The 56,703-nt window shown below is 61.3% G+C and carries 56 protein-coding genes (2 of these 56 running past the window's edge); 29 read left to right on the plus strand and 27 right to left on the minus strand.

The genetic code is table 11. The annotated features are described in order from the left end of the window. The 4 genes from AC2FNZ_RS02935 to AC2FNZ_RS02950 all read left to right on the plus strand — a co-directional run. Positions 1-1,223 carry the 3' end of a DUF2339 domain-containing protein gene (locus tag AC2FNZ_RS02935; RefSeq protein WP_496839499.1) on the plus strand. It extends 1,504 nt beyond the left edge of the window, so the window shows 1,223 of its 2,727 coding nt (coding positions 1,505-2,727); its start codon lies beyond the left edge, outside the window; its stop codon occupies positions 1,221-1,223. 166 nt (positions 1,224-1,389) lie between these two features. Next, a complete protein-coding gene (ileS, locus tag AC2FNZ_RS02940; RefSeq protein WP_496839500.1) occupies positions 1,390-4,308 on the plus strand; it encodes an isoleucine--tRNA ligase in 2,919 nt (972 codons plus the stop codon). Between the two features lie 83 nt (positions 4,309-4,391). After that, complete coding sequence (locus AC2FNZ_RS02945; protein WP_170337504.1) at positions 4,392-4,847, plus strand: methylated-DNA--[protein]-cysteine S-methyltransferase; 456 nt, start codon at positions 4,392-4,394, stop codon at positions 4,845-4,847. A 76-nt stretch (positions 4,848-4,923) separates the two neighbouring features. After that, positions 4,924-5,391, plus strand: a complete 468-nt coding sequence (locus tag AC2FNZ_RS02950; RefSeq protein WP_093962795.1) for a hypothetical protein — start codon at positions 4,924-4,926, stop codon at positions 5,389-5,391. 30 nt (positions 5,392-5,421) lie between these two features. On the opposite strand, the gene AC2FNZ_RS02955 is transcribed toward AC2FNZ_RS02950, so the two are convergent. The 4 genes from AC2FNZ_RS02955 to fsa form a co-directional block, all read right to left on the minus strand. Further along, entirely contained in the window at positions 5,422-6,117 is a 696-nt protein-coding gene (locus AC2FNZ_RS02955; protein WP_093962794.1) for a CDP-alcohol phosphatidyltransferase family protein, read from the minus strand. A 92-nt stretch (positions 6,118-6,209) separates the two neighbouring features. Further along, entirely contained in the window at positions 6,210-7,130 is a 921-nt protein-coding gene (locus tag AC2FNZ_RS02960; protein ID WP_170337505.1) for a tyrosine recombinase XerC, read from the minus strand. After that, positions 7,127-7,834, minus strand: coding sequence for a DUF484 family protein (locus tag AC2FNZ_RS02965; protein WP_170337506.1), 708 nt, complete (start codon positions 7,832-7,834; stop codon positions 7,127-7,129). The genes AC2FNZ_RS02960 and AC2FNZ_RS02965 overlap by 4 nt, the downstream gene beginning before the upstream one ends. 205 nt (positions 7,835-8,039) lie before the next feature. Next, positions 8,040-8,693, minus strand: a complete 654-nt coding sequence (gene fsa / locus AC2FNZ_RS02970; protein ID WP_170337507.1) for a fructose-6-phosphate aldolase — start codon at positions 8,691-8,693, stop codon at positions 8,040-8,042. Between the two features lie 91 nt (positions 8,694-8,784). Here fsa and AC2FNZ_RS02975 point away from each other — a divergent pair, with 91 nt between their 5' ends. From AC2FNZ_RS02975 to AC2FNZ_RS02990, 4 genes are all read left to right on the plus strand, one after another. Continuing rightward, positions 8,785-10,980: a primosomal protein N' gene (locus AC2FNZ_RS02975; RefSeq protein WP_496839501.1), complete on the plus strand. Its 2,196-nt coding sequence runs from the start codon at positions 8,785-8,787 to the stop codon at positions 10,978-10,980. Positions 10,981-11,057: 77 nt separating this feature from the next. Next, on the plus strand, positions 11,058-12,290 hold the full coding sequence (locus AC2FNZ_RS02980) for an MFS transporter (RefSeq protein WP_496839502.1): 1,233 nt from the start codon (positions 11,058-11,060) through the stop codon (positions 12,288-12,290). Between the two features lie 68 nt (positions 12,291-12,358). Next, the gene (locus tag AC2FNZ_RS02985) at positions 12,359-13,237 is read left to right on the plus strand and encodes a 50S ribosomal protein L11 methyltransferase (protein WP_496839503.1); all 879 of its coding nucleotides are present in this window, start codon (positions 12,359-12,361) and stop codon (positions 13,235-13,237) included. A gap of 98 nt (positions 13,238-13,335) precedes the next feature. After that, positions 13,336-13,680, plus strand: a complete 345-nt coding sequence (locus tag AC2FNZ_RS02990) for a hypothetical protein (protein ID WP_093962787.1) — start codon at positions 13,336-13,338, stop codon at positions 13,678-13,680. Between the two features lie 106 nt (positions 13,681-13,786). Here AC2FNZ_RS02990 and AC2FNZ_RS02995 read toward each other — a convergent pair whose 3' ends face one another. Continuing rightward, positions 13,787-14,008, minus strand: a complete 222-nt coding sequence (locus AC2FNZ_RS02995; protein WP_170587710.1) for a DUF1127 domain-containing protein — start codon at positions 14,006-14,008, stop codon at positions 13,787-13,789. Positions 14,009-14,341: 333 nt separating this feature from the next. Between AC2FNZ_RS02995 and ruvC the strand changes: the two genes are divergently transcribed. From ruvC to ruvB, 3 genes are read left to right on the plus strand one after another with little or no spacing between them, the layout of a single operon-like run. After that, positions 14,342-14,839: a crossover junction endodeoxyribonuclease RuvC gene (gene ruvC, locus AC2FNZ_RS03000; RefSeq protein WP_005977912.1), complete on the plus strand. Its 498-nt coding sequence runs from the start codon at positions 14,342-14,344 to the stop codon at positions 14,837-14,839. After that, positions 14,836-15,507 (plus strand): Holliday junction branch migration protein RuvA, encoded by a 672-nt coding sequence (ruvA, locus tag AC2FNZ_RS03005; RefSeq protein ID WP_005977910.1) that lies wholly within the window; start codon positions 14,836-14,838, stop codon positions 15,505-15,507. Before ruvC ends, ruvA begins: the two co-directional genes overlap by 4 nt. Positions 15,508-15,511: 4 nt before the next feature. Beyond that, positions 15,512-16,531 (plus strand): Holliday junction branch migration DNA helicase RuvB, encoded by a 1,020-nt coding sequence (ruvB, locus tag AC2FNZ_RS03010; RefSeq protein WP_170337513.1) that lies wholly within the window; start codon positions 15,512-15,514, stop codon positions 16,529-16,531. 10 nt (positions 16,532-16,541) lie between these two features. Here ruvB and AC2FNZ_RS03015 read toward each other — a convergent pair whose 3' ends face one another. Further along, positions 16,542-16,793, minus strand: coding sequence for a hypothetical protein (locus tag AC2FNZ_RS03015; protein WP_496839504.1), 252 nt, complete (start codon positions 16,791-16,793; stop codon positions 16,542-16,544). A gap of 200 nt (positions 16,794-16,993) precedes the next feature. Then, on the minus strand, positions 16,994-17,275 hold the full coding sequence (locus AC2FNZ_RS03020; RefSeq protein ID WP_093962781.1) for a hypothetical protein: 282 nt from the start codon (positions 17,273-17,275) through the stop codon (positions 16,994-16,996). Positions 17,276-17,426: 151 nt separating this feature from the next. On the opposite strand from AC2FNZ_RS03020, the gene AC2FNZ_RS03025 reads away from it, so the two are divergent. The 15 genes from AC2FNZ_RS03025 (at position 17,427) to AC2FNZ_RS03095 (ending at position 31,573) form a co-directional block, all read left to right on the plus strand. After that, positions 17,427-18,050: a hypothetical protein gene (locus AC2FNZ_RS03025; protein ID WP_093962780.1), complete on the plus strand. Its 624-nt coding sequence runs from the start codon at positions 17,427-17,429 to the stop codon at positions 18,048-18,050. Then, a complete protein-coding gene (gene ybgC / locus AC2FNZ_RS03030) occupies positions 18,047-18,430 on the plus strand; it encodes a tol-pal system-associated acyl-CoA thioesterase (RefSeq protein ID WP_093962779.1) in 384 nt (127 codons plus the stop codon). The genes AC2FNZ_RS03025 and ybgC overlap by 4 nt, the downstream gene beginning before the upstream one ends. A gap of 108 nt (positions 18,431-18,538) precedes the next feature. Beyond that, positions 18,539-19,234, plus strand: a complete 696-nt coding sequence (tolQ, locus tag AC2FNZ_RS03035; protein WP_093962778.1) for a protein TolQ — start codon at positions 18,539-18,541, stop codon at positions 19,232-19,234. Between the two features lies 1 nt (position 19,235). Further along, positions 19,236-19,712: a protein TolR gene (gene tolR, locus AC2FNZ_RS03040; protein WP_093962777.1), complete on the plus strand. Its 477-nt coding sequence runs from the start codon at positions 19,236-19,238 to the stop codon at positions 19,710-19,712. A gap of 9 nt (positions 19,713-19,721) precedes the next feature. Continuing rightward, on the plus strand, positions 19,722-20,813 hold the full coding sequence (gene tolA, locus AC2FNZ_RS03045; protein WP_496839505.1) for a cell envelope integrity protein TolA: 1,092 nt from the start codon (positions 19,722-19,724) through the stop codon (positions 20,811-20,813). Beyond that, complete coding sequence (gene tolB, locus AC2FNZ_RS03050; RefSeq protein ID WP_093962775.1) at positions 20,810-22,129, plus strand: Tol-Pal system beta propeller repeat protein TolB; 1,320 nt, start codon at positions 20,810-20,812, stop codon at positions 22,127-22,129. The genes tolA and tolB overlap by 4 nt, the downstream gene beginning before the upstream one ends. Positions 22,130-22,216: 87 nt before the next feature. Beyond that, positions 22,217-22,720, plus strand: a complete 504-nt coding sequence (gene pal / locus AC2FNZ_RS03055; protein WP_093962774.1) for a peptidoglycan-associated lipoprotein Pal — start codon at positions 22,217-22,219, stop codon at positions 22,718-22,720. Positions 22,721-22,724: 4 nt separating this feature from the next. Beyond that, positions 22,725-23,555: a tol-pal system protein YbgF gene (ybgF, locus tag AC2FNZ_RS03060; RefSeq protein WP_496839506.1), complete on the plus strand. Its 831-nt coding sequence runs from the start codon at positions 22,725-22,727 to the stop codon at positions 23,553-23,555. Beyond that, the gene (gene tilS / locus AC2FNZ_RS03065) at positions 23,552-24,805 is read left to right on the plus strand and encodes a tRNA lysidine(34) synthetase TilS (protein ID WP_496839507.1); all 1,254 of its coding nucleotides are present in this window, start codon (positions 23,552-23,554) and stop codon (positions 24,803-24,805) included. Before ybgF ends, tilS begins: the two co-directional genes overlap by 4 nt. 76 nt (positions 24,806-24,881) lie before the next feature. Further along, positions 24,882-26,798: an ATP-dependent zinc metalloprotease FtsH gene (ftsH, locus tag AC2FNZ_RS03070; protein ID WP_093962771.1), complete on the plus strand. Its 1,917-nt coding sequence runs from the start codon at positions 24,882-24,884 to the stop codon at positions 26,796-26,798. Between the two features lie 107 nt (positions 26,799-26,905). Beyond that, a complete protein-coding gene (locus AC2FNZ_RS03075) occupies positions 26,906-27,502 on the plus strand; it encodes an MOSC domain-containing protein (protein WP_496839508.1) in 597 nt (198 codons plus the stop codon). 144 nt (positions 27,503-27,646) lie between these two features. Continuing rightward, positions 27,647-29,323, plus strand: coding sequence for a formate--tetrahydrofolate ligase (locus AC2FNZ_RS03080; RefSeq protein WP_475144729.1), 1,677 nt, complete (start codon positions 27,647-27,649; stop codon positions 29,321-29,323). A 57-nt stretch (positions 29,324-29,380) separates the two neighbouring features. Then, entirely contained in the window at positions 29,381-29,686 is a 306-nt protein-coding gene (locus AC2FNZ_RS03085) for a chorismate mutase (protein WP_170337522.1), read from the plus strand. 53 nt (positions 29,687-29,739) lie between these two features. Beyond that, entirely contained in the window at positions 29,740-30,630 is an 891-nt protein-coding gene (gene folD / locus AC2FNZ_RS03090; RefSeq protein ID WP_093962767.1) for a bifunctional methylenetetrahydrofolate dehydrogenase/methenyltetrahydrofolate cyclohydrolase FolD, read from the plus strand. 79 nt (positions 30,631-30,709) lie between these two features. Beyond that, positions 30,710-31,573 carry a LytTR family DNA-binding domain-containing protein gene (locus AC2FNZ_RS03095; protein WP_496839509.1) on the plus strand — a complete coding sequence of 288 codons (864 nt, stop codon included), beginning with the start codon at positions 30,710-30,712 and terminating at the stop codon, positions 31,571-31,573. A gap of 12 nt (positions 31,574-31,585) precedes the next feature. On the opposite strand, the gene pdeM is transcribed toward AC2FNZ_RS03095, so the two are convergent. From pdeM to AC2FNZ_RS03170, 15 genes are all read right to left on the minus strand, one after another. Continuing rightward, positions 31,586-32,248: a ligase-associated DNA damage response endonuclease PdeM gene (gene pdeM / locus AC2FNZ_RS03100; protein ID WP_496839510.1), complete on the minus strand. Its 663-nt coding sequence runs from the start codon at positions 32,246-32,248 to the stop codon at positions 31,586-31,588. Positions 32,249-32,292: 44 nt separating this feature from the next. Beyond that, on the minus strand, positions 32,293-34,704 hold the full coding sequence (locus AC2FNZ_RS03105; RefSeq protein ID WP_496839511.1) for a ligase-associated DNA damage response DEXH box helicase: 2,412 nt from the start codon (positions 34,702-34,704) through the stop codon (positions 32,293-32,295). A gap of 52 nt (positions 34,705-34,756) precedes the next feature. Next, a complete protein-coding gene (locus tag AC2FNZ_RS03110) occupies positions 34,757-36,064 on the minus strand; it encodes a DUF8689 domain-containing protein (protein ID WP_093962764.1) in 1,308 nt (435 codons plus the stop codon). A 117-nt stretch (positions 36,065-36,181) separates the two neighbouring features. Further along, positions 36,182-36,727 (minus strand): prepilin peptidase, encoded by a 546-nt coding sequence (locus AC2FNZ_RS03115; RefSeq protein ID WP_170368829.1) that lies wholly within the window; start codon positions 36,725-36,727, stop codon positions 36,182-36,184. A gap of 3 nt (positions 36,728-36,730) precedes the next feature. Then, the gene (locus AC2FNZ_RS03120) at positions 36,731-37,582 is read right to left on the minus strand and encodes a tetratricopeptide repeat protein (protein ID WP_496839512.1); all 852 of its coding nucleotides are present in this window, start codon (positions 37,580-37,582) and stop codon (positions 36,731-36,733) included. Positions 37,583-37,611: 29 nt separating this feature from the next. Further along, positions 37,612-38,193, minus strand: coding sequence for a tetratricopeptide repeat protein (locus AC2FNZ_RS03125; protein ID WP_496839513.1), 582 nt, complete (start codon positions 38,191-38,193; stop codon positions 37,612-37,614). A 4-nt stretch (positions 38,194-38,197) separates the two neighbouring features. Then, the gene (locus tag AC2FNZ_RS03130) at positions 38,198-39,181 is read right to left on the minus strand and encodes a type II secretion system F family protein (protein ID WP_093962760.1); all 984 of its coding nucleotides are present in this window, start codon (positions 39,179-39,181) and stop codon (positions 38,198-38,200) included. A 10-nt stretch (positions 39,182-39,191) separates the two neighbouring features. Continuing rightward, a complete protein-coding gene (locus tag AC2FNZ_RS03135; protein ID WP_093962759.1) occupies positions 39,192-40,160 on the minus strand; it encodes a type II secretion system F family protein in 969 nt (322 codons plus the stop codon). Between the two features lie 11 nt (positions 40,161-40,171). Next, complete coding sequence (locus AC2FNZ_RS03140; protein WP_496839514.1) at positions 40,172-41,623, minus strand: TadA family conjugal transfer-associated ATPase; 1,452 nt, start codon at positions 41,621-41,623, stop codon at positions 40,172-40,174. Between the two features lie 27 nt (positions 41,624-41,650). After that, positions 41,651-42,886, minus strand: coding sequence for a CpaE/TadZ family protein (locus AC2FNZ_RS03145; RefSeq protein ID WP_093962757.1), 1,236 nt, complete (start codon positions 42,884-42,886; stop codon positions 41,651-41,653). Between the two features lie 197 nt (positions 42,887-43,083). Further along, on the minus strand, positions 43,084-43,713 hold the full coding sequence (locus tag AC2FNZ_RS03150) for an OmpA family protein (protein WP_093962756.1): 630 nt from the start codon (positions 43,711-43,713) through the stop codon (positions 43,084-43,086). 16 nt (positions 43,714-43,729) lie between these two features. After that, a complete protein-coding gene (locus tag AC2FNZ_RS03155; protein WP_093963039.1) occupies positions 43,730-45,136 on the minus strand; it encodes a type II and III secretion system protein family protein in 1,407 nt (468 codons plus the stop codon). Between the two features lie 195 nt (positions 45,137-45,331). Further along, positions 45,332-46,213: a Flp pilus assembly protein CpaB gene (gene cpaB / locus AC2FNZ_RS03160; protein ID WP_093962755.1), complete on the minus strand. Its 882-nt coding sequence runs from the start codon at positions 46,211-46,213 to the stop codon at positions 45,332-45,334. A 277-nt stretch (positions 46,214-46,490) separates the two neighbouring features. Continuing rightward, positions 46,491-46,742 (minus strand): hypothetical protein, encoded by a 252-nt coding sequence (locus AC2FNZ_RS03165; RefSeq protein WP_093962754.1) that lies wholly within the window; start codon positions 46,740-46,742, stop codon positions 46,491-46,493. A 244-nt stretch (positions 46,743-46,986) separates the two neighbouring features. Then, positions 46,987-47,214 (minus strand): Flp family type IVb pilin, encoded by a 228-nt coding sequence (locus tag AC2FNZ_RS03170; RefSeq protein WP_093962753.1) that lies wholly within the window; start codon positions 47,212-47,214, stop codon positions 46,987-46,989. Positions 47,215-47,567: 353 nt separating this feature from the next. Here AC2FNZ_RS03170 and AC2FNZ_RS03175 point away from each other — a divergent pair, with 353 nt between their 5' ends. Continuing rightward, the gene (locus tag AC2FNZ_RS03175) at positions 47,568-48,434 is read left to right on the plus strand and encodes a lytic transglycosylase domain-containing protein (RefSeq protein ID WP_170339382.1); all 867 of its coding nucleotides are present in this window, start codon (positions 47,568-47,570) and stop codon (positions 48,432-48,434) included. A 50-nt stretch (positions 48,435-48,484) separates the two neighbouring features. Here the strand turns inward: AC2FNZ_RS03175 and AC2FNZ_RS03180 are convergent, their stop codons facing one another. The 5 genes from AC2FNZ_RS03180 to tldD all read right to left on the minus strand — a co-directional run bounded on the left by AC2FNZ_RS03180 (position 48,485) and on the right by tldD (position 55,474). Beyond that, the gene (locus AC2FNZ_RS03180) at positions 48,485-49,111 is read right to left on the minus strand and encodes a CoA transferase subunit B (RefSeq protein WP_170337532.1); all 627 of its coding nucleotides are present in this window, start codon (positions 49,109-49,111) and stop codon (positions 48,485-48,487) included. Continuing rightward, on the minus strand, positions 49,111-49,815 hold the full coding sequence (locus tag AC2FNZ_RS03185) for a CoA transferase subunit A (protein WP_170435296.1): 705 nt from the start codon (positions 49,813-49,815) through the stop codon (positions 49,111-49,113). Before AC2FNZ_RS03185 ends, AC2FNZ_RS03180 begins: the two co-directional genes overlap by 1 nt. Positions 49,816-49,929: 114 nt before the next feature. Next, positions 49,930-52,545, minus strand: a complete 2,616-nt coding sequence (gene topA / locus AC2FNZ_RS03190; RefSeq protein ID WP_496839515.1) for a type I DNA topoisomerase — start codon at positions 52,543-52,545, stop codon at positions 49,930-49,932. A gap of 149 nt (positions 52,546-52,694) precedes the next feature. Beyond that, the gene (gene dprA, locus AC2FNZ_RS03195) at positions 52,695-53,825 is read right to left on the minus strand and encodes a DNA-processing protein DprA (protein WP_496839516.1); all 1,131 of its coding nucleotides are present in this window, start codon (positions 53,823-53,825) and stop codon (positions 52,695-52,697) included. 227 nt (positions 53,826-54,052) lie between these two features. Further along, positions 54,053-55,474 carry a metalloprotease TldD gene (gene tldD, locus AC2FNZ_RS03200; RefSeq protein ID WP_093963036.1) on the minus strand — a complete coding sequence of 474 codons (1,422 nt, stop codon included), beginning with the start codon at positions 55,472-55,474 and terminating at the stop codon, positions 54,053-54,055. A 176-nt stretch (positions 55,475-55,650) separates the two neighbouring features. Here tldD and coxB point away from each other — a divergent pair, with 176 nt between their 5' ends. Together coxB and cyoE are read left to right on the plus strand one after the other, a co-directional pair. Then, complete coding sequence (gene coxB, locus AC2FNZ_RS03205; protein WP_170368823.1) at positions 55,651-56,562, plus strand: cytochrome c oxidase subunit II; 912 nt, start codon at positions 55,651-55,653, stop codon at positions 56,560-56,562. Between the two features lie 82 nt (positions 56,563-56,644). Further along, positions 56,645-56,703: the 5' portion of a heme o synthase gene (gene cyoE / locus AC2FNZ_RS03210; protein WP_093962749.1), read on the plus strand. 898 nt of this gene lie beyond the right edge of the window; only the first 59 of its 957 coding nucleotides appear in the window; its start codon is at positions 56,645-56,647; the stop codon falls past the right edge of the window.

Here is a 56,703-nt window from a genome sequence, read left to right on the forward strand (position 1 = left end):
CCAGCGTGATCGGCGCCTACCCCTGGGCCTTGCATGCGGTCGCGCTTGCGGCGCTGATGGTGGTACTGGCCGAGCGCTTTGCCCGCGTGGATGGCGAGGCCCGGATGCGTCCGGCTTTGGCCACGCTGTCGGCCTTGTCCTGCTTGACCTTCGGCTGCGTGATCGTGCTCAGCTCGGCGGCGCTGACCATCGCTTTCGTGGTCACGATCATCGCGGCGGCAGCGCTGGACCGGCGGTTCAACCTGCCACCGATGAGCTGGTTCATCTGGGCCGGAGTCGTCACCGTCACGTTCCGACTGATCCTGAATCCAGGCCTGGACTGGGCGCTGCACGCGCCGGTTGTGGAAATGGCGCTGGTCTATGGGGCTGCGGTTGCAGGCTATCTTGCCGCATGGTGGATGCTGCGCCCGTTGGACCGCCCGGTCGCCAATGTCATGCTGGACAGCGCAGCGTGGGCGACGGGCGGCGTTCTGGTGTCTCTGCTGCTGTTGCGCTGGCTGGAAGGGCTGGGCGAGGGCGGTGCCGACGACAGCCATTGGGGGCTGGGCCTGCTGTCGGCCATTTGGCTGCTGCTGGCCTTTGCGCAGGTGCAGCGCTTTGCGCTGGGCGGGCGACTGAATTGGGTTCGGGTCGCACTGGGCGTGTTCTTTGCCGCGCATGGCCTGTTGTGGCTGGCGCTGGCTGCGACAGTGGCCAACCCTGTTTTGCGTTTTGGGGCAGATCCTGTTCTGGGGCCTCCGATCGTGAACACGCTGGCCATTGCCTATCTGCTGCCGGCCCTCGTCATCGGCCTGTCCGCGTGGCGGATCCCCACGATGCCGGCGCAGTTGCGGCTGGCCTGTCAGGGGGTGACCATTGCGCTGGGCGCCTTGTGGCTGGGCCTGACCATCCGGCATTTCTGGCAGGGCGCGGCAGGAATGTATGAAGGCAACGGCGTATCCCAGCCCGAGCTTTATTCCTACACGCTCGCCCTGCTGGTGATCGGAGCGGCGCTGTTCTATCAGTCGCTGGCGCGTCGGTCGGACGTAATGCGCAAAGCCGGGCTGGCGGTGATAGGGCTGGCGGTGGCCAAGGTGTTCCTGATCGACATCTCGGGGCTGGGCGGTCTGATCCGGGTGTTTTCGTTGCTGGCCTTGGGGCTGGCGCTGGCGGGTCTTGCATGGCTGAACCGCTGGGCCAAGCTGCGCCATTCGCCGCAGGGGCCGGAAGCTCTGGACCAATAGACGCAAGCGGCCTATAAGCCCGGCCATGCAAGACGTTCTGGCCATTATCATTCGAATTATTTCCCCGGCGCTCTGAGTTTCCGAGACGCCGGGCAAAGGTGCTTGAGTTCATCGCACCGACCGCTTCGATCCAAACACGCCAAGATCATCCAAGGGACGCCTCTCCATGTGCGCCGACACGACCCAGACACCCGACTACAAAGACACGCTGAACCTGCCCCGAACCGAATTCCCCATGCGCGCCGGCCTGCCCAAGCGCGAGCCCGCATGGCTGGACCGCTGGGAGAAGATTGGCGTCTATGACCGCCTGCGCGACAAACAGGGTCGCAAGCCCTTCACACTGCATGACGGCCCGCCCTATGCCAACGGGCACCTGCATATCGGCCACGCGTTGAACAAGACGATCAAGGACATGATCGTGCGGTCGCATCAGATGATGGGCTTTGATGCGCGCTATGTGCCCGGCTGGGACTGTCACGGCCTGCCGATCGAATGGAAGATCGAGGAACAGTACCGCAAGAAGGGCAAGAACAAGGACGAGGTTCCGGTCATCGACTTCCGCCAGGAATGCCGCAAGTTCGCCGAGGGCTGGATCGACATCCAGCGCGAAGAGTTCAAGCGTCTGGGCATCGCCGGCAACTGGGCCGATCCCTACATCACCATGGACTATCACGCCGAGGCGGTGATCGCGGACGAGTTCATGAAGTTCCTGATGAACGGAACGCTGTATCAGGGCTCGAAACCGGTGATGTGGTCGCCGATCGAAAAGACCGCCCTGGCCGAGGCCGAGGTCGAGTATCACGACAAGGAAAGCTTCACCATCTGGGTGAAGTTCAAGGTGGTGGACACCGGCGACACCACGCTGGACAACGCCTATGTGGTGATCTGGACCACGACGCCCTGGACCATGCCGTCGAACAAGGCCGTGGTGTATGGCAAGGACATCTCGTACGGGCTGTACGAAGTGACCGGCCGCCCCGAGGAATGCTGGGCCCGGATCGGTGACCGCTACCTGCTGGCCGACAATCTGGCCGCCGACGTGTTCGCGCGGGCGCGACTGGACGACACCATGTACCGCCGCCTGTGTGACGTCACCCAGGACGATCTGGCCAAGATCCAGCTGCAGCACCCGCTGGCAGGGGCCGAAGGGTCCAACGGCGAATGGGACGACATCCGCGATTTCCGCGCGGCCGATTTCGTGACCGATACCGAAGGCACCGGTTTCGTCCATTGCGCGCCCTCGCACGGGATGGAGGAGTTCGAGCTGTACCGCGATCTGGGCATGCTTGAGCAGGTCATCACCTACAACGTGATGGACGACGGCAGCTTCCGCTCTGACATGCCGTTCTTCGGCGGCAAGTACATCCTGTCGCGCAAGGGCGGCGAGGGCGACGCGAACAAGGCCGTGATCGACAAGCTGGCCGAGGTCGGCGGGTTGCTGGCGCGCGGCAAGATCAAGCACAGCTATCCGCATTCGTGGCGGTCCAAGGCGCCGATCATCTATCGCAACACGCCGCAATGGTTCGTGTCCGTCGACCGCAAGCTGGACGACGGCATGGACGAAATGGGCGGCACTATCCGCGAACGCGCCCTGCGCTCGATCGACGAACTGGTGAAGTGGACGCCGCCGTCGGGCCGCAACCGCCTGTATTCGATGATCGAGGCGCGCCCCGACTGGGTTCTGTCGCGCCAGCGTGCCTGGGGTGTGCCACTCACGTGCTTCACCAAGAAGGGCGCTCTGCCCACCGACGCGGACTATCTGCTGCGCAACGCGGATGTGAACACCCGCATCAAGGCCGCGTTCGAAGAACACGGTGCCGATGTCTGGTACACTGACGGGTTCAAACAGCAGGTTCTGGACGGTATCGTGAACCCCGACGACTATGACCAGGTGTTCGACGTACTGGATGTGTGGTTCGACTCGGGCTCGACCCATGCGTTCGTTCTGCGCGACCGTGAAGATGGCACCGACGACGGCATTGCCGATGTCTACATGGAGGGCACCGACCAGCACCGCGGATGGTTCCATTCCTCGATGTTGCAGGCCTGTGGCACGATCGGCCGCGCACCGTATCGCAACGTGGTCACGCACGGGTTCACGCTGGACGAGAAGGGCAACAAGATGTCCAAATCGCTCGGCAATACCATCGTGCCGGAAGAGGTCGTCAAGCAATACGGTGCCGACATCCTGCGCCTGTGGGTGGCCCAGACCGACTATACCGCCGACCAGCGGATCGGGCCGGAAATCCTGAAAGGGGTCGCCGACAGCTATCGCCGGCTGCGCAACACGATGCGCTTCATGCTGGGTTCGCTGGCTGACTTCACCGAGGCCGACCGGATCGACCCGGCCGAGATGCCGCGTCTGGAACGCTGGGTACTCAGCCGCCTGGCCGAGTTGGACGAGCAGGTCCGCAAGGGCTATGCTGCGTTCGACTTCCAGGGCGTGTTCAGCGCGGTGTTCAACTTTGCCACCGTTGACCTGTCGGCCTTCTATTTCGACGTGCGCAAGGATGCGCTGTATTGCGATGGCGACACCCCGCGCCGCCGGGCCGCGCGCACGGTGCTGGATATCCTGTTCCACCGACTGACCACCTGGCTGGCGCCGGTTCTGGTCTTCACGATGGAAGAGGTCTGGCTCGAGCGGTTCCCGGGCGAGGACAGCTCGGTGCATCTGGTCGACTTCCCCGACACGCCCACCGATTGGCGCGATCCCGCTCTCGAAGAAAACATGGCCAAGATCCGCCGTGTGCGCCGTGCGGTGACCGCCGCGCTGGAAGTGCAGCGCCGCGACAAGGTTATCGGCTCCAGCCTCGAAGCCGCGCCGGTCGTGCATGTCGAGGATGCCGAAACCCGCGACCTGCTGGCGACCTTCGACGTGGATGACCTTTGCATCACTTCGGGCCTGACCGTCACCGCCGACCCGGCCCCGGCCGAGGCGTTCCGCCTGCCCGAGATCGAGGGCGTCGGCGTCGTGTTCGAAAAGGCCGAAGGGGCCAAATGCCAGCGCTGCTGGAAGATCCTGCCGGATGTGGGACGTCACGCCCACCCCGGCGTCTGCGGCCGATGCGATACGGCGCTGAGCTGAAAATGATCCCTGAAACCCCCGCCATCGCGCGGGGGTTTTTCTTGCGGCTTGCGACGCACCCGCTGATCTGAAACTCTGCGCCCATGCCGATGATTGCAGTGGAAACCCAGTTCGGATGCCTTGGGATAGAAGAAGAGGACGGTGCCATCACCAGTCTGGTGTGGGACGGTCACACAACGGGTGAGAGGACCCCGCTGCTGATCGAAGCGGGGTTGCAAATCAGGGCCTATGCCGAGGGCCGGTTGCAAAAGTTCGACTTGCCGCTGCGTGTCGTTGGGTCCGAGTTCCAGAAGCAGGTCTGCGACTTGATGTCCGCGATTCCTTTCGGTGACACACGGACCTACGGTGATATCGCGCAGGATCTTGGGTGTCCGGCGCAAGCTGTCGGGCAGGCCTGTGGTGCCAACCCGATCCCGGTGATCATTCCATGTCACCGCGTTCTGGCGGCAAGCGGGCTTGGCGGGTTCTCGGGGCAGGGCGGGGTTGAGGGCAAGGTTGCCCTGTTGCGTCACGAGGGCGCTGCCAGTCTGCTGATCTGACCACCGGAATCCGGTTGCAATCTTTTGCAAAGCGTCCCAACCTGAGACAGTTTTCGAACCCGAAGGACTGCAATTCATGACTGCGAAAATTGACCCCGCCGCCCGGAAGAAGGCCATCATTGACCAATTGATGGCGTTGGAGGCACAGGAGTTGGCGACGGCGCAGGCGCACCACGATGCCTTTCAGAAAGAGTCCAAATTGGATGACCGGGAAGGCCACGACAAGGATGATATCGCGGCATCGCGCGAAAGCGCAGATCTGGCCGCAGCGTTTGACGGGCCGGTGCATGCGCACCATGCCAAGATTGACGTGATCGAAAACACCGATTTCAGCCTGACGGATACCGTGCAGCCGGGCGCCGTAGTCTGGCTGGGGGATCGGCATTTCGTCGTCTGCGTATCGACCACCAAGTTCGACGTGGACGGCGAAACATATATGGGGATTTCAACCCAAAGCCCGATCTATCTGGCCATGGCCGGAATGCGCAAGGGGGACGTCTTCACCCACAATGGCACCGAGTTCGAGATCCGGGAAATTCTCTGACCTGTGATTTGCGCCCGTTCGGGCCGCGTCTCAGTCGCGGCTCGGCGGCATGATTTGCTGGGCGATCCCTGCCGAGACCAGGTACAGGCTGGTCACCACCAGACCCCAATGCGCCCAGCTTTGCGGGTGAAAATCCACCCAAGCGGCCCATCCGGCGAAAAATGTCCAGGCGAAGGCCATGGGCAGGGACAGGTTGCGCCAGCGTTCCGTGCGCACGGGGTGAATGAATTTCAGGGGCAGAAACATTGCAACGGCCAGCAGCGCCACAAGGACGAGGCTGAACCAGAAGTCGGGCTTTAGCGCAAAGATCACCACCACGACCATGTTCCAACAACCGGGAAAACCGGAAAAGGAATTGTCCTTTGTTTTCATACGCGTGTCGGCAAAATACATCGCGCTGGCGAAGGTGATGACGATGATCGCGAACCAACCGGTCCAGCCGTCCATCAAGCCGGATTTGAACAGCGCGTAGGCCGGAATGAAGACGTAGGTCAGATAGTCGATGATCAGGTCCAGCAGGACACCGTCGAACTCGGGCGCGTTCTTTTTGACGTGATAGTGCCGCGCCAAGGGGCCGTCGATTCCGTCGACGATGAACGAAACGACCAGCCACAGAAACATCAGGCTCCACTTTTCCTCGACCGCGGCCAGCATGGCCAGCATCGCAAATACGGCTCCGGTCGCGGTAAACAGGTGAACGGCTAAGGCTTTGAATCTGAGTGTCATGACCCGTGTCATGTACGATGCGCGCCCGAGATGCAAAGCAAAAAGCCAGCGGTATCAGCACCGAAATTTGGTTGCTGCAATTCCGCCGCGTCTCAGGCTTTGGGGTGCGCGCGGTTGTACACCTCCATGAGGCGCGCGGTGTCGACCGCTGTATAGGCCTGGGTGGTCGAAAGGGACGCGTGACCCAGCAGTTCCTGAATGGCCCGGAGGTCTCCGCCGGCCGACAGAAGATGGGTGGCAAAGCTGTGCCGCATCGCGTGTGGAGTGGCCGTTGCCGGAAGACCCAGCTGCATGCGCGCTTTGGCCATGACGCCCTGAATTGCCCTTGGACTCAGGGCCTTGCCCCGTACGCCGCGGAACAATGGGGCGGTTGGGCTTTGGGGATGTGGGCACAATTCCAGGTATCGGTCGACTGCCTGACGCGCAGCGGGTATGACCGGAACGATCCTTTCCTTGTCACCCTTGCCGACAATTCTCAGCGTGTTGGGCAGGGGCGCGTCCGCTCCGGTCAGGGACAGGGCTTCGGAAATGCGAAGGCCGCAGCCATACAGCAGGGTCACGACGGCAACGTCGCGGGCGGCAACCCAATCTGACCCGGATTGCAGCTCGACCGTCTCGATCATGGCGCGGGCGGCGTCTTCGGCCAGAGGGCGCGGCAGTTTCTTGGTGTATTTCGGGGCGCGGGTGGACAGGACGGCGGTGGGCTCGAACCCCTCGCGTTCAGCCAGCCAGCGATAGAAGCTTTTGACGGCGGACAGTTTTCGCGCCAGTGACCGCGCCCCGACACCGGATTCGCGTTGATGTGCCATCCAGGCCCGCATGTCCGAAACGGTGATGCGCTCGAGCGCCGCCAGCCCCTGCCGTTCGCTGTGATGCAAAGTCATGAAAGACAGGAAATCCGAGACATCCCCGCGATAGGCATTGATGGTGTTTTCCGAACGGCCCGCCAAAGCGGTCAACCCCTCCAGCCACAACTGCAACGCATCGCGGCAGGCTGGAGAGATCAGGCTCACGACAGCCAGTGGCGCATCGACCGTTCGAATACGCCTGCGAAAAAGGCCAGCAGATCAGTGCCCAATTGAGGCGAGAAGTGCCTTGGGTCGCGCGCGCCCATGACAATCATGCCCGGCAGACGCCCTTTGCCGAGATCCAGCTGCATACATGCCTCAGATTGCAGCTGGTCCAGCTGATCCCCGTGCACTCTGCGGTTGGGTTGGCGAATTTCGCGCAGGACAACCTCGCGCGCGGGGTGGTTCGGAGCGTTGTCCATGTAGGATTGTACGAAACCCGGTTCCGCCACGGCCAAAACACCGTCCAGCCGGTCGATGCTTGGGTCCTGTTGGACCAACGTTGTTTCCAGGACCAGCGTGATGCGGTCGACGCGGAGGATTTCGGCAACTTCCGTACCCAGCACGCGCAGGAAGTCCTCGAATTCCGTCGGCTCAAGAAGGCGCAGGATGGCTCGGTGAACCTGGTTGGTTCCGGCGAGGTTCTCGTAGGCGGCAGCGATGACCGAGCGGTGAGTGTCCTCCAGCCGGTCCAGCCGTGCCTCAAGCCGTTGCATGGCGATTCCGCGCAGGTCGATTATGTTGTCTCCGCGGGCGCGTTCGTTCGCGGCGACCAGCGCCTGCATCAGATCCTTGTCGTCCAGTACGGCGTCCGGCTCGGCCAGAATCGCGGCGCGGAGGTTGTCCTCGAGTTTGGGATTGCTGCTCATATCCTGTCCGGTCTTTTTTTGTTGGGGGCGTTATAGCACGGGTGCCCGGAAATACCTTGGGAAAAATGCACGTTTAGGTGGATTAGGCGCCGTGTGTGGGGGCGTGGCTCCCGCCTGCAGGCGTCTGATCAAAGATCAGGCCCACTGAAGTTGGGCCAGGCGCGGCCCCAGTCGGGGCCGCGCGGTTGTACATGGGATCAATGGATCACAGAATCTTCTGACCGGTCTTGGCCCAATCCGACAGGAAGGCCTCGAGCCCTTTGTCGGTCAGCGGGTGATCAGCCAGCTTCTTGATCACGGCAGGCGGGGCGGTGATCACGTCGGCGCCGATGCGGGCGCTGTCGGCCACATGGTTTACGCTGCGGATCGAGGCGGCGAGGATTTCGGTTTCGAACCCGTAGTTGTCATAGACCTGACGGATGTCGGCGATCAGGTCCATACCGTCGAGGTTGATGTCGTCCAGCCGTCCGATGAAGGGCGAAATGAAGGTCGCGCCGGCCTTGGCTGCCAGAAGTGCCTGATTGACCGAGAAGCACAGGGTGACGTTGACCATCTGGCCTTCGTCGCTGAGCGTCTTGCAGGTTTTCAGACCGGCCCAGGTCAGCGGCACCTTGACGGCGATGTTCGGTGCGATCTGCGCCAGCTTGCGGCCTTCGGCGATCATGTCCTCGGCTTCGGTGGCGACGACTTCGGCGGAAACCGGGCCATCGACCAGGTCGCAGATTTCCTTGGTCACTTCCAGAATGTCGCGACCCGATTTCAGGATCAGCGAGGGGTTGGTGGTGACACCGTCCACCATGCCCAGGTCGTTCAATTCGGCGATGGCGTCGATTTCGGCTGTGTCTACGAAGAATTTCATCGGGGCAGTCCTTTGATGGGTTGGCCTTGCTCGCGGATGCCTTTACCTCAAAGAGACCCGTGCTGAAACCCCTGCTGAAGAAAGGCGCGCATTGAGCGACCCGGTGCATTTCGACCAAGGTGAGCTGGTGGCGGTTCTAACGACCCAGCCGCTGGACCGGACGTTGGATTACAAGGCGCCCGAGGGGGGGTGTTTCCTGGGGGCCTTCGTCGAGGTGCCGCTGGGCCCGCGCAAGGTTCTGGGCGTGGTTTGGGGCGCGGGGCGCGGCGATTTCGACCGCAGCAAGATCCGCTCGGTCATCCGGGTGCTGGACGTGGCGCCCATGCGCGAAGAGATGCGCCTGTTCCTGCAGCGCGCGGCCGACTACACGCTGACGCCGATGCCGGCCATGCTGCGGCTGGCCACCCGCGCGCCCGGGCTGGGCGACCCGCTGTCGATGCGCAAGATCTATCGGCTGGGCAGCGGCACGCCTGACCGCATGACCGATGCCCGGGCCCGAGTGCTGGAGGTGCTGCGTGACTATGGCGGGCTGGCCTTTACCCTGAAAGAACTGGCCGAGATGGCCGGGGTCACGTCGTCGGTCGTCAAAGGTCTGGTCAAGCAGGGCGCCGTGCGCGAGGAGGACAGCCCGCGCGACCTGCCTTATCCGACGCTGGACCCGGACCGGCCCGGCAAGGCGCTGACCCCCGATCAGACCGCTGCCGCCGACACGTTGCGGGCCGCACTGCGCAGCGGAACCTATGGCACAACGCTGCTGAAGGGCGTGACCGGGTCGGGCAAGACCGAGGTTTACCTTGAAGCCGTGGCCGAAGCGCTGCGCATGGGCCGGCAGGCGTTGGTGCTGCTGCCCGAGATTGCCCTGACTGCCGAGTTTCTGACACGGGTCGAGGAGCGGTTCGGCGCGCGCCCGGCCGAATGGCATTCCGGTGCCACGATGACTGAACGCCGCCGTGTCTGGCGCATGGTCGGGCAGGGCGATGCGCAGATGGTGGTGGGCGCGCGGTCGGCGTTGTTCCTTCCGTTCCGCGATCTGGGCCTGATCGTAGTGGATGAGGAACACGACACCTCGTACAAGCAGGAAGACGGCGTGCATTACAATGCGCGCGACATGGCGGTGCTGCGGGCGGCGATCTGCGGGTCGCGCGTGATCTTGGCAAGTGCCACGCCGTCGCTGGAAAGCTGGGCCAATGCCGAAGCCGGCAAGTACGACCGGCTGGACCTGACCTCGCGCTTTGGGGCGGCGGTGCTGCCGGACATGAAGACCATCGACATGCGTGCGGAGAAGATGCAGCCAGGCACCTGGATTTCCCCCAGCCTGCGCCAGGCGGTGCAGGCGCGCATCGAGAAGGGCGAACAGTCGCTGCTGTTCATAAACCGCCGGGGATATGCGCCGGTGACGCTGTGCCGGGCCTGCGGTGAACAGATCGCCTGCGACCACTGCGATGCGCGCATGGTCGAACACCGGTTCCTCAGACGTCTGATGTGCCACCAGTGCGGCGAGACCAAGCCCATGCCCGAGGCCTGCCCCGCCTGCGAGGTCGAGGGCAAGCTGGCCCCGGTCGGCCCCGGCATCGAACGTCTGGCCGAAGAGGCCGAGGCGACCTTTCCCGACGCCCGCATCGCCATGCTCAGTTCTGACCTGTTCGGCTCGGCCCGGGCGCTGAAGGCCAAGATCGAAGAGATCGCCGAGGGCGACGCAGATATCGTCATCGGTACGCAGCTGGTGGCCAAGGGGCACAATTTCCCGAACCTGACGCTGGTCGGGGTGATCGACTCGGATCTGGGCCTGCACGGGTCCGACCTGCGCGCGGCTGAGCGGACCTTTCAACTGATGCGGCAGGTGGCGGGCCGGGCCGGGAGGGCCGACAAGCCGGGGGCGGCGCTGCTGCAGACCTTTCAGCCCGAACACCCGGTGATCCGCGCGATCCTGTCGGGGGACGAGGAAGGGTTCTGGCGGGCTGAGGCCGCCGGGCGTCAGGCGGCCGGGGTGCCGCCCTATGGCCGGATGGCGGGGATCGTGCTGTCCGGCCCCGAGGTCGGGCCCGTCTTTGACATCGGCAACGTATTGGCGCGCAATGACGCGCCGCTGCGGCAGATCGGGGCACAGGTCTTTGGGCCTGCCCCGGCACCGATTGCCCGTATCCGCGGGCGGCACCGGGTGCGGCTGCTGGTCAAGGCGCCCAAGGGGGCGCCCATCCAGGACGCCATCGCCCGCTGGATCGCACCGCTGCGCCTGAAGGGCGACATCCGCCTGACTGTCGATATCGACCCGCAGAGTTTCTACTGACCCTGCATCAGCGCAGACCCGATGTGCACGGGGGATTTCCTCTCGCCAGCCGGGCGGATTGGGCGTAGAGAACTCTCATGCTGAAACCGATGCCCCTGTCCCAGGCCCAGAGCCTGCCGTTCTGGCGCCGCCCCGTCACGTTGCTGTTCGTGATGGCGCTGACAATGCCGATCGCCTTCAATGCATGGAGCGCGCTGCTGAACAACTTTGTGATCGAAGTCGCGGATTTCGACGGGGCAGACATCGGCCTGCTGCACACGGTGCGTGAAATCCCGGGCTTTCTGGCCGTGGGCGTGATCGCGGTGATAATTTTCGTGCGCGAGCAGGTGCTGGCCATGATTTCGCTGGTGCTGCTGGGTGTGGCCACGGCAGTGACGGCATGGTTTCCCAGCCTCGGCGGGCTGCTGTTCGTGACCCTGTTCAGCTCGATCGGGTTTCACTACTACGAAACGGTGAATCAGTCGCTTCAGCTGCAATGGCTGCCCAAGGACCGCGCCCCGCAGGTGCTGGGCTGGCTGGTGGCGATGGGATCGGCCTCGACGCTGGTGGTCTATGGGCTGATCGTGCTGACCTGGGACCGGTTCGATCTGTCCTACAACACGGTCTTCATGGCGGCTGGTGGGCTGACCGCGGTGCTGGCGTTTTTCTGCCTGATCGCCTATCCGCAATTCGATGCGCCGACACCGCAGACTAAGAAGATCGTGCTGCGCCGGCGCTACTGGCTGTATTACGCGCTGCAGTTCATGGCAGGCGCGCGGCGGCAGATCTTCGTCGTGTTCGCTGGGTTCATGATGGTCGAGCGCTTTGGCTTTGAAGTGCATCACCTGACCAGCCTGTACCTCATCAACCTGATCATCAACATGGCCGCAGCCCCTTTGCTGGGCAAGGCCGTCGCGGTCTTTGGCGAGCGGCGCACGCTGATCTTCGAGTATCTGGGCCTTGCCATCGTGTTTGCGGCCTATGGCGGCATCTACTGGTTCGGCTGGGGCGTGCTGCTGGCGGCTATTCTCTATGTCATCGATCATGTGCTGTTCGCGCTTGCTTTGGCGCTCAAGACCTATTTCCAGAAAATCGCCGACCCGGCCGATATTGCCCCCACCGCGGCGGTGGCCTTCACCATCAACCACATCGCGGCGGTGTTCCTGCCGGCGCTGCTGGGGCTGTTGTGGGTCGTGTCGCCGGGGGCGGTGTTCGGTCTGGCGGCCGGCATGGCGCTGATCTCTCTGGCGCTGTCGCTGCTGATCCCGCGCCACCCCGAGCCGGGGAACGAGACCATCTTTTCGAAATACGCCCCCGCACCGGCCGAATGACACCCGGGACGCTTGACCTCGGCGGCTGACGGCCCTAGGCGCAAAGGCGGTTTCTGCAGGAGGTTCCCATGCCCACGTTCACCGCCCTGACCACCCTGAAAGGCAAAGCCGCAGCCGAAAGCCTGGGCGAAGCGATGGAGCGTCTGGATCCCGAACCCACCGGCGTGGGCGTCTTCGAGGTCGAGGACGGCTCGGGCCTGTGGGAGGTCGGCGGCTATTTCACCGAAAGCCCTGACGAGGCCGCCCTGGCCCTGCTGGCGGCGGCCTTCGAGGCCAAGCCCTTCGTGGTGTCGGAACTGCCGGAAACCGACTGGGTCGCCCATGTCCGGCGCGAGCTGGCCCCGGTCGAAGCCGGGCGGTTTTTCGTCTATGGCAGCCATGACGCCGACAAGCTGCCCGAGGGACGCATCCCGCTGCTGATTGAGGCGGCGATGGCCTTTGGCACCGGGCACCACGGAACGACGCTGGGATGTCTGCGGGCGCTGGACAAGCTGATTGAGGCTGGGTTCGAGGCCGGCAAGGTCGCCGATATCGGCTGCGGTACGGCGGTGTTGGCGATGGCGGCGGCGCGGGTCTGGGACGGTGACATCCTGGCCAGCGACATTGATCAGGTCGCCGTCGACGTAGCCGAGGCCAACCTGAAGGCCAACGGCATGGCCGGGGCCGTCCGTTGTGTCGAGGCTGCCGGATTTGACCATCCCGACCTCCAGGCGGCGGCGCCTTACGATCTGATTTTCGCCAACATTCTGAAGGGACCGCTGGTGGCCCTTGCGCCGGAGATCGCGCAGAATCTGCGCGGAGGCGGACATGCGATCCTGTCGGGAATCCTCAACGAGCAGGCCGACGAAGTGGAATCGGTTTATGCACGAAACGGGTTCAATACGATGGATCGGTCAATGATTGGTGAATGGACGACGCTAGTCTTAACCAAACAGGGCGCAAATTAGACCATTTGCAGGAGTTTTGTGGATTTTTGCCACGGTTTTGACGCATTCTCTTTCTACCGTCATCCAATGAATTTGGGGGGCGGTTTTTGGAGGCTGCCATGACAGGAAAACAACTTGAATTCGATCAGCGCGTTCATCGGCTGACAAAGAAACACAACAAGATGAGCCGTGGCTATCGCGCGACTATGCGCAAAGATGGTCTGGTCGTCATGAAACCCCAGCGGGTACGCTCGGCGGTTCCGGCCAAGGTTCTGTTGCTGTGCCTGTGCGGATTTTTTGCTTTCAAAGCGTTCCTGCTATCCAATCTCGGTCCGACCGGATACCAGTACCGGGTGGATGCCCTGAACGAAGGGACATCGGTTGAACAGGCGGGCGCGTGGATCATGCAGATCGATCCATTGTCGCAGGCCCTGTCGACACAGCTGAACAAGATTCTCTACTGAACTCTCTCTCCTAAAGAGCCTTCAAAAGACAAAAACACCGCGTACCATTCGGTCCGCGGTGTTTCTGTGCTGCCCCGAGGGAGGATAGGGGCGAGAGCGGGTGGTTTCAGTACAGACGGCGGCGGCCAGCAGCGACTTCGTCGATGTCACCGCGGCACAGGCCGATATCTTCCAGTTCACGGTTGCTCAGACCGTTCAATGCATTGCGCGTCACGCGTGCGTCGTTCCAGGCGACAACGGCGCTCACGACGGATGCCAGAAAGGCGCCGATACGGCCGACAAGGCCAAACGAGCCAATCGAGGCGCGGGTTGTGTCAATTGCAGCCATATCCTGCTTCCTTCTGTTCAGTGTTGACGTTTGAATGTCGAATTCTCGGGCCAGTTAGTGATGTCGGATTGACCTTGCAAGTGCTGAAATTGCATGTGTCCTATGCAGTTTTTGCAATGCTTCGAAAATGATGAAAGTCCCTTAAATTATTGGTGAAAACTGCTTTGGGAATGTGTCGGTTTCAGACTTTCTGGGGTCGCAATGCGTCCGAATTGTCGCGGACGGAACAGGTGTGTCGCATTTGGTCGCCGGATCAATTTTCTTGGAAAATGTTCACGCTTCGTGCTAATCGAGAGAAAAGACAATGAAAACCCGAGCAGGCCGAGGCACAACATGCGAATTCTGGGCATTGATCCGGGGCTGCGAACCCTGGGATGGGGCGTCATCGAATCACATGGCAGCCGGCTGAGCCATGTTGCCAACGGCCTTTGCAAATCCGACGGGGATGATCTGGGTGAGCGGCTTTTGTCGCTGCACAACCAGATCGTCGAGGTGATCGCCGAACATCAGCCCGACCAGGCAGCCATCGAACAGACCTTCGTCAACAAGGACGGCGCCGGGACGCTGAAGCTGGGTCAGGCGCGCGGAGTGGCGTTGCTGACCTTGGCGCAGGCCGGGTTGCCGGTGGGCGAATACGCGCCCAACCGGGTCAAGAAAACCGTGGTGGGCGTAGGGCACGCCGAGAAGGAGCAGGTTCTGCACATGGTCAAACTTCAACTGCCGGGGTGCCAGCCCAAGGGGGCCGATGCGGCGGATGCGCTGGCGATCGCGATCTGTCATGCGTTCTACGGTGCGACGCCGCAGGCGCGCATCAAGCAGGTGGCCACATGATCGGCAAGCTGACCGGACGCATCGACTACCGCGCGGCGGATCATCTTCTGATCGACGTGCGCGGGGTCGGCTACATCGTCTATTGCTCGGACAGGACCATGGCAGCCCTGCCCGGGGTGGGCGAGGCGGTCTCGCTGTACACCGATCTGGTGGTGCGCGAGGACCTGATGCAGCTTTACGGCTTTCTGTCTCTGGTCGAGAAAGAATGGCACCGGCTGCTCTGCTCGGTTCAAGGGGTGGGGGCCAAGGTGTCGCTGGCCATTCTGGGCGCGCTGGGGCCGGACGGGGTCAGCCGGGCCATCGCGCTGGGCGATTGGGGTGCGGTGAAGGCGGCCAAGGGTGTCGGGCCCAAGACCGCGCAGCGCATCGTGCTGGACCTGAAAGACAAGGCGCCCGGCGTCATGGCGATGGGCGGCACGGTAACCGAAGCGATGGACGGCCCCGTGGCCGAGGTGGTTGAACCCGCAGACCCGGCGCCGGCCCCGGTGCGGGCCCCGAAACCCGGCGCGGGTGCGGCGTCGGCGGGTGCTTTGTCGGCGCTGTCAAACCTGGGCTATGGTCCGTCCGAGGCCGCCTCTGCCGTCGCCGAGGCCGCCGCCAACCTGCCCGATGCCGGTGAGGCCGAATTGATCCGCGCGGCGTTGAAACTGCTGGCTCCGAAAGGCTGAATGAATGGTTGATGCCGACCCGACCCTGCGCCCGCAGCCTCTGCCTGAGGACAACGACCGCGCCTTGCGCCCGCAGGGGCTGGACGAATTCATCGGCCAGGCCGAGGCCCGGGCCAATCTGCGCATCTTCATCCAGTCGGCCCGCCAGCGGAACGAGGCGATGGACCACACGCTGTTCCACGGCCCTCCGGGCTTGGGCAAGACGACGCTGGCGCAGATCATGGCGCGCGAGCTTGGAGTGAACTTCCGCATGACCTCGGGGCCGGTTCTGGCCAAGGCCGGGGATCTTGCGGCGATCCTGACCAATCTCGAAGAGCGCGACGTGCTGTTCATCGACGAGATCCACCGCCTGAATCCGGCGGTGGAAGAGGTTCTGTACCCGGCGATGGAGGATTTCGAGCTGGATCTGGTGATCGGCGAGGGGCCCGCGGCCCGTACCGTGCGGATCGAGCTGCAGCCCTTTACCCTGGTCGGGGCGACCACGCGGATGGGCCTGCTGACCACCCCGCTGCGCGATCGGTTCGGTATTCCCACGCGGCTGCAATTCTACACCGAGGACGAGCTGCACGAGATCGTCACCCGCAACGCCCGCAAGCTGGGCGCGCCGGCCGAGGACGATGGAGCCCGCGAGATCGCGCGCCGGTCGCGGGGCACCCCCCGTATCGCCGGGCGGCTGCTGCGGCGGGTCGTGGATTTCGCCATCGTCGAGGGCGACGGTCGCATCACGCGCGAGCTGGCCGATGGTGCGCTGACGCGGCTGGGCGTTGACAATCTGGGTCTGGATGGGGCCGACCGCCGCTATCTGAAACTGATCGCCGAGAACTACGGCGGAGGTCCGGTAGGGATCGAGACCCTGTCGGCCGCCCTGTCCGAAAGCCGCGACTCGCTGGAGGAAGTAATCGAGCCCTATCTGCTGCAACAAGGCCTGATCCAACGCACGCCGCGCGGCCGGATGCTGGCGCAGAAGGCCTGGACGCATCTGGGCATGGCTGCGCCCAAGGGGCAGAGTGACCTGTTTGGCTGACGATTGTAGATCAGCCGCTACGCTCGCGGATATTCGTCAGCATCTCGTACTCAGGTTCGAAATGAGGACGGAATGCGGCCAACTCTTCCGCAGACAGCTTCTTGCGTGACAACGACCTATTTTCGTGGCGCATAGGCAAATCCACCGAGAACAACGCCTGGGCGCTTTCAAGAAAATTGCCGAGTTCGTGAAAGAAACCGACTTGATCTAGAGAGGACACAGCCTCGACAGCCTCGTCCACGTCGAAGTTTTCGCTGAACATATAAAGCTGACGCAGCAGGTGATTGCGGTCAGCGGATGCGATGAAATCGGCAAAGTCGCCACTCGCCTAATCGCCTTCGGATGCCAGGCAGGGGTGATCGACGCCGTTTTCGATATACCCTTTCAGCATCAAAAAGTGGCTGTAGGCCCGCTCGACCGGATCGCGGAACACTGTAAATGTGCAGGTCTTGGCGGGCACCTTCAGTGAATGGAACGGCGAATGTGCAACGCGTAAGCAAAGCTGCCCGACTTGATCAGCCGCTCGTACCAGCCGACCGCAGGCCCGATCTCGCCGGCAATTCGGTGTTTGGGGGCGCCCGCAAGAGCTTTCACTGTCACACGCTTGCCGGCGAACGCCGATAGGAACGCCGCATTCAACGAAGAGCCGGCTGTTTTTCTGATGTGATAATGGTAGACGCGGTCAAATTCAGGAGTTAGCCGACCTTTGTGCTGTGGCGGTTTTCTTCTGATCCAGGAAAGCATTGGGCCGATGTTTCGTCCTTGTCAGATATGGCCGAGACCGTCTGGTCTGGTAGTGTCGGTAACGCCCGGGCAACATGGCGTTTGTCGCGGGCATATCGTTGTTTACGATAGTAAACAACGGCCCCGAGGTTGAAAAAAGAGGGAATTGCCAATGACGCCTGAGGGTGTTGCCGAGTTGTTTTTTCGCGCGGACGGGAGCTATCTTTTCGCACGTTGGGGACGGCCCATCGTGCCGATCGTATTTGGTGTGGAAGACAAGACGCTAGCAACGGTCAAAGGCGCGTTCGAGGCGGTGGTTGCACTGGCCGGCCACAAGATGGCCGAGACCGACCCCGAGTTGGGGGCCAACTGCATGGTGTTCTTTTTTCGCGATTGGGCCGAGCTGCTTGAGGTACCCGACCTTGACCGGCTGATCCCGGACCTCGCGCCGCTGGTCGAACGGCTCGATGCTGGCGGAGCCAACCAGTATCGAGCATTCAGGTTCGATCCGGACGGCGCGATCCGTGCTGCGTTTGTCTTTGTGAGGATGGACCGGGCGCTGTCGAAAGTATCGGCTGAAACGCTGGCCTTGTCGCAGGTTGTTCAGACCGTTCTTTTGTGGTCGGACACAGCCTTCCGAGAGCGCTCGCCCCTGGCCGTGGCGGGAGACACGACGATCCTGCGGCCCGATATTGCCGCGCTGATCCGCGCCGCCTATGATCCGGTTTTGCCGGCGGTGGCCCGGGACCCGTCCCACGCGCTGCGGCTGTTCGCACGCATGGAGCCGACGCAATGAAGCATGTCTTTCCCGTCCGCGTCTACTACGAGGACACCGACATGGGGGGCGTGGTCTATCACGCCAACTATTTGCGCTATATCGAGCGCGCCCGGTCGGATTGGGTGCGCAACCTGGGCAATGACCAGAACGCAATGCGCGAGGCTGGTATCATCTGGGTCGTGCGGAGGGTCGAGGCCGACTATCTGGCGTCTGCGCGGTTCGATGACGAGTTGCTGGTCGAAACCGAGGTCGTCGCGATTTCCGGCGTGCGACTGACCATGGCTCAACTCATCCGGCGCGGCGAGACCGAAGTCTTCCGCGCGACCGTGACGGCCGTTTGCGTCAATCAGGATGGCCGGCCGATCCGGCTCCCGGCAGAGATTCGCGCATTGCTGTAACAATTTGCTCAGCCCCTGTGGTTCTGTTGGCAATTTGCCCCTAACTACGCTAGCGTTTGGCAAAACAAGGCCAATCAACGGCTGTCAGGCAAAACAAAGAGCAGGTTCATGGAAGCTGAAACGCTGGCGCTGGCGCAGGAGATCGATTTCTCCATGTGGGGGCTGTTCGCCCGTGCGACATTCATCGTGAAAGTGGTGATGCTGATCCTTGTGGTCGCATCCTTCTGGTCATGGTCGATCATCATTCAAAAGCTCATCACCTATCGCAGCGCACGACGCGAAGCGCAGGTGTTCGACGAGGCGTTCTGGTCGGGCAACCCGCTGGACGAGCTGTTTGAACAAATCGGAACGCAGCCGGATGGCAGTTCCGAAAAGATCTTCGCAGCCGGCATGATCGAGTGGCGCCGCTCGCACCGCGCCGACGGAGGGCTCATAGCTGGCGCTCAGGCCCGGATCGATCGTTCGATGGATGTGGCCATCGCCAAAGAAGCCGAGGGTTTGCAAAAGGGTCTTTCGATCCTTGCGACCGTGGGTTCGACTGCGCCCTTCATCGGCCTGTTCGGTACGGTCTGGGGAATCATGAACGCCTTCATCGAAATCGCCGAACAGCAGAACACAAACCTGGCCGTCGTGGCACCGGGCATCGCCGAAGCTTTGCTGGCGACCGGTCTTGGCCTTTTGGCCGCAATTCCGGCCGTAATCTTCTACAACAAACTTAGCGCGGACAGCGATCGCATCGTTGGCGGATATGAGGCTTTTGCCGACGAATTCGCAACCATTCTGTCCCGCCAGTTGGACAGCTGACATGGGTGCGGCGATCCAGCAATCGTCTGGCGGCAACGGACGACGCCGAGGACGGCGGCGCGGGCGTGCGCAGCCGATGGGTGAAATCAACGTCACACCCTTTGTCGACGTGATGTTGGTGCTGCTGATCATCTTCATGGTCGCGGCTCCGCTGATGACCGTGGGGGTCGAGGTTGATCTGCCCAAAACTGCCGCCAGCGCTCTGCCGGGCGACAACGAGGAACCGTTGACCGTCACGCTAACAGCCGACGGGCGGGTTCAGATCCAGACCACCGAGGTGACCCGCGACGAGTTGATCGGCAAGTTGCGCGCCATTGCTGCCGAGCGCAGCAGCGACCGCGTCTACCTGCGGGCCGATGGCGCCATTCCTTATGCGCAGGTCATGCAGGTCATGGGTGCGTTGAATGCCGGCGGGTTTTCGAATGTGGGCCTTGTCACCGATACTGGCGGGCCGGCGCTGGACGCGGGCGGAGAGTGAGGCTGCGCGGTGGATACCGGCACCAAGATTTCGGCGATTGCCCATGTGACATTGATCGGATGGGCCCTGTTCGGCGGCACGTTCCGGTCCGAGCCGCTGCCTTTTGCTGTGCAGGAGGTGTCGGTGGTTTCGGCTGAGCAATTCGCTGCCCTGACGGCGCAAAGCGATGCGCCCGAAGTTCCGACGCCCCCCAACGCATTGGAAGATCCGGTCGTACAACCCCCGGCGCCCGAAGTGCCGGAGCCGTCTGCGGAAGAACAGCCGCGCCCCGAGCCGGTCACGCCACCTGAACCGGAGCCCGAGCCGCAACCCGAGGCAGTTGAGGCTCCACCTGAACCCGAAGTGATCGAGCAGCCTCCGGTACTGGATGAACCGGAACCCGAGGTTGCGGTTTTGCCAGCGCTGCCCGAGTCCCAGCCGCGCCCAGCGGACAAGGTCGCCCCCGAACCCATCGCTCCTCCGCCACTGGACGCAAAGCCGGACGATATCGAAACACCGGCGGTTTCGCTGGATGAAGGTGCTGAGATCCAGCAGGAGCAGCAAGACCAGACCGCGCCCGAGGAAGCCACCGACCAGATCGTGACCGAGGCGGAAGAAGCCAAGGACCTGTCGCCACAAAGCTCGCCGCGTCCCCGGGTCCGGCCCAATCGGCCCAAGCCTGCGGAAACCGAACAGACCGCGACCGCTGAGCCGGCCGAACAGGCTGCGGAACCGGACGAGGCCGCGATCAATGACGCGTTGGCCGAGGCCTTGGGCGGTGCGTCCGAGCCGTCCGGCCCGCCTCTCACCGGCGGTGAAAAGGATGCGATGCGTCTGGCTGTTTCGCGGTGCTGGAATGTGGGCTCGTTGTCGACCGATGCGCTCAAGACCGTTGTGGTGGTCGGTTTCTCACTGAACCGCGACGGCTCGATCGTTCCCGGCAGCCTGCAGCTTCTGGATAGCTCCGGCGGCTCGGACGGGGCCGCAAAACAGGCATACGAGGCCGCCCGGCGTGCGATTTTGCGCTGCGGAGCAAAAGGATATGACCTTCCTGCTGACAAATACGAGCATTGGAAGGATATTGAGATCACCTTCAATCCCGAGAGGATGCGGATCAAATGATGAAACTTCTGACCAGCCTCTTCGTTGGCCTGACCCTTCTGTCGGCCCCCGTGTCTGCGCAAACCGGCCCACTTCGGCTGGAATTGGATGAAGGCATTATCGAACCTTTGCCGTTTGCGGTGCCCAGCTTTGTACCGGACAGTCCGGCGGCCAGCCAGTTTGCGGCTGACATCAGCCGCGTCATCGCCGAGGACCTGACCGGAACCGGCCTGTTCCGTGAGATTTCGCCGGATGCGTTCATCAGCCGTGTCAGCAGTTTCGAAGCGCCGGTCCAATTTGCGGATTGGAAGGCGATCAATGCCGATGCGCTGGTCACCGGCGCGGTGAATGTCTCGGGCAACACCCTGTCCGTCCGGTTCCGGGTCTGGGATGTATTCTCGGGTCAGGAATTGGGCAACGGCCTGCAATTTGCCGGTACGACCGAGGGCTGGCGCCGAATGGCGCACAAGGTGGCCGATCAGGTCTACAGCCGCATCACCGGTGAAGGAGGCTATTTCGACAGCCGTGTGGCTTTTGTCTCGGAAACCGGCCCAAAGGATCAGCGCCGCAAGCGGCTGGCCATCATGGATTATGACGGGGCGAATGTTCAGTACCTGACCGACAGTGCCGCGATCGTTCTGGCCCCGCGCTTTTCGCCAACGGGCGACCGGCTGCTCTACACCAGCTATGAAAGCGGCCGGCCGCGGATTTACGTTCTGGATGTTGGCCGGGTCAAGCGGCAGGAATTGCAGACTCAGGAAGGTACGATGAGTTTCTCGCCACGCTTTTCGCCGGATGGCCGCTCGATCGTCTATTCGCTGACGCAGGGCGGCAATACGGATCTTTGGAAAATGGATCTGGCGTCCGGGCAGAGCGTGCGCCTGACCAACACGCCCGCAATTGAAACCGCGCCCAGCTATTCGCCCGACGGATCGCGGATCGTGTTCGAGAGCGACCGTTCCGGCAGCCCTCAGCTGTACATCATGCCGGCAAATGGCGGTGAGGCGACCCGCATCAGCTTTGGCCAGGGACGCTATGGAACACCGGTCTGGTCACCACGCGGAGATCTGGTGGCGTTTACCAAGCAGAACAAGGGCCGGTTCCATATCGGTGTGATGCGACTGGACGGTAGCGAGGAGCGGCTGTTGACCGCCTCGTTCCTGGACGAGGGGCCCACATGGTCGCCCAATGGCCGGGTCATCATGTTTGCGCGGGAAACACAGGGCGCCAGCGGGCGTTCGACCCTTTACTCGGTCGACATTTCGGGCCGAAACCTGCGCCCCGTACGCACCCCGGACGGTGGCAGTGACCCGTCGTGGGGGCCACTGTTGAATTAAGGAGCCGCCGGTCCGGCCGAAGTTCACAAGGCAGGCTGGCTGTGATAGACAGACGTCAATAAACAAACGGGACAAGAGGCAACAGAAATGAACGTATTGAGCAAGTTTGCGGCTCTGGGCGCGCTGGCGCTGGTGGCCGCATGTACCAACAACGATCCCTCGGCTTTGGGCGGTGGCGCCGGCGGCAACGGCGCAATCGTCCCGGGTTCTCCCAGCGACCCACGTTCGCCCGCCTATTTCCAGCAGGCGATCGGTGACCGGGTCCTGTTTGCCGTGGATCAGTCCACGCTCTCGCCCGAGGCGCAGACGATCCTTCAGGGGCAGGCCCAGTGGCTGTTGGCCAACACCGACTACGTCGCGACGATCGAAGGTCACGCGGATGAACAGGGCACGCGGGAATACAACCTTGCGCTGGGCGCCCGCCGGGCAAATGCCGCGCGGGAATACCTGATTTCCCGCGGTGTGGCCGGAAACCGTCTGCAGACGATCAGCTATGGCAAGGAGCGCCCGATCGAAATCTGCAGCACCGAGGAATGCTATTCCAAGAACCGCCGCGCGGTCACCGTGCTGACCGGATCCACAACGGGGTAACAGGATGAGAATTGCGGGATTGGTTCTGGCGACGGCTTTGACCCTTGCCAGCGGCGCGCAAGCGCAGGATCAGCAGACTCTGGCCGATATCCGCCAGGAGCTGACGGTGCTGCATGTCGAGATCCAACGGCTCAAGCGCGAGTTTTCCACGACAGGCTCGCCCGCGCCGAACCTGTCCGGCAGTTCGATTCTGGAACGCGTTGACGCCATCGAGGCCGAGTTGCAGAGGCTGACACGGCAGACCGAGCAGCTGAATCAGCGTGTTCAGAATGTCGTGACGGACGGAACCAACCGGATCGGAGATCTGGAGTTCCGTCTCTGCGAGCTGGAACCCGGTTGCGAGTTCACCGGCGAAGACACACCGACATTGGGTGGAGATAGCGACACAGCGGCCATCACCGCTCCGGTGACGACGCCCGGCGATGCCACCGACGGCGACCAGGTCGAACTGGCCGTAGGTGAACAAGCCGATTTTGATGCCGCGTCGCAAGCCCTTGCGGACGGAGATTTCCAGACGGCGGCCGATCTTTTTGCGCAATTTGACAGCGCGTATCCCGGCAGCCCGCTGGCCCCCGAAGCCAACCTGAGGCGAGGGCAGGCCCTGGAAGGGCTGGGTGATACCCGCGAAGCGGCCCGGGCTTTCCTTGCCAGCTTTACTGGCGATTCCGAAGGGCCGGTGGCCCCCGAGGCGTTGTACGAACTTGGGGCAGCATTGGGCCGGTTGGGCCAGGTAGACCAAGCGTGTATCACGCTTGGAGAAGTCGGCGTCCGGTTCCCGTCGTCGGCCTTTTTGGCCACGGCAACCGAGGAAATGGCGTCGCTGAGCTGTTCTTGAGCTCACCAGCCGACACCCTTCCGGAGCGCGTCAGGGCGCTGTTGCCTGAAACGCTTCCGTCGCGACTGGGCGTGGCCGTGTCCGGCGGAAGCGACTCGCTTGCATTGCTGCATCTTTTGGTCCGGATCGCCCTGGATGAAGATGTTCGGCTGTTTGCGGCCACTGTCGACCACGGCCTGAGGCCGGATGCGGCCGCCGAGGCGGCCAGTGTTTCCGAGACATGTGCACATTTGGGCGTGTCCCATGTCACTCTGAAATGGACGGGATGGGACCGGTCGGGAAACCTGCAGGATCAGGCACGGCAGGCGCGCTACGGCCTGCTGCGGGACTGGGCGGTGTTGCAGGACATTCCCGCGGTCGCTCTGGGCCATACCGCAGATGATCAGGCGGAAACCGTGTTGATGCGTCTTGGGCGCGCCTCTGGCGTGCGTGGATTGTCGGGCATGTCTTTTGCGCGCGATCTGGACGGTGTCACGCTTTGGCGACCTTTGCTGGGCGAAACGCGCACCGCTTTGCGGGACTACCTGCAGGCTGAAGGGGTGCGATGGATCGAAGACCCTTCGAATCAGGACCTGCGCTTTGACCGGATAAAGGCCCGCGAGGCGTTGGGCCATCTGTCCGGCTTGGGGATTACGGCCGAAACTTTGTCCCGTGTTGCTGCGAACCTCGGGCGTGCGAACCGGGCGCTTGAGCATTTTGCGCAGGAATCCGCCCGCCGTGTTGCGAAGGAGATAGCCTGTGCGGTGCGTGTGGATCGCGCCGGTTTTGCTGCGCTACCTGAAGAAATACAGCGCCGGCTTTTGGTCGGTATCCTTCAGCGGATTTCCGGTCCGGGGTACCCGCCTCGGCAAAGCAAAGTCGAGCAGGTCGTACAGGCCGTTGTTGCGGGACGTTCGTCGACGCTGAGCGGTTGTCAAATCCTTACGGACGGGAATAGTTCGTGGTTTTGCAGAGAGCTGACCGCCGTTTCGGCATGCGTGGCCCGACCGGCCGAACTCTGGGACGGGCGTTGGATCGCGACAGGACCGGACACGCCCGGAGCGCAGATCCGCACGCTTGGCGAAACCGGGTTGCCACAAGTACCCGACTGGCGCGCGACAGGGGTGCCGCGCATGGTGCTGATGGCCACGCCCGCCGTTTGGCTGGGCGACCAAATCGTGTCTGCGCCATTTGCCGGTTTTTTGAACGGATGGACGTTTGAAATGGACCCGAAATTCCCCGAGTTTTCGGCTTCTTTTTTATCGCATTGAACCTGCTTCAATCATCTCTATTTTAAGAGGCAACCCGGCAGCGCCTCATCTGCCGATGTCTTTTGGGAGAATTTTCTTGGGCAACGCTCGCAATATAGCCTTCTGGGTCGTTCTCTTCCTGTTGATCCTTGCACTGTTCAATCTGTTCAGCGGACCGGGAGGAACCCTCCAGAGCAATGAAAAAACCTATTCGGATTTCGTAAGCGCCGTCGAAGCAGGCGACGTAAAAGGCGTGACGCTGGATGGTGAGCAGATCCGTTACACAACCAGTTCCGGCGGGAATTTCGTCACGATCAAGCCCGGTGATGCCGAAGTTACCAAGCTGCTTATCGAGAAAGACATCCCCGTGCGGGCAGAAAAGCAGCAGCAATCCGGCTTTCAGTCGTTCCTGATCACGCTGCTGCCGTTCCTGTTGCTGATCGGTGTCTGGGTCTATTTCATGAACCGGATGCAGGGCGGCGGCAAAGGCGGTGCCATGGGCTTTGGCAAGTCCAAGGCCAAGATGCTGACCGAAAAGCACGGCCGTGTGACCTTTGACGACGTGGCGGGCATCGACGAAGCCAAGGAAGAGTTGGAAGAGATCGTCGAATTCCTGCGCAACCCGCAGAAATTCTCGCGCCTTGGCGGCAAGATCCCGAAAGGTGCGCTGCTGGTTGGCCCTCCGGGTACTGGTAAGACGCTGCTGGCCCGAGCGATTGCGGGTGAGGCCGGCGTGCCGTTCTTCACCATCTCGGGTTCGGACTTCGTGGAGATGTTCGTGGGTGTGGGTGCATCCCGCGTGCGCGACATGTTCGAACAGGCCAAGAAAAACGCGCCTTGCATCGTCTTCATCGACGAGATTGACGCCGTGGGCCGCCATCGTGGTGCCGGATATGGTGGCGGCAATGACGAACGCGAACAGACGCTGAACCAGCTGCTGGTCGAGATGGACGGGTTCGAAGCCAACGAAGGCGTCATCATCCTGGCCGCGACCAACCGCAAGGACGTGCTGGACCCGGCGCTGCTGCGCCCGGGCCGCTTTGACCGTCAGGTGACCGTCGGCAACCCCGATATCAAGGGCCGCGAAAAGATTCTTGGGGTTCACGCCCGCAAGACGCCTCTGGGCCCGGATGTCGATCTGCGCATCATCGCGCGCGGCACACCCGGCTTCTCGGGGGCTGACCTTGCCAACCTGGTGAACGAAGCCGCGTTGATGGCCGCGCGGGTCGGTCGGCGTTTTGTCACCATGGAAGACTTCGAGAACGCCAAGGACAAGGTGATGATGGGGGCCGAGCGCCGCTCGATGGTGCTGACCCAGGACCAGAAGGAAAAGACCGCTTATCACGAGGCCGGCCATGCCGTCGTCGGTATGACCCTGCCGCTGTGCGATCCGGTTTATAAGGCCACGATCATTCCGCGGGGCGGCGCGCTGGGCATGGTGGTCAGCCTGCCCGAGATGGACCAGCTGAACTATCACAGGGATGAATGTGAGCAGAAGCTGGCCATGACCATGGCGGGCAAGGCGGCTGAGGTCATTAAGTACGGTGAAGACCACGTCTCGAACGGCCCGGCCGGTGACATCATGCAGGCCAGCCAACTTGCACGGGCCATGGTGATGCGTTGGGGCATGTCTGACAAGGTCGGCAACATCGATTATGCCGAAGCGCATGAGGGCTATCAGGGTAACACGGCCGGGTTCTCGGTTTCGGCCCATACCAAGGAACTGATCGAGGAAGAGGTCAAACGGCTGATCCAGCAGGGATATGACCGCGCCCATCAGATCCTGACCGAACACAAGGAAGAATGGGAGCGTCTGGCTCAGGGTCTGCTTGAATACGAAACTCTGACGGGTGACGAAATCAAGCGCGTCATGAATGGCGAACCGCCGAATGAGAGTGACGACGAAAGCGACAAGTCCGATCACGGCAATGCCGCGAGCGTGACGGCGATTCCCAAGACCAAGGTCAAGAAGACCCCGCCCGAGGGCGGGATGGAGCCTGAACCTTCGGCATGATGCAAGAGACCCGGCCCCAGAGCCGGGTCTTTTCTTTTCGGCCTTTCCATCAGGGCAGCGAGCGTTAGGCTGCAGCGAACTTTGATCCGCTGTCGAAAGGAAATGGCATGCCTGTCCTGCGTGAAACCGAATTCAAGGCCCGGGTCGTCTGGTTGGGCCACGTTCCCGCCGGGCAATCCCTGCGGGCTCAGCCGGTGCCACAGCTCGACCTTGGGTTCTCGGGCGACATTGGCGCGCGCCATGAAGGGCTCAATCGACCATCCTGCGTGCGGGTCAAGAACCTGTACCCGGAAGGCACCGAAATCCGCAACGTGCGACAGCTGACGATCCTGGCTGCCGAGGAAATGGCGGCCATTGCTTCTGACATTGGCGTGGACCGGCTGGATCCGGCCCTTTTGGGTGCAAGTATCGTTGTCGAGGGCATTCCGGATTTCACGCATGTTCCGCCCTCGTCACGGCTGCAGGCGGATACGGGATTGACCCTGACGGTCGATATGGAGAACCGCCCTTGTGTCCTGCCCGGACGGGAAATCGAAGCAGAGTCACCGGGGCACGGCGCCCGGTTCAAACCGGCCGCACAGGGCCGGCGCGGGGTGACCGCTTGGGTCGAACGGCTGGGACTTCTGAGGCTCGGAGACAGTCTGACCCTGTTCGTCCCCGATCAGCGCGCATGGGACCCAAAACAGACGGCGGTTTCCGATTAGATACGCCCGAACAAGGCCTACGCCGTTTCGCGGCCTGAAAATGTCGGAATCCACATCCATTCAAACCGTACACAACGGTATGGATTTGACAGCACCGACGCGCGGCGTCGGTTTTGCACGGAATTCAATCAGGGATCTTGCCCAATGAGCTACAAATCCGACATTGAAATCGCTCGCGAGGCGAACAAGAAGCCAATCCAGGAGATTGGTGCAAAAATCGGCATCTCGAGCGACGACCTGCTGCCATACGGCCATGACAAGGCCAAGGTAAGCCAGAATTTCATCAACTCGGTCCAGGACCGCGAAGATGGCAAGCTGATCCTTGTGACTGCAATCAACCCGACGCCCGCGGGCGAGGGCAAGACCACCACAACCGTCGGTTTGGGTGATGGCCTGAACCGGATCGGCAAGAATGCGATGATCTGTATCCGCGAGGCCTCGCTTGGTCCGAACTTCGGCATGAAGGGGGGAGCCGCGGGCGGTGGCTATGCGCAGGTCGTTCCGATGGAAGAGATGAACCTGCACTTCACCGGTGACTTCCACGCCATCACCTCGGCCCACTCGCTGCTGTCGGCGATGATCGACAACCACATTTATTGGGGCAACGAACTGGAAATTGATACCCGCCGCGTCGTTTGGCGCCGGGTCGTCGACATGAACGACCGCGCCCTGCGCCAGATCACGGCCTCTTTGGGGGGCGTGTCGAACGGGTTCCCGCGTGAAGCAGGTTTCGACATCACCGTCGCGTCCGAGGTCATGGCGATCCTGTGCTTGGCCAACGACCTGAAGGATCTTGAAAAGCGCCTGGGCGACATTATCGTGGCCTACCGCCGCGACAAGACCCCGGTTTACTGCCGCGACATCAAGGCCGAAGGCGCGATGACCGTTCTTCTGAAGGACGCGATGCAGCCCAACCTGGTTCAGACGCTGGAAAACAACCCGGCCTTCGTGCATGGCGGCCCATTCGCCAACATCGCGCATGGCTGCAACTCGGTCATTGCGACCAAGACCGCGCTGAAGGTGGCCGACTATGTCGTGACCGAGGCTGGTTTCGGGGCCGATCTGGGCGCCGAGAAGTTCATGAACATCAAGTGCCGCAAGGCGGGCATCGCGCCGTCGGCGGTGGTGATCGTGGCCACGGTGCGTGCGATGAAGATGAATGGCGGCGTGGCCAAGGCCGATCTGGGCGCGGAAAACGTCGACGCGGTAAAGTCGGGCTGTGCCAACCTGGGCCGCCACATCGAAAACGTGAAATCGTTCGGCGTACCGGTCGTCGTGGCGATCAACCACTTTGTCACCGATACCGATGCCGAGGTTCAGGCGGTCAAGGACTACTGCGCCGAACATGGGGTTGAGGCGGTTCTGTCGCGGCATTGGGAACTGGGCTCGGAAGGATCTGCAGATCTGGCAAAAAAAGTCGTTGAACTGGCTGATGCCGGTACCGCGAATTTTGCGCCGATCTACCCTGACGAAATGTCCCTGTTCGAAAAGATCGAGACCATCGCCAAGCGCATCTACCGCGCTGACGAGGTTCTGGCCGATGCCAAGATCCGCAACCAGCTGAAGGAATGGGAAGCTGCCGGATACGGCAACCTGCCGGTCTGCATGGCCAAGACACAGTATTCCTTCTCGACCGATCCGTCGCTGCGCGGCGCGCCCACCGGCCACTCGGTTCCGGTGCGCGAGGTGCGCCTGTCGGCGGGTGCTGGCTTTATCGTGGTGGTCTGCGGTGAGATCATGACCATGCCCGGGCTGCCCCGTAAACCGGCGGCTGAGACAATCCGCCTCAACGACGAAGGTCAGATCGAGGGCTTGTTCTAAGCCGCTGAATAAGACATCTCGTGGTCCGGGGAATCCCCGGGCCATGAGGAGATTGCGATGCCCACTCTGACACTACCGCAGGACTGTCATTCCATGCAGGAATTGCGGGTTCAGATCGACAAGCTGGACCGCCAACTGATCGAACTGTTGGCGACGCGCGCAACCTACATCGATCGCGCGTCCGAATTGAAACCGGGCGAGGGCCTGCCGGCCCGAATTCCCGAGCGTGTCGAGGATGTGGTGCAAAAGGTGCGTTCAAACTCGGTTGAGGTGGGCATGGACCCCGATCTGACCGAAAGGCTTTGGCGCATCTTGATTGATTGGTCGATTGCGCGCGAGGAGAACGTGCTCGGCCCTGACTGAATGACCGGGCGCCCTTCGCGCCCGATCCGCTTTTTGAAAGAAGGGATCAAAGGATGGTAGCTCAAGTCATCGACGGCAAGGCCTTTGCGGCCAAGGTCCGCGCGCAAGTCGCCGATCAGGTTGCAAAACTCAAGGAAGAAAACGGCATCACCCCCGGTCTGGCAGTGGTCCTGGTCGGCGAAGATCCGGCCAGCCAGGTCTATGTCCGCTCCAAGGGCAAGATGACTGTAGAAGTGGGCATGAACTCATACGAGCACAAGCTGGATGCCGACACGTCCGAGGCAGATCTGCTGGCCTTGATCGAGAAGCTGAACAACGATCCCGCGGTGCATGGCATTCTGGTCCAGCTTCCGCTGCCCAAACATTTGAATGAGGACTTGGTGATCAACTCGATCGACCCGGCCAAGGATGTCGACGGGTTCCACATCTCGAACGTGGGTCTGTTGGGCACCGGTCAGAAATCCATGGTCCCCTGCACACCGTTGGGCTGCCTGATGATGCTGCGCGATCATCATGGCTCGTTGTCCGGCATGGATGCGGTGGTGATCGGCCGGTCGAACATCGTGGGTAAGCCGATGGCCCAATTGCTGCTGGGTGACAGCTGCACCGTGACCATCGCGCACAGCCGTACCAAGGACTTGCCCGATGTCGTGCGTCGCGCCGATATCGTCGTGGCCGCCGTGGGCCGCCCCGAGATGGTGCCTGGCGACTGGATCAAGGAGGGCGCCACCGTCATCGACGTTGGCATCAACCGGATCGAGCGTGATGGAAAAACCAAGCTGGTCGGCGACGTGGATTATGCCAGCGCGGCCGAGCGCGCAGGCGCTATCACACCGGTTCCCGGTGGTGTTGGCCCGATGACCATCGCCTGCCTGTTGGCCAACACTCTGACGGCCTGTTGCCGGTCGAACGGCCTGCCCGAGCCCGAAGGCCTGACGGCCTGACCACTGGCGGCCTTGGGGCGGAGCGTCCGCCCCGGGGCCAACGTGGGGATGAAACGACCCCCGCCAGCACGCCGCAAACGTGTTTGATTGTCTGACATTTCGTGATAAGCTTGAGTTTCCAGCCGGTTACGAAGTGAACAAGTGGGCGTCTGAGGGACAAGGGCTGGGTCTCGGAAGGCTGCTCATTGATTTTGATATGTTGTCAAAACTGAGCCCATTCATTGCAGAATGCACGCCTCAGAGGGTGGTCGCCGGTATTCTGTTCATCCCGTTGCTCGCCTATACTTTTCCACCGTTCCGAGAAATGGATCTGCCCTTCTCCGTACGTCTGGCGTTCTGGGCAGGAGTGATGATTTTGGCGGTTGTGGCAACGTGGGGGTCTCGGCAGTTGGTGAAGGATCGTCTGGACCATGTCGGACTGACGGTCCGCGACGTGGCGTTTGCCTTGGTGATCCTTGTATTGTTCACGCCTGCGCTGTGGATCCTGACGTGGATCCTGTACGCTGCCAGTGGCCACGATGCCCCCGGTTTGCTGGCGGTTGGCACTTACGGTGTGCTTTTTAGCACAGGTCTGGTTCTGGTCAGCAAAGGCGAAGCCCCGCCTGAAAACGACGAGGTCATCGAAGCACCTCAACCCCGTTTGGTGAGCCGCCTACCGGATGGGTTTCGTGGTGATATCCTGCGGCTAGCGGTCCGGGATCACTACGTTGATGTGGTAACCACCAGCGGAACCTATACGATCCGGTCGCGCTTTACTGACGCGATTGCTGAGATGGAGCCGATTTCGGGCCATTGTACCCACAGATCCCATTGGGTTACGGACGCGGCCATTCTGGAAATCCAGAAAAACGACGGCAAGACCTACCTGCGCCTTCGGAACGATGATCTGGTTCCCGTCAGCCGCAAGTACAAACCCAAACTGGAAGAAGACGGTGTGATCTGAACCAGCTGTCGCCTAACGCGGCATCGCCGTCAGCTGTGGCTGTGGGCCCGTCAGAATGGCGCGGGCGTCCGGCTGCATCAACTGAGACAACGCGGTGTCCGAGCTGCGCAACCCTCCGGTATATGTTCCATAAGCCGGCATGATCAGCCGGCACCTGTCGAACAAGAAGGCCGGGCGCGAAATCATGCGGCCCCGCGCATTGAGCCGGACCTTGGGGTGAAAATGGCCTGAAACTTCGCCTTGCGCGTCGGTTTCCGCTATATGGCGGAAGACCAGCACGTCTTGGCTCCACTCGGCCAGATGGGTGCCGCTCAGCGCGACGGGACCCGGGTCGTGGTTGCCCTCTATCCAGATCCAGAGCCGCCCGGCTTGCAGCGCAGAAATCTCGAGCCGATCTGCGTCGCTCAGCCTTTCCGAGGCTTCGAGATCATCGAAACTGTCCCCCAAGCAAACCACTGTCTTGGCACCGGTCGTGTCAAGATCGGCGGCCAGCCGGGACAGTGTCTCTCGGTTGTCATAAGGGGGCAGGGCCGGTCCGCCCCGCCGAACGACCCGAGATGACTTGCCCAAGTGCAGGTCCGAAACACACAGAAGATCGTGCGCAGGCCACCAAAGGGCGCCCGATCCCATGGCGCGCAGCTGGGCACCTGCAAACGAAAATTCAAGGCTGTTCATGGTCCGTTCTTTGCCTGTCAGGGCGTGATTTGCAAGTCGTTTCTTCAGGCGGGTTCCAGGCCGGCGTCGCGCAACAAACGGGCGCTTTCTTCGGCCAGCAGCCGCTCTTCGGCCACGCCCTTGACCGGGACCTTTCCCACCTCGAGCAGCAACGGCGCCGCCAGCGGTGACACCCGGTCCAGCCGGATCAGATCGATCCTTTCTCCGATGCGTGCAATCATGGCCTCGATCCGTCCGAAATCGACCAGCCCGCGCATGGCTTCTTCGCGGGTGATCTGCATCAGCAGGTGGTCGGGGTCGTATTTCAGCAGCGTGTCGTACAGGATGTCCGACGAAAAGGTCGCCTGCCGCCCGCTTTTGCGTTGGCCACCTGTGTTGCGCTCGATCAGCCCGGCGATGGTGGCCGAGGCGCGGAAGGTCCGTTTCATCACCGCATTGCCCCCCAGCCAGTTGTCCAACCCGTCGCGCAGGGCCTCGATCTGGAACAAGGGGCTGGGGTCGCTCACCGCGTCCAGACCCCAGATCAGCGTGGCATAGTCGGTCGCGACAAAGCCCAGCGGGGCCAGCCCGGTTTCCTCCATTCGTTTGGTCAGCAGCAGGCCCAGCGTTTGTTGTGCGTTGCGTCCGGCAAAGCCGTAAACGCACAGGTTTTCGCGGCCGTCATTGGGAAAGCTCTCGATCAACAGCCGATCACGCCCGGGCAGCCGCGACATCCGACGCTGCAGATCCAGCCATTCACCCGTATGTTCGGGCAGCTGCGGCCAGTCGGGCTGTGCAAACATCCTCAGGATGCGGTCGCTCAGCTGGGTCGAGGTGGCGAATTTGGTGCCCGAGAAGGTGGCGACCTTGGGCTTTTTGTCCGCACGGCGCGTGACCTCGACAACCGTTTCGCGCAGCCCTTCATAGCGCACGATCTGACCGCCGATCAGGAAGGTGTCGCCCGGGGTCAGCGATGCGGCAAAGGCCTCTTCGACCTCGCCCAAGGGTTTGCCGCCCCGGTTCCGCTTCAGCCTGACCTTCAGTGTATCGCTGTCCTGGATCGTGCCCAGGTTCATACGGATGCGCTGCGCCGCGCGAGGGTCGCGCAGCTGCCACCGCCCGTCGGGGCGCTGTTGCAGGCGCTGCCAGCGGTCATAGGCCTGCAGCGCATAGCCACCTGTGGCGCAGAACTCCAGACAGGCATCGAAGGCTGCGCGAGACAGATCGGCATAAGGACCGGCCGAGGTGACCTCGGCATACAGGGTATCGGCATTGAACGGCCCGGCGCAGGCCGCGATCAGGATGTGTTGGCACAAGACGTCACGCGGGCCGGGGCCGCGCGGCTCGCCGTCCAGATCGTGTGCGCGTGCGGCCTCCAGCGCGGCAACGCATTCAACCACCTCGAACCGGTTGGCAGGCACCAGCAGAGCCTTGGACGGCGCGTTGTAGCGGTGGTTGGCCCGCCCGATCCGCTGGACCAGGCGCTTGACGTTCTTGGGGGCGCCGATCTGGATCACAAGATCCACGTCGCCCCAATCGATCCCCAGATCGAGGCTGCCGGTGCAGACGATGGCGCGCAGGTCTCCACGAACCATCGCCGCCTCGACCCGTTCGCGCTGTTGCCGGTCGAGGCTGCCGTGGTGGATGCCGATGGGCAGGCCTTCGTCATTGGCCAGCCACAGGTTGTGAAAGAAGATCTCGGCCTGGGCGCGGGTGTTGTGGAAAATCAGCGTCGTCTTGTGCTGCCGGACCTGCTCCAGCACCGCCGGGATGGCATAGGCCGCGCCGCCCCCGGCCCAGGGCGGCATTTCGGCCGTTTGCAACATGGCGATATCGGGATCGGGGCCGGGGTCGGCCAGAACAATGTCGCAAGGGTCGGGGTGGCGGGCCAGAAAGCGCGCGATGGCGTCCGGGTCCTCGACTGTGGCCGACAGGCCCACGCGCCGCAGATCGGGGCACAGGGTCTGAAGGCGGGCTAGCGCCAGCATCAACTGGTCGCCTCGCTTGCTGTCGGCCAACGCGTGTATCTCGTCCACGATCACGCGCTGGACGCCCTGAAACATACGTGGTGCATCTTCGTAGGACGCCAGCAGCGCCAAGCTTTCCGGGGTCGTCAGCAAGATATGCGGCGGGTCCACGCGCTGGCGTTTCTTCTGGGTGGGGGTGGTGTCGCCGGTGCGGTCTTCGATCCGGATCGGCAAGCCCATCTCGTCGGCCGGGCCGCGCAGGTTGCGCTTGATGTCGGCGGCCAACGCCTTGAGCGGCGAGACATAGATCGTGTGCAGCCCCGCGTGCCGCCCATCGGCCAGTTCGATCAGCGAGGGCAGGAACCCGGCCATCGTCTTGCCGCCGCCCGTGGGCGCGATCAACAGCGTCGCAGGGGCCTGTGCCCGGTCGATCATAGCCTGTTGGTGCGGGTGGACGGACCAACCTTTGGCGGCAAACCAAGCGTCAATCCGGGCGGGAATCTGCGTCATATGCGCAGACTAGCCCGCCAGGTGTCAAAGCGGAATGCGGTTTGGGTCCGTCTTACTTAACGATTTCCTCGTCCTTGACGAACATGTTCGCCCAGGCGCGGTCGATCAATTCCGGGCTCATCTGATAGGGGATGCCCTCGAACTCGCAGATCGAGATCATCTGGTCGATCAGGAAGATCGGCTGATAGTTCGCGTAGACATTGTTGATGGTCGGGTATTTGACTTTCAGAAGATGCACCAGCGCGGCTTCGTCCAACGGAATGCCGCGCTTGCGGGCCACCATGGCGAAGATCTTCAGGAAGTTTTCCTGGTTCGGGCCGTCGATCTTGATCTTGAAGAAGATCCGGCGCAGCGCGGCCTGGTCGAAGATCTCGTTCGGGTGAAAGTTGGTCGAGAAGATGACCAGTGTGTCGAAGGGAACTTCGAACTTTTCACCCGACTGAAGACCCAGAATGTCCTTGCCCTCTTCCAGCGGAACGATCCACCGGTTGATCAGGGCCTGCGGCGGCTCGGCCTGGCGGCCAAGGTCGTCCACGATGAAGATGCCGCCGGTCGATTTCAGCTGCAGCGGCGCCTGATAGGTGCGCGCCGTGGGGTTGTAGACCAGGTCCAGCATGCTCAGCGACAGTTCACCACCCGTGACCACCGTAGGGCGTTCACATTGGACGTACCGCGTGTCGAACCGCTTGCGGCGGCGCAGGCTGTTCGGGTCGTCAGCCTCTTGCTCGATCGCTGTGTGCACGATCGGGTCGTACACGGTGATCACCTGACCGGCATATTCGATGGCATACGGAACAAAGACGTTGTCTCCCAACGCATCCCGAATTCCGTTGGAAATCGAAGACTTACCGTTGCCCGGCGGGCCGTACATCAGGATCGAGCGACCGGCGCTGACCGCAGGGCCCAGGTGGTCAAGCAGGCTGTCCGGCAGGACAAGATGCCCCATGGCGCCGGTCAGCTGATCGCGCGTGACTTGGATGTTCCGGATCGACTGCCGTTTGACCTGCTCGCGGTAGACCTCCAGCGGAACGGGCATGGCGCCAAAGTATTCGGACTGGCTCAGCGCGTCCAAAGCCCGTGCCTTGCCGGCGTCGGTCAGCTGATAGCCCATTTCATTGCCGCTGTTGGCGTTCAATGTCCCCGTCGCCTCAAGCAGCTTCTGTTCGCGGGCGATGTCGACCAATTCCTGCGTCACCGAACTCGGCAGACAGATCGAGGCGGCGATCTCGCTCACCGTGTCCACATTCTTGCGAAAAACGGTCTTCAGAAGGATGTCCCGCATCATAACCAGCGGAAGCTGCATTTCCCCCAGACCCTTCGGGGCGGGAGGAGCCATAACGGATGAGGTCTGCATGTTCATGAGCGCGGCTCGTCTATCCAGTTGTCAATCCTTGGGCCCCGAAACGGACCACTTGCGGAAAATCTGGCGCAGCTTTGTGGCAGGACCAAGGCGCGGGCAAGGCGCAGGCATGATGGTTCACGAGCCGTTAATTGCGCCCAAAATCAAATAGATGCCAAGACTCGCACCCAAGGCCAGCCCCATGGGGAATTTCTTGCCCTGATCCCAGCTTTCCCAGTTCGGGGCGATCTGGCGCAGGCGGGAGTATTTGGCCAGCCGATGGGTGGCAAACGCGGCCAGCGTCGTGACCATCAGAATCACCATCACTAGCAAGAAATCACCAACCCAAACGAACGGAGCCGCAGCCGCGCAGAACTTGGCGTCGCCCGCACCCATGGCGCCGGCGGCATTGAGAAGAATGCCAAAAAACAGCACGACCACCAGATGGAACAGCTGCCAAGCATAAACCGGCAGAGAAAACTGCAAAGGCCCGATGCTGGCCCCAACCCATTCGCCCGACCAAGGTGGCAGCACAATCAGCCCGACCACCACAAAAACCAAGGCCAGAGCTGTAACCGCATGGTTCTTGATTTTCATTTCCCGCATGTCGGTGAACGCGACATAGAAACAGATGGGCAGCACAAATGGTAGAAACCACAGGGCTGCCACTGCAGGAATTGCCATGCCTTATGCTTCCTCGAGCGCGCGGAGCGACCGAACTGCTTCGTCGAAATGCTGCGGATGGGTGGCGATGGCTTCCCGGAACAGGTTCTTTGCAGTGTTGATGTCACCGCGCTTCACGGCCGAGATGCCCATCGTGTTCAAGAGTTCCGCACGTTCGGTCTGGGACATCGGGATCACCGGCATGGAATAATTGCCTTGCGCCGAGCGGGCAAGAACCAGGTTGTTCTTTGCGGTGAACAATGAACTGTCCTGTCGGATGGCTTCGGTGAACAGGCGCTCGGCCTCTGAATATTGGCCGCGGGTCAACTTGGAATACCCCCAGTTGTTCATCACGCCGGCCGGCCGTGTGGTCAGCCCGATCGCGGTTTCATAGAACTGGTCCGCACGCTTCCAGTCCTTGCTGGCGTCTGCCACCAAGGCTTCAAGCCGATACCGTTTGAACGTCTCGTAGGTCGGGGGGATCTGGTCCAGCGCTGCCTTTGCCGCCTTCCAATCACCACTCCGGACCAACGAGTCCGCATAATCGACGCGATCCGCGTTTGTTGCACCGGACATCGCGGTCACGCGCTTCCAGGCGGCCGATGCTTCGGTGCTGCGCTTGGCCCGGGTCAGTGAAATGGCAAGGCCGCGCTGCAAATCGATCCGATCTGGATTCTTGCCGGCGGCTCCACGGAAATAGGTCACTGCCTCGTTCGGGTCAGCCGCATTGAGCATCACGTCGTTGAGGTTCGTCTCGTCGATGACGTTCACTTCCTGGAACGTACGTTCGACCTTTTCCTCTTCGGATTCTTTTGCGCATGCAGACAGGATCAGCCCGCACACGACTACTGTCGGAATCAGGAAATGTTGGCGCATTTTTGCGTCCCTTACTGCTCTTGCCTCTGTTACTGGTTCTTCCGCAGTAGGAAAGCTCCGTTCCCTTGCTGCTCCAGCGTATATTCTTGTTCTTGTGGTGTATTATTAACAGGATTTTCCATTTTTGCGAGCGCTAAGCGAAGATTGTCACGGATTGCGTCACTTTCGCCATTGTCCAGCGCATAGGCCCTTTGGAAGACCTGCGCGGCCTCGGCATACTCACCTTTTTCCATCAGCAGAACGCCGAGATTGTTCCACGCAACCGACCAATCCGGGTCTTCTTCAACCGCTTGTCGCAACAGGGGCTCGGCTTGTCCCAGCCGCCTGAGGCCGAGATTGGCGGTTCCGATCGAGGTCAGGATTTCCGGGCTCATCCCCTCTGTCAGGGCCGCGCGGGTGAACGATTCCATGGCCAGTTCGTATTCTCCGGCTGCCATCAATCGGTTCCCGACAGCAATTTCGTCAATCGGCCCACCTTTGGGGTCGACGCCGGGGGCAAAAGGCCCGTTCGAAGGACTTGGGTCCGTACACGAAGCCACCACGGCAAGAACCGCGGTGGCCATCATTAGGCGGTGGAGCCCGAAGCGGGCGCACCGGTTGCATGAGGGCATGGGCTTATTGGCCTCTGTTACCGAACTCCATGATGCCTTTTGCCGAGGGACCGACCAGAATGATCAGCAGCGGCGGCACCGTCAGCATCATTGTGGCAAGGGTCATTTTCGTTGGCAACTTGTTCGCGGCTTCTTCGGCGCGCATGACGCGTTTGTCGCGCATCTCGCCGGCATAAACCCGCAGGGCGTCGGCAATCGACGTACCGAATGTGGCCGATTGAATCATCACCGTCACGAAAGAGCTCACATCCTGGACCCCGCAACGCGTCCCGAAATCGCGCAGAACCTGATCTTTCTCTTTGCCGGCCTTCATCTCATAGGCGACGATCTCGAATTCCTGCGCAATATCGGGGTAGGAGGCCTTCATCTCGCCGGCCACACGCACGATCGCCTGGTCCAGAGACTGACCGGCTTCCACGCAGACCAGCATCAGGTCAAGCGTGTCGGGAAAGCCCGCGATAATGTTCTCTTTGCGCTCTTCGATCCGGCGCGTGATCCAGTATTTGGGAATGTAGTATCCGATGGCACCCGGCACCAGAACGCGGATCATCATTTGCTGACCGGTAAATTCCTGTCCGTTTGAAAACACCGTCACCAGGAGAACACCCAAAACGATCCCGGTGATCCCCAACGCAAATTGCGCAAAGTGGAAGAACCGAACGGAATCTTTCGAACGGTAACCAGCTTGGCGCAGCTTGAGCTCCATGGCCGAGTATTCTTCTTCATCTTTCGGCTCGAGGAAGGTCGCGAACTTTTCAAGCTGTTCGTTCCGGCCTGAGTTGCGCAACTGATCCTTCTTGCCGCGCTTTTCCTTTTTAGGCGCAGCGTTTGCACGCTGCAGCTTTTTCAAGGGATCTTCCGGCTGGTTCAAAAGGATCGGAATGGTCACCAGGACCATGAACAATCCCAGCACGCCGACGACGATCAGCGGGCCGAACTCGCCCAATTGATCCGTCAGCATGTCGTTGATTTGGGTCAGAAATTCCATGGTCGTGCCCTCAGACCTTGATGTTGGTGAGAATGCGCATGACGATCAGGTTCAGCGTCAGCATGATCCCCACGACAAAACAGGCGGGAATGAACCATTTGTGGTCCAGAACCGAGTCATAATACCCGGGGTCCTTGACCAGAATGAAAACCAGGCAAAACAGTGGGAACCCCGACAGGAACTTGCCCGACCACTGCGCCTCGGCCGTGATCGCCTTGACCCTGCGGAACAGACGGAACCGTGCGCGGATCACCTTGGCAAGCCCGTCAAGGATCTCGGCCAGGTTGCCGCCCGACTGCTGCTGGATGCCAACGGCGACCGCGAGAAAGCGCAAATCCTGCATGTCCAGCCGTTCGGCCATGTCCTTCAACGCCTCGCCCACGTCACGGCCATAGGCGCATTCGTCGGCAATCACGCCAAATTCGGTCGCAAGCGGATCCTGCACCTCGTTCGCGACGATCTGGATCGTCGAAACGAACGGGTTGCCGACCCGAAGTGAGCGCACCATCAGTTCCACGGCATCGGGCAACTGCTCTTCAAGCATGCCCATGCGCTTCTTGGCCTTGTGATTGACCCAGGCATAGACAGCGCCGATACCGATTGCGATCGACAGAGCTGCCCGCAGGATTGTGTCGGTTCTGGTGCCGATGCTCAGGCCCATGAACGCGACCACGGACACCAGTGCCATGATCATGACCAGTTGCCGCGGGCTGAAGGCAATCGCCGCCTTCTGGGCCTTGTCGGCCAACAGCGAGTAGAGCGGAATGCTCTGCGACTTCATGTGCTGCTGCATTTCCTTGCGCAGCTGCTCCAGAACCTGTTCGCGCCCGACGCCTTTGTCGATCATGTCCAGACGGCGATTGACGCGGCTGTTCAGGCTGATGGATTTGCCGAAAGCCACCAGATAGATACCTTCGACCAGCGCCAGAACCCCGACGAAGATCGCGACATAGATGAGCGCCTCGGTTGGCAGTTGCATGCCCTGATCTCCTACATTGTCGTCGGTTCGTAGATCGATGCGGGCAGGTCATACCCCCACAGACGGAACCGTTCGGAATAGTGGCTGCGAACGCCGGTGGCCGTGAAATGACCAATGATCTTATTGTCGGGCGTCAGGCCAACACGTTGGAATTTAAAGATTTCCTGCATCGAGATTACGTCACCTTCCATCCCGGTGATCTCGGTGATCGAGGTCATGCGGCGCGAACCATCCTGCAGACGGCTGGCTTGGACGATCAGGTTCACAGCGCTTGCAATCTGGCTGCGCACGGCCTTGATAGGCATTTCGATCCCGGCCATCGCGATCATGTTTTCAAGACGCGAGATACCGTCACGGGCCGAGTTGGCGTGGATCGTGGTCATCGAGCCGTCGTGGCCAGTGTTCATGGCCTGCAGCATGTCGATCACCTCGGCGCCGCGCGTTTCGCCCACGATGATGCGGTCAGGGCGCATCCGCAGAGCATTTTTCAGACAGTCGCGCGGGCTGACTTCGCCTTTGCCTTCCACGTTGGGCGGGCGGCTTTCCATCCGGCCCACATGGGTCTGCTGCAGCTGCAGTTCAGCCGTATCCTCGATGGTCAGAATGCGTTCTGCGTCATCGATGAAGCTGGACAGCGCGTTGAGCGTGGTCGTCTTACCGGAACCCGTACCACCAGACACGATGATGTTCAGACGAGTGGAGACGGCGGCCTGAAGATACGCGGCCATTTCTTCGGTAAACGCGCCGAAATTGACCAGATCGTCGATGCCGAGCTTGTCTTTCTTGAATTTCCGGATGGAAACCAGGGATCCATCCACCGCGATCGGTGGAACCATGGCGTTGAAACGAGACCCGTCGCGCAGACGGGCGTCAACATAGGGGTTGGATTCATCGACCCGGCGACCAACGGCGGACACGATCTTGTCGATGATCCGCATCAGGTGCTTTTCGTCTTTGAACGATACGTCGCTCAGTTCGAGCTTGCCGAACCGTTCGACAAAGATCTGATGCGGACCGTTGACCAGAATATCGCTGACCGAGTCGTCTTGAAGCAGTGTTTCAAGCGGACCCAGACCGGTGACTTCGTCGTACAATTCCTTGTTCAACTGGGTCCGGTCTTCGCGATTGAGAACGATATTCTTGGCTTCCAGAACCTCGCTCGCGATCGCGCTGATTTCGGTGCGCAATTCGGCTTCGGCTGCATTTTCCAGTGCAGCCAGGTTCAGGTTTTCCAGAAGCTCCCGATGCAGCTCGATCTTGATTTCGCTCAGCCGTTCCTTGCGCTTGCGTTCGCGGTCGTTGCCCTTGGCTTCCGCCGCGGTTTTGGCCACCGGTTTGCGGGCAATCGCGGTGGACGGCGACGGTGCCGCTGCCGGAGCAGTTGGGGCTTCGGCGGCCTTGGGGGCTTGTGAAGGGGTCGCAACCGGCTGCGCATCTGATGGTTTCTTGTAACGTGAGAACACGGCGGTTTCTCCCCCTGATAGCCTTTGTTATGCCGCTTCGGCGCTGTTGCTGCCGAGGCTGTGCAAGGATTGAGCAAGCTTTGCGATTTCGCGGCGAAGAGGGTTCTTGCCGGCCGAGCTGGCCAAAGGCAGACCATGGTCGCCGCTTTGCATGACCGGCTTGCCGCCATCCGGCAGCTGCAGGTCGATCGAGATTCCCAGGCTTTCACCCATGCGCTTGACGCGGCTTTTGCCGCTCAGGTCCGTGAACTTGGGTGCGCGGTTCAACGCAAAGCGAAGCTTGTTGAATGGCAATTCCTCGGCCTGAAGGGCGCGTTTCAGACGCAACGCGTTCTGAGCGGACCGCATATCCAGTTCGATCAGAGCAAAATAGACATGCGCGGCCTGCAAAACGGTCTCGGACCAGTGCACCAGCGTTTTCGGCATGTCGACCACGACATAGTCGTAGTGCTTGCGGGCCATGTCGATCACCCGCTGGATGTCTTCGTGCGTGAGAATATCCAGAGGCACCATGTCGGTCGGGGCCGTCAGAACATCCAGCTTTTCGTCGAATGTCTGCAGAGCCTGCCCAAACACTTCGTCATCCATGGCCACGGTGTCCGACAGCATTTCGAACACGGTTTCACGGCGGGGCAGGTCCAGATAGGTCGAGATGGTTCCGTATTGCAGATCCAGATCGATCAGGCAGACCTTGGGTGCATCCTTTTGCGATACGGTGGCCAATTCCCAAGCCAGGTTCACGGCCAGAGTCGTTGCACCGACGCCGCCGGCCAAGCCCTGAACAACAAACAAAGCGCCTTCTTTCGAAGCTCCTGAGGCCAGCGGGACGGATACCTGTTGCGGAGTCACGACAGGTTCGGGCGCATTCATGCGGTCGATCGCTTCCTGCAGTTCGTTCTCAGGAAGAGGGTAGGGGACGAATTCATCGGCCCCCTTGCGTAGCAACTGATGAAGAGCGGCGGGGGTCACGTCCTCGGCAATCAGGACAACTTTGATCTTCTTTTCCTTGGCCTGGGTGATGATCTCACCCATCAAGGTCAGATTATCCTCGTCCTCACCGTCGATCGCCAGGGCCACGAATTGAAGAGACTCGGCTTCGGGCTGGCTGAAAAAGGCAAGGGCCTCGGCAAAGCCAAGGTCACCCCAGCGCTCGCCCAAAGCGGCTTCCATGTCCTCGATCAACAGGTCGAAGTTCTGGACATCTCGGCTGATGGTACAGGCCAGAATGCCGGTGTCGTCGTTTTGCGGCGTTGCGCTCGTCATTAACACAATCCTCGTCGTGAGAGCGCAGCAAACGTCGATACAATACCAGTCCGTGTTTCAGCTTGCTGTCGCCCTAAGCGGTCAATTCTGGCCGCAGGTCACCCAATTGTTCACAATGTTGCGTGGAAGTGGGGCAAGAATTGGGCGCAAAAAAACCAATTGTAGGGAATTGGGCGACGATGCCGCCCAATTTCTGATTATTGTTCGCTGGTGTCGCCGATGGCCGTTTCGCGGCGCAGCTGGCTCTTGAATGTCGCGCTTTCGATGTACTCGCGATAAACGAAGTCAGCATACTTGCCGTCCAAGATGTTGGGATGGCGATCGACCAGACCCGACACCTCGGTAACGGTGCGGCGGTTGCGGCGATCCCGATTTGGCGTGGCCACCAGTGGCTGCGTTTTGCCATACGAAACAACAGCTTCCAGACGCGAGCGGGAAATACCCTGTTGCGCGAAGAAGTTGACGACCGCTTGCGCGCGGCGCAGACCCAGACTGTTGTTGTAGGACTGGGATCCGACGGCGTCGGTGTGGCCGTACACGCGGAAACGTGCTTCGGGGAACTGTTTGATCCAGTTCGCCTGATACAGCAGAATCTGGCGTGCTGCCGAATCCAGCTGCGCACTGTCGAAAGCAAAGTTGATCTGGGTCGGAACCTCGGCAGCGAATCGCTGCGCCAGGATCTGGCCATAGGTCAACTCGCCATTCATGACCTGGATGTTGTTCAGCGTTGCGTTGCCGAACGCGCCCTGGTCCACTTCATAGCCGGCCTCACGGGTACAGCTGGCGACAGCGACTGTAAGACCCAGTGTGATGATCCACTTCTGCATTGGTCTGTCCTCCCTATCAATCCAGGACGTAGCCGTAGGAATTGCCAAAGTCCTGCTTGGCGACTTCCGATGCGGCTCCATTACCAACCCGTTCCGTCCGGGCAGTTCTGCCGTTCATGAACAGGTCGAATTCGCTGGGCGGCTTCACGCGGTCGGTCGGCAGCGCCAGGGCTTCGCCACGGGTCGGGGAAACCAGATGCGCGGTGATGATGATCACCAGTTCGCTCTGCTCGCGCTGGTACTCCGCACTGCGGAACAATGCGCCCAGAACAGGTACGTCACCCAACCACGGGATTTGGTTGCTCAGGTCTGTGAAGTCGTCCTGAATCAGGCCGGCGATCGCAAAGCTCTCACCATCTCGCAGTTCGACCGTTGTGCTGGTCTGGCGCGTGATGAAGCTGGGGACTGTGTCACCGTTGATGGTGAAGTTCGAGCTGGTGTCGATGCTGGACACCGCTGCCGCCATCTCAAGGTTGATCAGGTCACCGTCGACGACGCGCGGAACGAAGTCGATCTCGACACCGAAAGCCTTGTATTCAATGGCAACCACGCCGTCATCCTGAGGAACCGGAATCGGCACTTCACCACCGGCGAGGAAGGTTGCTTCCTGCCCGGACAGCGCCGACAGGTTCGGCTCGGCCAGGCTTCGTGCCAAGCCTTTGGCTTCCAGCGCTTCCAGCAGTAGCCGGACTTGCGTGGAACCTGCGCCAAAGCCAAACAGAATTGCGCCGGTATTCGACTGAACCGCCGGGATGTTGTTGGCCAACGCGTTGCTCAGGGACAACTGGTTGTTCAGCGTGTTGATACCACCGGTCGCGTCACCGCCGGAAAAACCAAGCGAGGCGGACAGGTTCTTGGCGACCGACCGGTTCATCTCGGCAAAGCGGACCTTCAACATAACCTGCTGTACGCCGCCGACATTCATCAGGTTCGACACACGCTCGGGCGCATAGCGCTCGGCCAGTTCCAGAGCACGTGCCAATTTGGCTGCGCTGGAGACCGTGCCCGAGAGAACGATGCCGTCATTGGCGGTACGCACTTCGATTCGCTCATTTGGCAGAATCTGGCGCAGGCGCTCTTTGAATTCGGTCACATCGGGCGCAACGCGAACGCGGACGTTCGTGATCAGGTTTCCGGCGCCGTCAAACAGTGTCAGCGTCGTCATGCCTGGCGCTTTGCCCAAGACGTAAATTGTGCGGTCCGAAAGCGACGAGATGTCCGCAATCCCTGCATTCGCGATGCTGAGCTCTGCAAACGGCTGTTCGCTTTCAACCACGATGGCGCGGTTCATGGGCACATCCAGCGTTTCCGCCGTGCCCTTTTTGACCACGCGAAGATTTTGGGCCCAGGCGGAATCGCCGACCGGGCTCAGAACTAGGGCCAACCCCAAAAGGGTCGAACCAATCAAGGAACGTATTGTCATGTGACCTGCCTCTCCGATCACCACTCTATTTTTTGGGTCTTATGCCCTATGGTGACGAACTCTGCGCGAATTCCGGATTTATTGCAATAATCAAGGGTTTCTGGAATTTTCCTTATGTGGACAATGCGCAACAACCCAAACGAAACGAGCCGCGCATTATGCGCGGCTCGGGCATGGTAACGCTCTGAATGGGCGTCAGTTTGTGCAGGGGATCGGGGTCTCGACGATCTGGTCGCCGCGGCGAGTCCGGATGGTGCAGACTTTCTCGGCCTCTTTCTTCGGCGCGGGGGCTGCTTCTTCGATTCCCAACAGTTTGCGTTGGTCAACCTCGATCGCACTTGCGACGGTTTCATCCTGAACCCCGACCAACGCCAGAGACAGGCGTCCGGTGTTTTGCGCCTGCGCCAGGGCCGCGATCTGTTCCGGGGTGGCGGCGACGGTGACGGTCCGGGCAATGGTTGTGCCGGTGACATCCGATCCCGCCGTCTGATCGACGGCGATCAACTCGATATTGGTCTGGATCAAGCGGGTGATTTCCCCGTTTGCCCCTTCGACCGCGCTGCGCAGCGATCCGGTCCAATACACGTCAACAACGTCGCCGGGGCGAAGAAAGCCCGAAACGCCCGAGGCAACATCAACACTGATGGCGAACGCGCGCATACCTTTTTCGAGGCGCGAGGTCAGGCCGGCCAGCTCACCCGGACGGGTGATCTTGACCTCCATGATGGCCTCGTCCTTTTCCATGGTGCGCAGAACAAAGCGTTCATTGTTGCCGGTTTCCGGGAACAGGGCCGTCATATCGGTGAACGACCCTTCCGGAACAGCATTCTCAGGCCATTCCACGACGCGCACATCTTCCTGGGTCAAACGCTCACCGTATTTCAGAGGACGCTCAGAGACGATCACGCCGACGGTCGGAACGACGTCGACCTTGGCGTTGGCAAGGGCCTCTTCGGCCATCTGCCGTTCACGCGCCAGGGCGTTCTGATACTCGGCAATATAGTTGCGGGCCATATAGACCGCACCGCCAGCCAAGGCGACCCCGACGATCAGGACAAGACCAAATACAGCTCGCATGCGTATACCTCTTTATTGCTCTGGCCGGACCTGTATCGGTCCGGGCAGGACATTGAAACAGCATATTTCCTAAATCGGAATTGTGTCGAAATGTGGGACAAATGGATATTTTTCGTTGTTTTATTGGCACAGAACGTTGCGAACGAGCATCTCGTGACGTCGCGTCTGTTGTATCCCAACATGGGTTGTGCGGTGCGAAGAAGGCGGGGGGCAAACGCGAACAACCGCGCCCGGCTGGCGCGGTTGTCATGTGGCCGGTCGGCCAAGTTTCCGAAAATCAGTTGCCGCCGGATCCGTTCGATCCACCGGTGATGATCCCGCCAACGGTCGTGTTGCTGTCGCCGGTGCTGATGCTGATCGCCGAGTCGGATAGGGCCGCCTCGACATCGTCAGCCAAGCCCTCGGTCCCGCCTTGGATCAAAGCGTAGGCAATCGCTGCCAGGCCGGTGACGGCTGCGGTCAGGACCACCCAGTCGACAGTGATCGCACCGCTATCATCTTTTTTGAAGTTCCTGATGAACTTGATCATTTCGCGTCCCTCCTGACAGAGTGATTCCGCCCAGTTCCGGTTTCTGATGGCGACCAGAATTCTCGCGGGCACCTAAAAACTAATTATCAAAGACTTAAACGCGGTCTCCGTGGCGGAATTTGGGCCAAACGTGGGCCATGCTTGGCCTAGCGCCCGAAATTCGATGCGCAGCGTGTGTCTTGCTTCAAAGGAAAAGGCCGCGCCCTTGGGCGCGGCCTTGTATCCCGATTGGGATGAAGTCAGCTTAGTTGCTGCCAGCGGTGGTGATACCACCAGCTGCCGAGTTCGAACCGGTGCTGATCGTTGCGCTGGTCAGGGCGCTGGAAACGTCGGTTGCCAGGCCGGTCGCGCCGCCTTCGATCTGCTGGTAAGCAACGGCTGCCAGGCCAACAACGGCTGCGGTCAGAACGACCCAGTCAACAGTTACGGCGCCGTCTTCGTCTTTGCGGAAGTTCTTGATGAACTTGATCATGTTACGTCCCTCCTAAAGGATCAAAAAGTCAATAAAACCTCGGGGTCTTTCAGAGCTTCATCTCTCAGTCGGCTCATGACCGTCTCGGTATGGCACTATGTTTGCCCCTCGTGCGTGGCAGGAATTGGGCCAAACAACGAATTTTTTGCCTCAGGCTTAACTTTTTGGTCATTAATCTGGTAACTCATTGAAAGAAAGAATAAAAAATTTTCGACGCCAACCCGTCGCGCTGTTTCGGCGGTGCAAAATTGCGCCAAATGAGGCAAAACCGCCCCAATTCGCTTTGTTTTTCTGGCCTTGCGGGAAGATTCGCGTATCAAATCAACTCAAAAGAACAGATGAGGCAGGCAGAAATGGTTTTCCGGGACGCACTGACATGCGCCGGCGTTTTGGCGTTGCTGGTTGCCGTGGCGGCTCCGGCACCTGCCGCGGATATCGAGCCACGCGGCGTATACAAACGGATCAAGGCTCCCAAAGCGGGGGAACGCCCGCGAGTGACGGTTCAGATCAGTCCGCAAGAACACGCATCAGCACCTTCAGCGCCCAGCACGGGCCCCGATTTGGTCGTGCCCGATATCATAGCCCGGACCAAAGTCCCTCCGGCGGCCTTTCCGGACATAATGAACAAAAAGACCCCCGAGGGCGCGTACAAGGCGTTCTGGGACAAGGTATCGCCGGATATGACTCGAGCCGGCCCTGGCCGCCTTGATGAAGCCCTGCAGGCTCTGGCGGCGACCCAGATTTCATCTCCGCGGCTGCAGAACCTTCAGAAGATCGTCGAGCAGCGCGGGGTCGATATTCTCCGTACGACTGTAGGAACAAAAGTGTCGCCAGCGCTGGTCCTTGCGGTCATGTCCGTTGAATCAGGTGGTCGCCCTACTGCCGTCAGCTCGGCGGGAGCACAGGGTTTGATGCAACTGATGCCTGCCACGGCCAAGCGGTTCGGCGTGACCGACAGCATGTTGCCGGAACAGAATATCGCCGGCGGCGTGAAATACCTGGATTGGCTGATGGGTGAATTCAACGACGATCCGATTCTCGTCCTGGCGGGATACAACGCCGGTGAAGGCGCGGTGCGAAAGCACAATGGTGTTCCGCCTTATGCTGAAACGCGGGACTATGTCCCCAAGGTTCTTGCCGCCTTCCAGGTGGCCCGAGCGTTGTGCGCCACTCCGCCGATGCTGATTTCCGACGGGTGCGTCTTTCAGTCCATGAATTGAAAAAGGCCCGCCCAATGGCGGGCCTTGCGGTTTCTCCGTTTGCTCAGCAGTCAGCTGACGATGGTCGCCTCGGTCGCCGCGCGCATCTCTTCTTCGCTGACGCCATCGGCCAGTTCGACGATTTTCAGGCCGCCTTCGACGACGTCCAGCACGCCCAGGTTGGTGATGATGCGGTCAACCACGCCCTTGCCGGTCAGCGGCAGGGTGCATTCCTTCAGCACCTTGCTGTCGCCGTGCTTGTTTGTGTGGTCCATCACCACGATGACCCGTCCGACGCCGGCCACCAGGTCCATCGCGCCGCCCATGCCCTTGACCAGCTTGCCCGGTATCATCCAGTTGGCCAGATCGCCTTTCTCGTCGACCTCCATCGCGCCCAGGATCGCCGCCGCGATCTTGCCGCCGCGGATCATGGCAAAGGACGTGGCGCTGTCGAAATAGGCGGTGCGGGGCAGTTCGGTGATGGTCTGCTTGCCGGCGTTGATCAGGTCGGGGTCCTCTTCGCCCTCATAGGGGAAGGGGCCCATGCCCAGCATGCCGTTTTCCGATTGCAGGGTGATGTCCTTGTCACCCACATAGTTCGCCACCAGCGTCGGAATCCCGATGCCGAGGTTCACATACATGCCGTCTTCCAGTTCCTCGGCCGCGCGCGCGGCCATCTGATTGCGGTCCCAGGGCATTACGCTTCCTCCTTCTTGCGGGTGGTGCGCTGTTCGATGCGCTTCTCGTGCTGACCTTGGATGACCCGGTGCACATAGATGCCGGGCAGGTGGATGCAGTCAGGGTCCAGCGAGCCGCGCGGCACGATCTCTTCGACCTCGGCCACGCAGATCTTGCCGCAGGTCGCCGCCGGCACGTTGAAGTTGCGGGCGGTCTTGCGGAACACCAGGTTGCCGGTGTCGTCGGCTTTCCATGCCTTGACGATGGCCAGATCGGCAAAGATCCCTTCCTCGAGGATGTAGGTCTCGCCGTTGAACTCCTTGTGCTCCTTGCCCTCGGCGATCACGGTGCCGACGCCGGTCTTGGTGTAGAAGCCCGGGATGCCCGCGCCACCGGCGCGCATGCGCTCGGCCAGGGTACCTTGCGGGGTGAATTCCAGCTCAAGCTCGCCCGACAGGTACTGGCGCATGAACTCGGCGTTCTCGCCGACATACGAGCTGATCATCTTGTTGACCTGCCGCGTCTGCAGCAGGATGCCGATGCCGAAATCGTCGACGCCTGCGTTGTTCGAGGCAAAGGTCAGATCCTTCACGCCCGACTCCTTGATCGCCTGCAGTAGCAATTCGGGAATGCCGCACAGGCCGAACCCGCCGGCCGCGATCAGCATGCCATCCCGAAGTATCCCATCGAGGGCCTCGGTGGCATTGGCATAGACTTTCTTCATGGAAAACTCCCCCAATGACATGGTGATGGGCAGGTTGTGCCGCCACGTCATTGGGAAGTCAATGAAACCCGCAGGCGGGTGGTATTTCTACCTAACCACCCGTGGGGGCTTGGATCAGCCGGCTTTCTTCTTGGTGGCTTTCTTCTTGGGCGCGGCCTTTTTGCGGGTGCCTTTCTTGGCGGCCTTCTCATTGGCCAGCTCCACCGCCATTTCCAGCGTCACGTCTTCGGGCTTGATGTCCTTGGGCAGGGTCGCGTTGACCTTTTCCCACTTCACATAAGGCCCATAGCGCCCATCCAGAACCTGGATCGCGCCGCCATCGGGATGCTCGCCCAGTTCCTTCAGCGGTTTGGCCGCAGCCCGTCCGCGCCGCCCGGGATTGGCGCGCTTTTCCGCCAACAGTTCGACGGCGCGGTTCATGCCGATTTCGAACACGTCGTTGGGATCCTTGAGGTTGGCATAGACCGGCTTCCCCTCGTCCGGCAGCTGGTGCATGATATAGGGACCGAAGCGCCCGAAATTGGCGCTGATCACACCGCCCTCGGGGTGTTCGCCAATCTCGCGCGGCAGGCTCAGTAGGATCAGCGCCTTCTCAAGGTCCATGTCGTCCTTGCTCCAACCCTTGGGCAAAGAGGCGCGTGGCGGTTTCTTGTTCTCGGGCGTGGCTTCGCCGCGCTGGACATAGGGGCCGAACCGACCGGATTTCAACCAGATCTCATCCTCGCCATCCATGCCCAGCAGGCGTTCTTCGCCCTCGGCGCCTTCGCCAGCGATGGGGCGGGTATAGTTGCATTCCGGATAGTTCCCGCAGCCCACGAACCCGCCGGTCCGCGAGGTTTTCAGGTGCAGCCGTCCGACCCCGCATTTGGGGCAGATGCGCGGATCAGAGCCATCCTCGCGCGGGGGGTACAGCTGTGGGGCCAGCGCCTCGTCCAGCTTGTCGAGCACCTCCGAGATCCGCAGCTCGGACGTCTCGGCGATCGCGGCCGAGAAATCGCGCCAGAACTTGGAGAGCAGGTCCTTGTAGTCGCGGGCGCCGTCGCTCACCTCGTCCAGCTGTTCTTCGAGGTTGGCGGTGAATTCGTAACCCACGTACTGACGGAAGAAATTCAACAAGAAGATCGTGACGATCCGGCCCTTTTCCTCGGGGATCAGGCGGTTCTTGTCCTTGCGGACGTAACCGCGGTCCTGAATCGTGGTGACGATCGAGGCATAGGTCGAGGGTCGTCCGATGCCCAGCTCTTCCATCCGTTTGACCAGGGTCGCCTCGGTATAGCGCGGCGGCGGCTGGGTGTGGTGTTGCAGCGCCAGAACCGCCTGGTTGTCCGACAGGATGGCTTTCTTGTCCGCGCCGTCGGCGGTGGCCTTGTCAAACTGATCCTTCAGCGTGGTCTTGGCAAAGCGCGCCGGATCACCCTGCATGATCTGGGGCAAGCGTTTGTCATCCTCGTCCTCGACATCGTCGCGGCCTTCCTCGTAGACGCGCATGAAGCCGTCGAACAGCACGACCTGACCGGTGGCGCGCAGGCCCACCTGACCGTCATCGCTGCCGATTTCGACGGTGGTGCGTTCCAGCCGCGCGGCAGCCATCTGGCAGGCGATCGTGCGCTTCCAGATCAGATCGTACAGCTTGCGCTGATCGTCATCCGACAGTTTCAGGGCGGCCGCATCTTTGGTCATGTCCGTTGGCCGGATGCATTCGTGCGCTTCCTGCGCGTTCTTGGCCTTGTTCTTGTACATGCGCGGGCTATCCGGCACGTATTCGGCACCGAAACGGTCCTTGATCGCGTCCCGCGTGGCGGCGACGGCCTCGGGAGCCATGTCGATGCCGTCAGTTCGCATATATGTAATGTGCCCGGCCTCGTACAAACGCTGGGCCACCTGCATCGCGTGGCGGGCGCCCATGCCAAATTTGCGGCTGGCTTCCTGCTGCAGGGTCGAGGTCATGAACGGCGCGCTGGGATTGCGCGCGGCTGGCTTCGCTTCGACCGAGGTCACGCTCAGCGCGCGGCTGGTGATCGCCTGCACCGCCAGTTCAGCCTGAGTCGCGTTGGCGATGTCATGCTTATCCAGCTTTTTGCCGGCCAGCGTGACCAGTCGCGCCTCATAGGTCTGGCCGCGCGGTGTTTCGAACAGCGCTTTGACTGACCAATATTCCACGGGCTTGAACGCCTCGATCTCCATCTCGCGCTCGACGATCAGGCGCAGACAGACCGATTGCACGCGCCCGGCCGATTTCGCGCCGGGCAGTTTGCGCCACAGAACCGGCGACAGGTTGAAGCCGACCAGATAATCCAATGCGCGCCGGGCGAGGTACGCCTCGACCAGCGGCATGTCCACCTCGCGCGGGTTCTGCATCGCCTTGGTCACCGCATCCTTGGTGATGGCGTTGAAGGTCACCCGGCTGACGGCCGTATCCTTCTTGATCGAGCCGCGTTTGGTCAGCGCCTCCTGCAGGTGCCAACTGATCGCCTCGCCCTCGCGGTCGGGGTCGGTTGCCAGGATCAGCGCGTTGTCATCCTTGAGCGCGTCGGCGATGGCCTTGACGTGTTTGCGGCTGTCGGCTCCGACCTCCCAAGTCATCGAAAACTCGTGGTCGGGATCCACCGATCCATCCTTCGGAGGCAGGTCGCGAACATGTCCGTAAGAGGCCAGGACCGTGTAGTCGGGGCCAAGGTATTTATTGATCGTTTTTGCTTTGGCCGGGGATTCTACAACAACTACAGGCATTTAGTTAAAAACCTCGCTCGACGGATTGGGCGCCTTCTATGGCCGTGCAAAATGTGTAGGGCAAGATGGATTTGTCAATGCACAGTCTGAAAGGCCCGAAATCCGGCCAAATTGAGACGGTCTGCCCGGGTTGGAACCACCTCGGCAGATCACACGGCGAGGCTCAGCAACCCGCCCGGCTGGCGACGGATCAATCCATCCAGCTCCAGATCGATCAAAGCGGGGCCGATCACGCTGGCGGGCGCATCGACATCCCGGATCAACTGGTCCTCGGCCAAAGGCGAAGGCCCCAACCGTTCCAGGATTCGGGCGTGGAGCGTCTCGGGAGGAGTGATTGTCTGCGCGACGGGCGCCGTATCGGGGGCAAGATTGGGTGCGCTGCGCGGCTGCGGGGGCAGGGCGTCGATCACATCCTGCACGCAGCGCACCAGTGTGGCGCCTTCACGGATCAGAAGATTGCATCCGGCGGCGCGGGCGTCGAACGGATGGCCGGGCACGGCAAGAACCTCGCGTCCCTGATCCAGTGCGTCGCGCGCCGTGATGAGGCTGCCGGACTTGGCGGCAGCCTCGACGACCACGACGGCCTGAGACAGACCCGATATGATCCGGTTGCGGCGAGGAAAGTGGCGGGCCTGCGGGGTCACGCCCATTGGTTGTTCGGAGATGCGCAGCCCTTTGGTCGCGATGTTGCAGGCCAGTTCCTTGTTTTCCGCCGGATAGATGATGTCGACGCCACCGGCCATGACCGCAACGGTTCCCGTTTGCAGCGTGGCCAGATGCGCGGCGGTGTCAACACCGCGGGCCAAGCCGGAGACGACTACGTAGCCACTCTCACCCAGACCACCTGCCAGAGCCCGCGCCATCCTGGTTCCCAAGGACGAACAGTTGCGGGCGCCGACAAGCGAGATCATCGGGCGCTGAAGCACCGACACGTCGCCTACTGCCCAAAGCATAGGAGGGGCATCGTTCAGATCGGTCAGCGCGGTTGGATAGTCGGCGGCCCCAAGGCACAAAAGCCGCGCTTTTGCGGCTTTTGCGGCCTTGAGTTCCGCCTCGATGACGCCGGGCGGGCATATTTCATACCCTTCAATTCCGGCAGCGCGTGCCAATTCCGGCAACGCGGCCAGCGCATTCTGCGCCGAGCCATGTTCGTGCATCAGGCGCCGGAATGTTGCCGGGCCAACCTTGCGCGAGCGCAACAGGCGAAGCCAGGAAAACCGGTCCTCTTCCGTGGTGGGTGGGAGTGGGGGGTGATTGGAAGAAAGCTGCTCTTCGGTCATCCGTCGCTCCGCCTGATTGCAGAACTGGTTTACGGCGTGACGGGTTAACAGCTTGTGAATCGCAGAAAATTTTAGCGTGTTCCAGCGTGGGCTTCGCGAAATAGGCGCGCAAACATTTGAAAGTAATAACTTTTCTCAGATTGTCATTTTTGATGCGCTACGGTTCTTTCCCGCCGGGCCGGCAGCACGGATTAACCATGGTGCCGGCCGAAAGCGCGCGATTCGCATCAGGCGGCGGATCCTCCGACCGTCAGCCCCTCCATCAGCACCGTAGGCTGCCCCACACCCACAGGCACCCACTGACCGTCCTTGCCGCAGGTTCCCATGCCGGGATCCAGAGCCATGTCGTTGCCCAGGCCCCGGATACGTTTCAGCGCTGAAGGACCGTCGCCGATCAGCGTTGCGCCCTTGACCGGCGCGCCGATCTTGCCGTTCACGACCCGGTAGGCCTCGGTACAGCTGAACACGAATTTGCCGTTGGTGATGTCGACCTGGCCGCCGCCGAAACCTACGGCCCAGATGCCATCCTTGATTTCGGCAACAAGGTCCGCCGGGTTAGCATCGCCGCCCAGCATGATCGTGTTGGTCATGCGCGGCATAGGTTTGTGCGCATAGCTTTGCCGCCGCCCGTTACCGGTGGGGGATACTCCCATCAGGCGCGCATTCTGGCGGTCCTGCATGTAGCCGGTCAGGATGCCGTCTTCGATCAGCACGGTGCGCGAGCTGGGCGTTCCCTCGTCATCCACGGTGATCGATCCGCGACGATCCGGGATCGTTCCGTCATCCACCACGGTCACGCCCTTGGAGGCGATCCGCTGCCCCATCAGCCCGGCAAAGGCCGAACTCCCCTTGCGGTTAAAGTCTCCTTCCAAGCCATGCCCGATGGCCTCGTGCAGCAAAATGCCGGGCCAGCCGGGGCCCAGTGCAACTTCCATCACGCCGGCCGGAGCGGGAACGGCATCAAGGTTGACCAAAGCAATGCGCAGCGCCTCTCGGACCTTATCCTGCCAATCGGACGGGTCAATCAGGCCGTCCAGACCAACGCGGCCGCCACCGCCGGCCGATCCGCTTTCGCGTCGGCCGTTCTGTTCGACGATGACCGACACGTTCAGGCGGGTCATCGGACGAACGTCGCGTACCATGGTGCCATCGGGGCGGAGGATCTCGACCTCTTGCACGGACGCGGCGATCACGGCGCTGACCTGGACCACCCTGGGGTCCAGATCGCGCGCAAATCCGTCGATTTCGCGCAGAGTCTCGACCTTGACCGGGAAGCTGGCGGATTCGATCGGGTCTGCATCCGTATAAAGCTGCTTGTTTGTGCGCCTTGGCGCGTCGGCCAAAGTGCCGCCGCCGTCACCAACCGCCAGCCGGGCGGTTTCCGCAGCACGTTTCAGCGAGGGCATTGATACATCGGTCGAGTGGGCATAACCGGCCACATCACCCTGCACGGCACGCAGCCCGAATCCCTCGGAGGCATCGTAGGATGCGGTGCGCAGGCGCCCATCGTCAAAGGCAAGTGTTTCGGATTTCCGACGCTCTACAAATAGCTCGCCGTCTTCGGCCCCGGCGGTGGCCGAGCGCAGTACGGCCAGTGCCTCGTCATGCGGCAATGCGGTCTCGAACGGGCGAAACGGGGCTTGAGTCATGGGTTGCGGCCTTTCGCGTTTGATCCAGATCAAAAATAGCGTCTGTTTGACGCAAGCATTTTGCTTTATCTACCTCCCGGAATATGGTTTTTAACGCGGCCAAAGACAACGGGAGAGGTGTGACCGATTCACACCTGTTCGCCAGAGACGCAAAGATCAAACGATCAGGACAGAAAATGAAGAATGCTTTGATGCTTTCGGGGGTGTTCGCAGCCCTCTCCAGCCTTCCCGCCATGGCTCAGGATCTTGAGATTATCGGCAAGCCGGTCGACGGCGGCATGGGTTTCCAGCCGGCGGCCACCAGCCTGGCCGAAGGGATTCACCGCCTTGATGGTATGATTCTGGTTATCATCACCGCGATCTGTCTGCTGGTCGCAGGCCTGCTGGTATACTGCATCGTGCGCTACAACCAGCGTGTAAACCCGACCCCGGCGCGGTTCTCGCACTACACCCCGGTCGAGATCGCCTGGACCATCGGCCCGATCCTGATCCTGGTCTTCATCGGTGCGTTCTCGCTGCCGGTGCTGTTCAAGCAGCAGGAAATCCCCGAGGGTGATGTCGTCATCAAGGTGATCGGCAACCAGTGGTACTGGACCTATGAATATGTTGATCACGACTTTGCGTTCGACAGCTATCTGCTGGGTCACCCTGCCACTCTGGACGAGGGTGCACGCCCCGCCGATGCGGATGTAACCCCGTTCGTTCTGGACGATGCGATGCGCGCCAAGCTGGCCGATGCCGGCTACAGCGAGGATGAGTGGCTGCTGGCCACCGACACAGCTGTCGTGGTTCCCGTCAACAAGGTGGTTGTGATGCAGGTCACCGCGGCTGACGTGATCCACTCGTGGACGATCCCCGCGTTTGGCGTCAAGCAGGACGGCGTTCCCGGCCGTCTGGCCGAGCTGTGGTTCCAGGCCGACAAGGAAGGCATCTACTTTGGCCAGTGCTCCGAGCTGTGCGGCAAGGACCACGCCTACATGCCGATCACTGTCAAAGTCGTCAGCGAAGAAGCCTACCAGGAATGGCTGCAGGGCGCGTTGGACGAATACGCTGGCCAGCCGGCGTCGTTCCAGATCGCCTCGAACTGACGATCCCGGGGCCTGAGGCCCGATCGAAACCAAAGACAGGCTGCGCGGGTATCGCGCAGCTTTCGCACCACAAGGACCTGACATGACCGACGCGAGCATCAATGCCAGCACACTTGCCGCACAATCCCGTGCGGACGAGGC

The organism is Ruegeria sp. SAZA006 (assembly GCF_059613465.1).

Bases quoted from the DNA above. Each gene is read 5' to 3' on its own strand.
- ileS (WP_496839500.1), top strand. From the start codon at position 1,390: ATGTGCGCCGACACGACCCAGACACCCGACTACAAAGACACGCTGAAC.
- AC2FNZ_RS02945 (WP_170337504.1), top strand. From the start codon at position 4,392: ATGCCGATGATTGCAGTGGAAACCCAGTTCGGATGCCTTGGGATAGAA.
- AC2FNZ_RS02950 (WP_093962795.1), top strand. From the start codon at position 4,924: ATGACTGCGAAAATTGACCCCGCCGCCCGGAAGAAGGCCATCATTGAC.
- AC2FNZ_RS02955 (WP_093962794.1), bottom strand. From the start codon at position 6,117: ATGACACTCAGATTCAAAGCCTTAGCCGTTCACCTGTTTACCGCGACC.
- AC2FNZ_RS02965 (WP_170337506.1), bottom strand. From the start codon at position 7,834: ATGAGCAGCAATCCCAAACTCGAGGACAACCTCCGCGCCGCGATTCTG.
- fsa (WP_170337507.1), bottom strand. From the start codon at position 8,693: ATGAAATTCTTCGTAGACACAGCCGAAATCGACGCCATCGCCGAATTG.
- AC2FNZ_RS02980 (WP_496839502.1), top strand. From the start codon at position 11,058: ATGCTGAAACCGATGCCCCTGTCCCAGGCCCAGAGCCTGCCGTTCTGG.
- AC2FNZ_RS02985 (WP_496839503.1), top strand. From the start codon at position 12,359: ATGCCCACGTTCACCGCCCTGACCACCCTGAAAGGCAAAGCCGCAGCC.
- AC2FNZ_RS02990 (WP_093962787.1), top strand. From the start codon at position 13,336: ATGACAGGAAAACAACTTGAATTCGATCAGCGCGTTCATCGGCTGACA.
- AC2FNZ_RS02995 (WP_170587710.1), bottom strand. From the start codon at position 14,008: ATGGCTGCAATTGACACAACCCGCGCCTCGATTGGCTCGTTTGGCCTT.
- ruvC (WP_005977912.1), top strand. From the start codon at position 14,342: ATGCGAATTCTGGGCATTGATCCGGGGCTGCGAACCCTGGGATGGGGC.
- ruvA (WP_005977910.1), top strand. From the start codon at position 14,836: ATGATCGGCAAGCTGACCGGACGCATCGACTACCGCGCGGCGGATCAT.
- ruvB (WP_170337513.1), top strand. From the start codon at position 15,512: ATGGTTGATGCCGACCCGACCCTGCGCCCGCAGCCTCTGCCTGAGGAC.
- AC2FNZ_RS03015 (WP_496839504.1), bottom strand. From the start codon at position 16,793: ATGTTCAGCGAAAACTTCGACGTGGACGAGGCTGTCGAGGCTGTGTCC.
- AC2FNZ_RS03020 (WP_093962781.1), bottom strand. From the start codon at position 17,275: ATGCTTTCCTGGATCAGAAGAAAACCGCCACAGCACAAAGGTCGGCTA.
- AC2FNZ_RS03025 (WP_093962780.1), top strand. From the start codon at position 17,427: ATGACGCCTGAGGGTGTTGCCGAGTTGTTTTTTCGCGCGGACGGGAGC.
- ybgC (WP_093962779.1), top strand. From the start codon at position 18,047: ATGAAGCATGTCTTTCCCGTCCGCGTCTACTACGAGGACACCGACATG.
- tolQ (WP_093962778.1), top strand. From the start codon at position 18,539: ATGGAAGCTGAAACGCTGGCGCTGGCGCAGGAGATCGATTTCTCCATG.
- tolR (WP_093962777.1), top strand. From the start codon at position 19,236: ATGGGTGCGGCGATCCAGCAATCGTCTGGCGGCAACGGACGACGCCGA.
- tolB (WP_093962775.1), top strand. From the start codon at position 20,810: ATGATGAAACTTCTGACCAGCCTCTTCGTTGGCCTGACCCTTCTGTCG.
- pal (WP_093962774.1), top strand. From the start codon at position 22,217: ATGAACGTATTGAGCAAGTTTGCGGCTCTGGGCGCGCTGGCGCTGGTG.
- ybgF (WP_496839506.1), top strand. From the start codon at position 22,725: ATGAGAATTGCGGGATTGGTTCTGGCGACGGCTTTGACCCTTGCCAGC.
- AC2FNZ_RS03075 (WP_496839508.1), top strand. From the start codon at position 26,906: ATGCCTGTCCTGCGTGAAACCGAATTCAAGGCCCGGGTCGTCTGGTTG.
- AC2FNZ_RS03080 (WP_475144729.1), top strand. From the start codon at position 27,647: ATGAGCTACAAATCCGACATTGAAATCGCTCGCGAGGCGAACAAGAAG.
- AC2FNZ_RS03085 (WP_170337522.1), top strand. From the start codon at position 29,381: ATGCCCACTCTGACACTACCGCAGGACTGTCATTCCATGCAGGAATTG.
- folD (WP_093962767.1), top strand. From the start codon at position 29,740: ATGGTAGCTCAAGTCATCGACGGCAAGGCCTTTGCGGCCAAGGTCCGC.
- pdeM (WP_496839510.1), bottom strand. From the start codon at position 32,248: ATGAACAGCCTTGAATTTTCGTTTGCAGGTGCCCAGCTGCGCGCCATG.
- AC2FNZ_RS03105 (WP_496839511.1), bottom strand. From the start codon at position 34,704: ATGACGCAGATTCCCGCCCGGATTGACGCTTGGTTTGCCGCCAAAGGT.
- AC2FNZ_RS03110 (WP_093962764.1), bottom strand. From the start codon at position 36,064: ATGAACATGCAGACCTCATCCGTTATGGCTCCTCCCGCCCCGAAGGGT.
- AC2FNZ_RS03115 (WP_170368829.1), bottom strand. From the start codon at position 36,727: ATGGCAATTCCTGCAGTGGCAGCCCTGTGGTTTCTACCATTTGTGCTG.
- AC2FNZ_RS03120 (WP_496839512.1), bottom strand. From the start codon at position 37,582: ATGCGCCAACATTTCCTGATTCCGACAGTAGTCGTGTGCGGGCTGATC.
- AC2FNZ_RS03125 (WP_496839513.1), bottom strand. From the start codon at position 38,193: ATGCCCTCATGCAACCGGTGCGCCCGCTTCGGGCTCCACCGCCTAATG.
- AC2FNZ_RS03130 (WP_093962760.1), bottom strand. From the start codon at position 39,181: ATGGAATTTCTGACCCAAATCAACGACATGCTGACGGATCAATTGGGC.
- AC2FNZ_RS03135 (WP_093962759.1), bottom strand. From the start codon at position 40,160: ATGCAACTGCCAACCGAGGCGCTCATCTATGTCGCGATCTTCGTCGGG.
- AC2FNZ_RS03145 (WP_093962757.1), bottom strand. From the start codon at position 42,886: ATGACGAGCGCAACGCCGCAAAACGACGACACCGGCATTCTGGCCTGT.
- AC2FNZ_RS03150 (WP_093962756.1), bottom strand. From the start codon at position 43,713: ATGCAGAAGTGGATCATCACACTGGGTCTTACAGTCGCTGTCGCCAGC.
- AC2FNZ_RS03155 (WP_093963039.1), bottom strand. From the start codon at position 45,136: ATGACAATACGTTCCTTGATTGGTTCGACCCTTTTGGGGTTGGCCCTA.
- cpaB (WP_093962755.1), bottom strand. From the start codon at position 46,213: ATGCGAGCTGTATTTGGTCTTGTCCTGATCGTCGGGGTCGCCTTGGCT.
- AC2FNZ_RS03165 (WP_093962754.1), bottom strand. From the start codon at position 46,742: ATGATCAAGTTCATCAGGAACTTCAAAAAAGATGATAGCGGTGCGATC.
- AC2FNZ_RS03170 (WP_093962753.1), bottom strand. From the start codon at position 47,214: ATGATCAAGTTCATCAAGAACTTCCGCAAAGACGAAGACGGCGCCGTA.
- AC2FNZ_RS03175 (WP_170339382.1), top strand. From the start codon at position 47,568: ATGGTTTTCCGGGACGCACTGACATGCGCCGGCGTTTTGGCGTTGCTG.
- AC2FNZ_RS03180 (WP_170337532.1), bottom strand. From the start codon at position 49,111: ATGCCCTGGGACCGCAATCAGATGGCCGCGCGCGCGGCCGAGGAACTG.
- AC2FNZ_RS03185 (WP_170435296.1), bottom strand. From the start codon at position 49,815: ATGAAGAAAGTCTATGCCAATGCCACCGAGGCCCTCGATGGGATACTT.
- topA (WP_496839515.1), bottom strand. From the start codon at position 52,545: ATGCCTGTAGTTGTTGTAGAATCCCCGGCCAAAGCAAAAACGATCAAT.
- dprA (WP_496839516.1), bottom strand. From the start codon at position 53,825: ATGACCGAAGAGCAGCTTTCTTCCAATCACCCCCCACTCCCACCCACC.
- tldD (WP_093963036.1), bottom strand. From the start codon at position 55,474: ATGACTCAAGCCCCGTTTCGCCCGTTCGAGACCGCATTGCCGCATGAC.
- coxB (WP_170368823.1), top strand. From the start codon at position 55,651: ATGAAGAATGCTTTGATGCTTTCGGGGGTGTTCGCAGCCCTCTCCAGC.